This window comes from Roseicyclus salinarum (assembly GCF_029624655.1).
GTDB lineage: Bacteria > Pseudomonadota > Alphaproteobacteria > Rhodobacterales > Rhodobacteraceae > Roseibacterium > Roseibacterium salinarum.
Genome location: NZ_JARRSA010000026.1, coordinates 1 through 50,468, shown reverse-complemented (window position 1 = coordinate 50,468; position 50,468 = coordinate 1). Strand labels below are relative to the sequence as shown.

56 protein-coding genes and 1 tRNA gene are annotated in these 50,468 nt (G+C 69.5%); 12 read left to right on the top strand and 45 right to left on the bottom strand.

The window, feature by feature from the left end:
* Positions 1–20: 20 nt before the first annotated feature.
* The 4 genes from P6F26_RS15360 to P6F26_RS15345 all read right to left on the bottom strand — a co-directional run bounded on the left by P6F26_RS15360 (position 21) and on the right by P6F26_RS15345 (position 3,268).
* Positions 21–674 (bottom strand): dimethylsulfonioproprionate lyase family protein, encoded by a 654-nt coding sequence (locus P6F26_RS15360; RefSeq protein WP_278029576.1) that lies wholly within the window; start codon positions 672–674, stop codon positions 21–23.
* Positions 671–1,165 (bottom strand): GFA family protein, encoded by a 495-nt coding sequence (locus P6F26_RS15355; RefSeq protein ID WP_278029575.1) that lies wholly within the window; start codon positions 1,163–1,165, stop codon positions 671–673. The genes P6F26_RS15360 and P6F26_RS15355 overlap by 4 nt, the downstream gene beginning before the upstream one ends.
* Positions 1,166–1,242: 77 nt before the next feature.
* Complete coding sequence (locus P6F26_RS15350) at positions 1,243–2,031, bottom strand: enoyl-ACP reductase FabI (protein WP_278029574.1); 789 nt, start codon at positions 2,029–2,031, stop codon at positions 1,243–1,245.
* 7 nt (positions 2,032–2,038) lie between these two features.
* Entirely contained in the window at positions 2,039–3,268 is a 1,230-nt protein-coding gene (locus P6F26_RS15345; RefSeq protein WP_278029573.1) for a beta-ketoacyl synthase N-terminal-like domain-containing protein, read from the bottom strand.
* Between the two features lie 165 nt (positions 3,269–3,433).
* Between P6F26_RS15345 and P6F26_RS15340 the strand changes: the two genes are divergently transcribed.
* Positions 3,434–3,652 (top strand): YgaP family membrane protein, encoded by a 219-nt coding sequence (locus P6F26_RS15340; RefSeq protein ID WP_278029572.1) that lies wholly within the window; start codon positions 3,434–3,436, stop codon positions 3,650–3,652.
* A 26-nt stretch (positions 3,653–3,678) separates the two neighbouring features.
* Here P6F26_RS15340 and fabA read toward each other — a convergent pair whose 3' ends face one another.
* Positions 3,679–4,188, bottom strand: a complete 510-nt coding sequence (gene fabA / locus P6F26_RS15335; protein WP_278029571.1) for a bifunctional 3-hydroxydecanoyl-ACP dehydratase/trans-2-decenoyl-ACP isomerase — start codon at positions 4,186–4,188, stop codon at positions 3,679–3,681.
* Positions 4,189–4,453: 265 nt separating this feature from the next.
* Between fabA and irrA the strand changes: the two genes are divergently transcribed.
* The 3 genes from irrA to P6F26_RS15320 all read left to right on the top strand — a co-directional run bounded on the left by irrA (position 4,454) and on the right by P6F26_RS15320 (position 7,541).
* Entirely contained in the window at positions 4,454–4,873 is a 420-nt protein-coding gene (gene irrA / locus P6F26_RS15330) for an iron response transcriptional regulator IrrA (RefSeq protein WP_278029570.1), read from the top strand.
* A 123-nt stretch (positions 4,874–4,996) separates the two neighbouring features.
* A complete protein-coding gene (gene typA, locus P6F26_RS15325; protein WP_278029569.1) occupies positions 4,997–6,817 on the top strand; it encodes a translational GTPase TypA in 1,821 nt (606 codons plus the stop codon).
* A gap of 40 nt (positions 6,818–6,857) precedes the next feature.
* Positions 6,858–7,541, top strand: coding sequence for a DUF6639 family protein (locus P6F26_RS15320; RefSeq protein WP_278029568.1), 684 nt, complete (start codon positions 6,858–6,860; stop codon positions 7,539–7,541).
* Between the two features lie 67 nt (positions 7,542–7,608).
* On the opposite strand, the gene cysE is transcribed toward P6F26_RS15320, so the two are convergent.
* The 27 genes from cysE to P6F26_RS15185 all read right to left on the bottom strand — a co-directional run bounded on the left by cysE (position 7,609) and on the right by P6F26_RS15185 (position 30,297).
* Positions 7,609–8,436, bottom strand: a complete 828-nt coding sequence (gene cysE / locus P6F26_RS15315; RefSeq protein ID WP_278029567.1) for a serine O-acetyltransferase — start codon at positions 8,434–8,436, stop codon at positions 7,609–7,611.
* A 106-nt stretch (positions 8,437–8,542) separates the two neighbouring features.
* Complete coding sequence (locus P6F26_RS15310; protein WP_278029566.1) at positions 8,543–9,253, bottom strand: DUF2793 domain-containing protein; 711 nt, start codon at positions 9,251–9,253, stop codon at positions 8,543–8,545.
* Positions 9,246–13,631 (bottom strand): baseplate multidomain protein megatron, encoded by a 4,386-nt coding sequence (locus tag P6F26_RS15305; protein WP_278029565.1) that lies wholly within the window; start codon positions 13,629–13,631, stop codon positions 9,246–9,248. Before P6F26_RS15305 ends, P6F26_RS15310 begins: the two co-directional genes overlap by 8 nt.
* 3 nt (positions 13,632–13,634) lie before the next feature.
* On the bottom strand, positions 13,635–14,078 hold the full coding sequence (locus P6F26_RS15300) for an NlpC/P60 family protein (protein ID WP_278029564.1): 444 nt from the start codon (positions 14,076–14,078) through the stop codon (positions 13,635–13,637).
* Positions 14,075–14,959 (bottom strand): DUF2163 domain-containing protein, encoded by an 885-nt coding sequence (locus tag P6F26_RS15295; protein ID WP_278029563.1) that lies wholly within the window; start codon positions 14,957–14,959, stop codon positions 14,075–14,077. Before P6F26_RS15295 ends, P6F26_RS15300 begins: the two co-directional genes overlap by 4 nt.
* Complete coding sequence (locus P6F26_RS15290; RefSeq protein ID WP_278029562.1) at positions 14,956–15,588, bottom strand: DUF2460 domain-containing protein; 633 nt, start codon at positions 15,586–15,588, stop codon at positions 14,956–14,958. Before P6F26_RS15290 ends, P6F26_RS15295 begins: the two co-directional genes overlap by 4 nt.
* 10 nt (positions 15,589–15,598) lie before the next feature.
* Positions 15,599–16,264 carry a phage tail tape measure protein gene (locus P6F26_RS15285; protein ID WP_430736755.1) on the bottom strand — a complete coding sequence of 222 codons (666 nt, stop codon included), beginning with the start codon at positions 16,262–16,264 and terminating at the stop codon, positions 15,599–15,601.
* Positions 16,255–16,482 carry a rcc01693 family protein gene (locus P6F26_RS15280; protein WP_278029561.1) on the bottom strand — a complete coding sequence of 76 codons (228 nt, stop codon included), beginning with the start codon at positions 16,480–16,482 and terminating at the stop codon, positions 16,255–16,257. The genes P6F26_RS15285 and P6F26_RS15280 overlap by 10 nt, the downstream gene beginning before the upstream one ends.
* Entirely contained in the window at positions 16,479–16,793 is a 315-nt protein-coding gene (locus tag P6F26_RS15275; RefSeq protein ID WP_278029560.1) for a gene transfer agent family protein, read from the bottom strand. The genes P6F26_RS15280 and P6F26_RS15275 overlap by 4 nt, the downstream gene beginning before the upstream one ends.
* A gap of 3 nt (positions 16,794–16,796) precedes the next feature.
* Positions 16,797–17,210 carry a phage major tail protein, TP901-1 family gene (locus tag P6F26_RS15270; RefSeq protein ID WP_278029559.1) on the bottom strand — a complete coding sequence of 138 codons (414 nt, stop codon included), beginning with the start codon at positions 17,208–17,210 and terminating at the stop codon, positions 16,797–16,799.
* Positions 17,211–17,249: 39 nt separating this feature from the next.
* Positions 17,250–17,660: a DUF3168 domain-containing protein gene (locus P6F26_RS15265; RefSeq protein WP_278029558.1), complete on the bottom strand. Its 411-nt coding sequence runs from the start codon at positions 17,658–17,660 to the stop codon at positions 17,250–17,252.
* The gene (locus tag P6F26_RS15260) at positions 17,657–17,989 is read right to left on the bottom strand and encodes a phage head closure protein (protein WP_278029557.1); all 333 of its coding nucleotides are present in this window, start codon (positions 17,987–17,989) and stop codon (positions 17,657–17,659) included. Before P6F26_RS15260 ends, P6F26_RS15265 begins: the two co-directional genes overlap by 4 nt.
* A complete protein-coding gene (locus tag P6F26_RS15255; protein ID WP_278029556.1) occupies positions 17,986–18,570 on the bottom strand; it encodes a head-tail connector protein in 585 nt (194 codons plus the stop codon). Before P6F26_RS15255 ends, P6F26_RS15260 begins: the two co-directional genes overlap by 4 nt.
* A gap of 198 nt (positions 18,571–18,768) precedes the next feature.
* Positions 18,769–19,950 carry a phage major capsid protein gene (locus tag P6F26_RS15250; RefSeq protein ID WP_278029555.1) on the bottom strand — a complete coding sequence of 394 codons (1,182 nt, stop codon included), beginning with the start codon at positions 19,948–19,950 and terminating at the stop codon, positions 18,769–18,771.
* A gap of 25 nt (positions 19,951–19,975) precedes the next feature.
* A complete protein-coding gene (locus P6F26_RS15245) occupies positions 19,976–20,536 on the bottom strand; it encodes an HK97 family phage prohead protease (protein WP_278029554.1) in 561 nt (186 codons plus the stop codon).
* A 9-nt stretch (positions 20,537–20,545) separates the two neighbouring features.
* A complete protein-coding gene (locus tag P6F26_RS15240; RefSeq protein ID WP_278029553.1) occupies positions 20,546–20,794 on the bottom strand; it encodes a GTA head formation protein, RCAP_rcc01685 family in 249 nt (82 codons plus the stop codon).
* Positions 20,791–21,954 carry a phage portal protein gene (locus P6F26_RS15235; protein WP_278029552.1) on the bottom strand — a complete coding sequence of 388 codons (1,164 nt, stop codon included), beginning with the start codon at positions 21,952–21,954 and terminating at the stop codon, positions 20,791–20,793. The genes P6F26_RS15240 and P6F26_RS15235 overlap by 4 nt, the downstream gene beginning before the upstream one ends.
* An 83-nt stretch (positions 21,955–22,037) precedes the next feature.
* On the bottom strand, positions 22,038–23,393 hold the full coding sequence (locus P6F26_RS15230; RefSeq protein WP_430736756.1) for a DNA-packaging protein: 1,356 nt from the start codon (positions 23,391–23,393) through the stop codon (positions 22,038–22,040).
* Positions 23,320–23,697 (bottom strand): hypothetical protein, encoded by a 378-nt coding sequence (locus tag P6F26_RS15225; RefSeq protein WP_278029550.1) that lies wholly within the window; start codon positions 23,695–23,697, stop codon positions 23,320–23,322. The genes P6F26_RS15230 and P6F26_RS15225 overlap by 74 nt, the downstream gene beginning before the upstream one ends.
* A 271-nt stretch (positions 23,698–23,968) precedes the next feature.
* Positions 23,969–25,132 (bottom strand): endolytic transglycosylase MltG, encoded by a 1,164-nt coding sequence (mltG, locus tag P6F26_RS15220; protein ID WP_278029549.1) that lies wholly within the window; start codon positions 25,130–25,132, stop codon positions 23,969–23,971.
* Positions 25,133–25,136: 4 nt separating this feature from the next.
* Entirely contained in the window at positions 25,137–26,393 is a 1,257-nt protein-coding gene (fabF, locus tag P6F26_RS15215) for a beta-ketoacyl-ACP synthase II (RefSeq protein WP_278029548.1), read from the bottom strand.
* A gap of 179 nt (positions 26,394–26,572) precedes the next feature.
* Positions 26,573–26,806 carry an acyl carrier protein gene (locus tag P6F26_RS15210; protein WP_109664228.1) on the bottom strand — a complete coding sequence of 78 codons (234 nt, stop codon included), beginning with the start codon at positions 26,804–26,806 and terminating at the stop codon, positions 26,573–26,575.
* 184 nt (positions 26,807–26,990) lie between these two features.
* Positions 26,991–27,728 carry a 3-oxoacyl-ACP reductase FabG gene (fabG, locus tag P6F26_RS15205; protein WP_278029547.1) on the bottom strand — a complete coding sequence of 246 codons (738 nt, stop codon included), beginning with the start codon at positions 27,726–27,728 and terminating at the stop codon, positions 26,991–26,993.
* 77 nt (positions 27,729–27,805) lie between these two features.
* Positions 27,806–28,381, bottom strand: coding sequence for a hypothetical protein (locus tag P6F26_RS15200; protein ID WP_278029546.1), 576 nt, complete (start codon positions 28,379–28,381; stop codon positions 27,806–27,808).
* Between the two features lie 5 nt (positions 28,382–28,386).
* Positions 28,387–29,328, bottom strand: coding sequence for an ACP S-malonyltransferase (gene fabD / locus P6F26_RS15195; protein WP_278029545.1), 942 nt, complete (start codon positions 29,326–29,328; stop codon positions 28,387–28,389).
* Positions 29,329–29,512: 184 nt separating this feature from the next.
* A complete protein-coding gene (locus P6F26_RS15190) occupies positions 29,513–29,890 on the bottom strand; it encodes a hypothetical protein (protein ID WP_278029544.1) in 378 nt (125 codons plus the stop codon).
* Between the two features lie 191 nt (positions 29,891–30,081).
* Positions 30,082–30,297 (bottom strand): hypothetical protein, encoded by a 216-nt coding sequence (locus P6F26_RS15185; RefSeq protein WP_278029543.1) that lies wholly within the window; start codon positions 30,295–30,297, stop codon positions 30,082–30,084.
* Between the two features lie 286 nt (positions 30,298–30,583).
* Between P6F26_RS15185 and rpsF the strand changes: the two genes are divergently transcribed.
* From rpsF to P6F26_RS15165, 4 genes are all read left to right on the top strand, one after another.
* Positions 30,584–30,943, top strand: a complete 360-nt coding sequence (gene rpsF / locus P6F26_RS15180) for a 30S ribosomal protein S6 (RefSeq protein WP_278029542.1) — start codon at positions 30,584–30,586, stop codon at positions 30,941–30,943.
* Between the two features lie 16 nt (positions 30,944–30,959).
* The gene (rpsR, locus tag P6F26_RS15175) at positions 30,960–31,187 is read left to right on the top strand and encodes a 30S ribosomal protein S18 (protein ID WP_025312484.1); all 228 of its coding nucleotides are present in this window, start codon (positions 30,960–30,962) and stop codon (positions 31,185–31,187) included.
* Between the two features lie 13 nt (positions 31,188–31,200).
* Positions 31,201–31,848, top strand: a complete 648-nt coding sequence (gene rplI, locus P6F26_RS15170) for a 50S ribosomal protein L9 (RefSeq protein WP_278029541.1) — start codon at positions 31,201–31,203, stop codon at positions 31,846–31,848.
* A gap of 156 nt (positions 31,849–32,004) precedes the next feature.
* Positions 32,005–33,210: a PQQ-dependent sugar dehydrogenase gene (locus tag P6F26_RS15165; RefSeq protein ID WP_278029540.1), complete on the top strand. Its 1,206-nt coding sequence runs from the start codon at positions 32,005–32,007 to the stop codon at positions 33,208–33,210.
* 70 nt (positions 33,211–33,280) lie between these two features.
* On the opposite strand, the gene P6F26_RS15160 is transcribed toward P6F26_RS15165, so the two are convergent.
* From P6F26_RS15160 to P6F26_RS15140, 5 genes are all read right to left on the bottom strand, one after another.
* Entirely contained in the window at positions 33,281–34,735 is a 1,455-nt protein-coding gene (locus P6F26_RS15160; protein ID WP_278029539.1) for a hypothetical protein, read from the bottom strand.
* 239 nt (positions 34,736–34,974) lie between these two features.
* Positions 34,975–35,463: a hypothetical protein gene (locus P6F26_RS15155; protein ID WP_278029538.1), complete on the bottom strand. Its 489-nt coding sequence runs from the start codon at positions 35,461–35,463 to the stop codon at positions 34,975–34,977.
* A gap of 167 nt (positions 35,464–35,630) precedes the next feature.
* Positions 35,631–36,959, bottom strand: coding sequence for a trigger factor (gene tig, locus P6F26_RS15150; RefSeq protein WP_278029537.1), 1,329 nt, complete (start codon positions 36,957–36,959; stop codon positions 35,631–35,633).
* Between the two features lie 504 nt (positions 36,960–37,463).
* Positions 37,464–37,548: transfer RNA gene (locus tag P6F26_RS15145), tRNA-Leu, on the bottom strand.
* Between the two features lie 70 nt (positions 37,549–37,618).
* On the bottom strand, positions 37,619–39,340 hold the full coding sequence (locus tag P6F26_RS15140) for an NAD(P)H-hydrate dehydratase (RefSeq protein ID WP_278029536.1): 1,722 nt from the start codon (positions 39,338–39,340) through the stop codon (positions 37,619–37,621).
* Positions 39,341–39,488: 148 nt separating this feature from the next.
* Here P6F26_RS15140 and P6F26_RS15135 point away from each other — a divergent pair, with 148 nt between their 5' ends.
* Together P6F26_RS15135 and glnA are read left to right on the top strand one after the other, a co-directional pair.
* Complete coding sequence (locus tag P6F26_RS15135) at positions 39,489–39,827, top strand: P-II family nitrogen regulator (protein ID WP_278029535.1); 339 nt, start codon at positions 39,489–39,491, stop codon at positions 39,825–39,827.
* Between the two features lie 106 nt (positions 39,828–39,933).
* Positions 39,934–41,340, top strand: a complete 1,407-nt coding sequence (gene glnA, locus P6F26_RS15130) for a type I glutamate--ammonia ligase (protein WP_278029534.1) — start codon at positions 39,934–39,936, stop codon at positions 41,338–41,340.
* A gap of 89 nt (positions 41,341–41,429) precedes the next feature.
* Here glnA and P6F26_RS15125 read toward each other — a convergent pair whose 3' ends face one another.
* The 8 genes from P6F26_RS15125 to P6F26_RS15090 form a co-directional block, all read right to left on the bottom strand.
* Complete coding sequence (locus tag P6F26_RS15125) at positions 41,430–41,621, bottom strand: hypothetical protein (protein ID WP_278029533.1); 192 nt, start codon at positions 41,619–41,621, stop codon at positions 41,430–41,432.
* Between the two features lie 231 nt (positions 41,622–41,852).
* Positions 41,853–42,542, bottom strand: a complete 690-nt coding sequence (scpB, locus tag P6F26_RS15120) for an SMC-Scp complex subunit ScpB (protein WP_278029532.1) — start codon at positions 42,540–42,542, stop codon at positions 41,853–41,855.
* Position 42,543: 1 nt separating this feature from the next.
* The gene (locus tag P6F26_RS15115) at positions 42,544–43,362 is read right to left on the bottom strand and encodes a segregation and condensation protein A (RefSeq protein ID WP_278029531.1); all 819 of its coding nucleotides are present in this window, start codon (positions 43,360–43,362) and stop codon (positions 42,544–42,546) included.
* Positions 43,355–44,305 carry a glycoside hydrolase family 3 N-terminal domain-containing protein gene (locus tag P6F26_RS15110; protein WP_278029577.1) on the bottom strand — a complete coding sequence of 317 codons (951 nt, stop codon included), beginning with the start codon at positions 44,303–44,305 and terminating at the stop codon, positions 43,355–43,357. The genes P6F26_RS15115 and P6F26_RS15110 overlap by 8 nt, the downstream gene beginning before the upstream one ends.
* A 79-nt stretch (positions 44,306–44,384) precedes the next feature.
* The gene (locus P6F26_RS15105; RefSeq protein ID WP_278029530.1) at positions 44,385–45,434 is read right to left on the bottom strand and encodes an SPOR domain-containing protein; all 1,050 of its coding nucleotides are present in this window, start codon (positions 45,432–45,434) and stop codon (positions 44,385–44,387) included.
* A 100-nt stretch (positions 45,435–45,534) separates the two neighbouring features.
* Complete coding sequence (gene argS / locus P6F26_RS15100; protein WP_278029529.1) at positions 45,535–47,265, bottom strand: arginine--tRNA ligase; 1,731 nt, start codon at positions 47,263–47,265, stop codon at positions 45,535–45,537.
* Positions 47,266–47,352: 87 nt separating this feature from the next.
* A complete protein-coding gene (locus P6F26_RS15095; RefSeq protein WP_278029528.1) occupies positions 47,353–47,727 on the bottom strand; it encodes a hypothetical protein in 375 nt (124 codons plus the stop codon).
* 97 nt (positions 47,728–47,824) lie between these two features.
* Positions 47,825–49,015 carry a deoxyguanosinetriphosphate triphosphohydrolase gene (locus tag P6F26_RS15090; RefSeq protein WP_278029527.1) on the bottom strand — a complete coding sequence of 397 codons (1,191 nt, stop codon included), beginning with the start codon at positions 49,013–49,015 and terminating at the stop codon, positions 47,825–47,827.
* A 110-nt stretch (positions 49,016–49,125) separates the two neighbouring features.
* Between P6F26_RS15090 and P6F26_RS15085 the strand changes: the two genes are divergently transcribed.
* On the top strand, positions 49,126–49,464 hold the full coding sequence (locus P6F26_RS15085) for a HesB/IscA family protein (RefSeq protein ID WP_278029526.1): 339 nt from the start codon (positions 49,126–49,128) through the stop codon (positions 49,462–49,464).
* A 208-nt stretch (positions 49,465–49,672) separates the two neighbouring features.
* Positions 49,673–50,455, top strand: a complete 783-nt coding sequence (xth, locus tag P6F26_RS15080; protein WP_278029525.1) for an exodeoxyribonuclease III — start codon at positions 49,673–49,675, stop codon at positions 50,453–50,455.
* Positions 50,456–50,468: the final 13 nt, after the last annotated feature.

The following is a 50,468-nucleotide window of genomic DNA, read 5'->3' as shown; positions in this document are numbered from 1 at the left end:
CGCGACCCTCGGGCCGCGCGTCACTTGCGTGTCGCGCTGAACTTCATGCCCGGCGCGCCCAGTTGCTCGGCCGGCCCCGCCCAGGCATAGGCCAGAAGGCAGGGCTCGCGCTCGCCGGTGGTGATCCGGTGCTCGTCGCCCGCGCGGTTCAGGATCAGCGATCCCGGCGCATAGACGGCCGCGTTGTTCTCGGACCAGGCGCCCGCCACCGAGATGTAGCTTTCCTCGATCTGCGAATGGCTGTGCTGCGGGTAGGTCGTGCGCGGCGCGAACAGCACGAATCCGAGGATCAGGCCCGGCCACGACACCGGGCCGCGCGGGCCGAGGATTTCGCAATAGGCGTATTTCCGGGCCAGCGCCGGCGGCACCTTCTCGTAGCCGTATTCCCACGTCAGCGTGTCGCGCACCTCGCGCAGGGCGCGGGCCATGCCCTGCATGTAGCCCCGCTCCCCCAGATCGAGCGCGCGCGAGAAATGCGCGGTCACGGGCTTGATCGCGGGCGCGCGCATGTCGATCGGAGGGTTCGTGGCGAAGATCTTCGACAGCTCCTCGCGCACCCTCTTGCGATGGCTTCGGATCGACGTGCTGCCGCCGTCCGAGCCATGGCGGTAAAGCGCCTCGAATTCCCTGAGCAGGTAGATCCAGTCGGGCCGGTCGTTGAGCTGCAGGTTCACGGGATATCGCGCCCGACGACGTGGAAGCCTTCGTGGATCGAGGGGGTGACCGGCGTGCCGTCGGGCTCGGCGGCGTGTCGCTGGAACGCCGGCACGCCTGGCGGAACGATCGTGCCGGGCCGCGCCTCGGACAGGAAGATGTGCTTGGAGTTTTCCGGCGTGACCGCGATGGCGGCGGGATCGTCGAGCGTGCCGACATAGAGGCCGATCTTGTCCGGCCAGCGCTCGAAGGTCAGCGCGAGCTTGGTGCCACAGGTCGCGCAGAAATGCACGTGGACGCTCTTGCCGCTCCCCTCGGACGGCAGGGTGAACACCGATGGCGTCCCCTCGAACACGAAACCCGCGCGCTCGAAGATCGGCTCGATCATCTTGTCCGAGCCCGTGGCGCGCTGACAGAACGAGCAGTAGCAGACCGTCACCCAGAGCGGATCCGCCCCGGTCCGGTACCCGATGCCGCCGCACAGACAGCGGCCGTGATGCCCCTCGGCCATGAGGTGTCCCTCTTTGCTTGGTTCGCAAGACCGAAGCGGAAGCCGCGTCGGGGGTCAACCGGTTTGGTGCGCTGACGTCAGAGGTTCTCGGGCTGGAGCATTCCAAGGACGTGATAGCCGCCGTCCACGACGATGACCTCGCCCGTGGTGCAGGCCCCGTAGTCGGACGCAAGGTAGGCCGCCGTTCCCCCAATCGCCTCGAGCGTGGCGTTGGCGCGAAGGGGCGCGTTGGCCTCGGTGGTCTTGAAGGTCTTGCGCGCGCCGCCGATCGCCGCGCCCGCGAGCGTCTTCATCGGCCCCGGCGAGATCGCGTTGACGCGGATCTTCTGCGGCCCGAGATCGTTTGCAAGGTAGCGCACCGAGGATTCCAGCGCCGCCTTCGCCACGCCCATGACGTTGTAGTAGGGCGTCACCCGGTTCGAGCCCTGGTAGGTCATGGTCAGGAGCGTTCCGCCGTCGGGCATAAGCGCTGAGGCGCGCTTGGCCACGTCGATGAAGGAATAGCACGAGATCGTCAGCGAGTTGCGGAAGTTCTCGCGGCTGGTGTCAATGAACCGGCCGGTCAGCTCGTTCTTGTCGGAATACGCGATGGCGTGGACGACGAAATCGAGGCTGCCCCACGCCTCGCCGATCCGCGCGAAGGCCGCGTCCATCGAGGCATCGTCCATCACGTCGACGTCCACCAGAAGCGACGAACCCACCGAGGCCGCCAGCGGCTCCACCCGCTTGCCGAAGGCTTCGCCCTGGTAGGAGAACGCAAGCTCGGCGCCTTCCTCGCTCATCGTCCTCGCGATGCCCCATGCGATCGAACGTTCGTTGGCGACGCCCATGATCAGGCCCCGCTTGCCCTTCATCAGGTCGGTCATGTGCAGGTCATCCGTTGAAGCGGGACAGGAGCATCGATCCGTTCGTGCCCCCGAACCCGAAGGAGTTGGTCATCACCGTGTCGAGGCCCGCGTTCTCGACGGTCGCGGTCGCGATCTCCTCGGGCCTGAGGGCCGGGTCGAGCGTCTCGACGTTGATCGAAGGCGCGATGAAGTCGTCCTTCAGCATCAGGAGGCAGAAGATCGCCTCGAGCGCACCGGCCGCGCCCTGCGCGTGACCTGTCATCGACTTGGTGGAACTTATGGGCGGTGTCGTGCCCTCGCCGAAGACGCGGCGCACCGCCTCGACCTCGCCCACGTCGCCCACGGGCGTCGAGGTGCCGTGCGCGTTGATGTAACTGACGCGCCGCCCCTCGGGCAGCGTCCGCAGCGCGCCGCGCATGGCCCGCTCGCCGCCCTCGCCCGAGGGCGCGACCATGTCGGCGCCGTCGGAGGTCGCGGCGAAGCCCGTGACCTCGGCGTAGATCGTGGCGCCACGGGCCTGCGCGCGTTCAAGCGGCTCGAGCACGACCATCGCGCCGCCGCCCGAGATGACGAACCCGTCGCGGCCAGCGTCGAACGCGCGCGAGGCGCGGTCGGGCGTGTCGTTGTACTTGGAGGACATCGCGCCCATCGCGTCGAACAGGCACGAGAGCGTCCAGTCGAGCTCTTCCCCGCCGCCCGCGAACATCACGTCCTGCTGGCCGAGCGCGATCTGCTGCGCGGCCATGCCGATGCAGTGAAGCGACGTGGAGCAGGCCGAGGTGATGGAGAAGTTCATCCCCTTGATGCGGTAGGCCGTCGCGAGGTTCGCGCTGACGGTCGAGGACATGCACTTGGGCACGGCGAAGGGGCCGATCCGCTTGGTCGAGCCCGAGCTCAGCACCGTCTGGTGCGCCTGAAGCATCGCCGAGGTCGAAGGCCCGCCCGACCCCGCGATCAGGCCCGTCATCGGGTCCACGACATCGGCCTCGGACAGGCCCGCATCGGCGATCGCCTGTCCCATGGCGATGTAGGAATAGGCCGCCCCCGGCCCCATGAAGCGCAAGGTGCGCTTGTCGATGTGTTCGGCAGGATCGAGATCGACGGCGCCGGCGATCCGGCTGCGGAAGCCGTGTTCGGCCATCGCCTCGTTCGCGGTGATGCCCGAGCGCCCCGCCTTCAGCGATGCGGTGACTTCCTCGGCTGTGGTGCCGATCGAGGAGACGATCCCCAATCCGGTAACGACGACACGGCGCATAAGGCCTCCCTTCAAGCGATCAGTGGCCTGTGTAGGACAGGGCGGGGCACCGGCGCAAGTTCCGCCGGACCACACGCCCACGGCGCGCGCGGTCCGGCGCGGCGCGAACCGGAGCCCGCCCTTCCGCGTTGGCCCCGGAATCCGGAAGCGATGGGAGAGTGTCCGATGGATTTCTCGAAGGTGAACGTGGGCCGGGCCGATCAGGTCATCCGGGTCGTCCTTGGGCTGGTCCTGCTGGGGTTCGCCCTGTTCAGCCCATGGGCCGCGGGCTACGGCGCGTGGGTTCCGTGGCTCGCGGGCCTCGTGGGGGCGGTCCTTCTGATCACCGGGCTGACGCGGCGCTGCCCCGGCTACGCCGTTCTCGGAACGGGCACGAGCGACTAGCCGCCCGAAGTGGACGGACGGCGGTCTCAGCTTTCGCTGAGCGCCACCTTCATGTCCTTGACCTGGTAGATGGTCTCGCCGTCGGCCTCCACGCGGCCGTCGGCGACGCCCATGGTCAGGCGGCGGGTCTGCACGGCCTTGGTGAAGTCGACGTAGTAGGTGAGCATCTTGCGGTCGGGCCGCACCATTCCGGTCAGTTTCACCTCGCCCACGCCCAGCGCGTAGCCCCGCCCCTGCCAGCCGCGCCAGCCGAGGTTGAAGCCGGTCAGCTGCCAAAGCCCGTCAAGCCCGAGGCACCCCGGCATGATCGGGTTGCCCGGAAAATGGCACTCGAAGAACCAGAGGTCGGGGGTGATGTCGAACTCGGCCACGACATGGCCCTTGCCGTGCGCGCCGCCGTCGCCCGAGATGTCGGTGATGCGGTCCATCATCAGCATCGGCGGCATCGGAAGCTGTGCGTTGCCGGGGCCGAAAAGCTCGCCGCGCGCGCACTTCAGCAGGTCGTCCTTGTCGAACGTCGTCGGATAGGTCGTCATGGCCGCGCTGCCCTCGCTGTTGATCCCGGCCGCTTCCGGGCCGTGTGTGCGGTCCTTTCGCCGCCCCGCGGCCCAAGGGGGCCCGGCCCGAAAGGCCTCTGGCGGCGGCGAACCTGCGTTGCGCTCCGGTCTATCACCGCGTCCGAACGGCTGGCAAGCCTGCCGCGGCGGCTGCGGCCCGCTTGGCCAAGGGGCCGCTTTGCGATTGAAAAACGCGCCCCTCTCGCCATATACATGGCATGACACGCATCGAAAGACGGCTTCCATGACCCCGCAGGCGCTTGAACGCGGCAAGAACTGGCTGGCAAACGGCGCCCTCAGGCCCACGCGCCAGAGGCTGACGCTTGCCTCGCTTCTGGTCGGCGACGGTCAGGATCGCCACGTCACCGCCGAGGGCCTGCACGACGCGGTCCTGCGCAGCGGTGACCGCGTGTCCCTGGCGACGGTCTACAACACCCTGCGCGCCTTCTGCGACGCGGGCCTGATGCAGGAAGTGACCGTGGACGGCACGCGGTCCTACTTCGACACCCGCATCGACGATCACCCGCATTTCTACCACGAGGACGACGGAAGCCTCAGCGACGCGCCGTCCAGGGGCCTCGAGATCAGTTCGCTGCCCGAGGTGCCCGACGGCTACGAGATCGCCAAGGTCGACGTGGTCATCCGCCTTCGCAAGACCGGCTGAGGCGGGCCGCGGGCCGGCTGCCCTTCGCCGCTTGCAGGCCCGTCATGTCCGTTCCCCCCTAGCCAAGCTGCGCCGCTGCCTGTAACGGCTGCGCCAACCCTCCCTTTCCGGCTGAAAAACTCCATGGACCTGCGCAACATCGCGATCATCGCCCATGTCGACCACGGCAAGACCACGCTCGTCGACAACCTTCTGAAACAATCCGGCTCGTTCCGCGAGAACCAGGCCGTGGCCGAACGCGCCATGGACAGCAACGACCTCGAGCGCGAGCGCGGGATCACGATCCTGGCCAAGGCCACCTCGGTCGAATGGAAAGGCACGCGCGTCAACATCGTGGACACGCCCGGCCACGCCGACTTCGGCGGCGAGGTGGAGCGGATCCTGTCGATGGTGGACGGCGTGGTGCTGCTGGTCGATGCCGCCGAGGGGCCGATGCCGCAGACGAAGTTCGTGACGCAGAAGGCGCTCGCCCTCGGCCTGCGCCCGATCGTGGTGCTGAACAAGGTCGACAAGCCCGACGCCGAGCCCGACCGCGCCCTCGACGAGGTGTTCGACCTCTTCGCGGCGCTCGACGCCGACGAGGACCAGCTCGACTTTCCGCACCTCTACGCCTCGGGCCGCGCCGGCTGGGCCGATGCCGAACTCGACGGCCCGCGGCAGGACCTTCACGCGCTCTTCAACCTCATCGTGCGCCATGTGCCGCCGCCGCGGCAGCTGTCGCGCGTGGACGAGGATTTCCGGATGCTCGCCACCACGCTCGGCGCGGACCCCTTCATCGGCCGCATCCTGACCGGCCGGGTCGAGGCCGGCCGGGTCAAGGCAGGCGCGACCGTCAAGGCGCTGTCCCGCCACGGCGAGGTTGTCGAGCGGTTCCGCGTCTCCAAGATCCAGGCCTTCCGCGGCCTCGCCCTGCAGGAGATCGAAGAGGCGCAGGCCGGCGACATCGTCACCCTCGCCGGCATGGCCAAGGCAACCGTCGCCGACACGATCTGCGCGCTGGCGGTGGACGAGCCGCTGCCGGCACAGCCCATCGACCCGCCGACCATCACCGTCACCTTCGGCATCAACGACAGCCCGCTGGCGGGCCGCGACGGCAAGAAGGTGCAATCGCGCGTGATCCGCGAGCGGCTGATGAAGGAGGCGGAATCGAACGTCGCCATCCGCGTCGCCGACACTCCCGGCGGCGAGGCCTTCGAGGTCTCGGGACGCGGCGAACTGCAGATGGGCGTCCTGATCGAGAACATGCGCCGCGAGGGGTTCGAGCTGTCGATCTCGCGGCCGCAGGTCATCCTGCGCGAGGAGAACGGCGTGACCGTCGAGCCAATCGAAGAGGTCACGATCGACGTCGACGACGAGTATTCCGGCGCGGTGATCGAGAAGCTGACCGGCACGCGCAAGGGCGAGATGACGGACATGCGCCCCTCGGGCACCGGCAAGACGCGCATCATGGCGCTGGTGCCGTCGCGCGGGCTGATCGGCTACCACGGCGAGTTCCTGACCGACACGCGCGGCACGGGCGTGCTGAACCGCGTGTTCCATTCCTGGCAGCCGCACAAGGGCGCCATTCCCGGCCGTCGCGCGGGCGTCCTGATCTCGATGGAGAACGGCCAGTCGGTCGCCTATGCGCTCTTCAACCTCGAGGATCGCGGACGGATGTTCATCGGCGCGCAGGCCGACGTCTACGAGGGCATGATCATCGGCGAGCATTCGCGCGACAACGACCTCGAGGTGAATCCGCTGAAGGGCAAGAAGCTGACCAACATCCGCGCCTCGGGCACCGACGAGGCGGTGCGCCTGACCACGCCGATCACGATGTCGCTGGAAGAGGCCATCGCCTACATCGACGACGACGAACTGGTCGAGGTCACGCCGAACGCGATCCGCCTGCGCAAGCGTTTCCTTGACCCCCACGAACGCAAGCGGCAGTCTCGGGCCGCGGGCTGACACCACGCGACGGCCCGCATCGACTGGAGGCGGGCCGTTGTTGCTTGGGCTTTTTCGCAATCCGGCGATCGCGTGCGCAATCGCGCTGACGGGGGCGGGCGCGCTTGCGGCGCAGCCCCTCGCCTGCCCCGGCGGCCGTGTCTTCACCGAAAACGCGGGCGCCGAGGCCGGGCGGGTCTGCGAGGCCGCCGCGCGCGCGACCGAACAGCTCGAGACATGCAGCCTGACGGTTCCCGCACCGGTCACGATCGCGATGGTGGACGCTCTCGAGGACGACTGCCTCGGCGTCTATCACTGCGGCGAGAGGCGCATCGAGATCCTGTCGCAAGCCTCCTACACCGAGCTTCGCGCGATCGGCGCCGCCTCGGCCTTCGCCAGCATCTCGGACGACGCGTTCTTCGAGGGCGTGATCCGCCACGAGCTTGCCCACGCCGCGCTCGACGACCTGCCCTGCCCCTTCGGAAGCTGCCTCGCGGCGCAGGAATACGTCGCCTACACGATGCAGGTGTTCTTCCTCCCCGAGGCCGATCGCGCCGCGTTCGAGGCGACCTCGACCGTCGAGGGCCGCGTGCCGCGCGATGCCATCAGCCGGATGATCCTGCTGATGGCGCCGAACGTCTTCGCCCAGCGCGCATTTCAGCACCTGATGCAGCGGGAGGACCCCTGCGCCTTCATCGGACAGGTCGCGCGCGGGGAGGTCCTGCTGGACTACGAACACCCTTGAACGACGAAAAGCGGCGCCCCGGAGGACGCCGCTTTCGCATGATGGGGATCTGGATTGCGCCGGGCGCTCAGGCCTCGCCCGAGACCGTCCCAGCGCTCGGCAGCAGGTGGTCCATGCGCATGGAGGGCTGGTCGCACCCCGCCTCGCCGACGATGCGCGCCGGGACGCCCGCCACCGTCTTGCAGGGCGGCACCTCCTCCAGCACGACGGAGCCCGCGGCGATGCGGCTGCAATTGCCCACCCGGATGTTGCCCAGGACCTTCGCCCCGGCCCCGATCAGCACGCCGTCGCCGATCTTGGGGTGGCGATCCTCGGTCTCCTTGCCGGTGCCGCCCAGCGTCACCGAGTGAAGCATCGAGACGTTGTCGCCCACCACCGCCGTCTCGCCGATGACAATGGAATGGGCGTGGTCGATCATGATCCCCCGCCCGATCCGCGCGGCGGGATGGATGTCGATGCCGAAGACCTCCGACACGCGCATCTGGATGAAGTAGGCAAGGTCCTTGCGCCCCTGCAACCACAGCCAGTGGCCCACCCGGTAGGCCTGCACCGCCTGGAACCCCTTGAAATACATCAGGGGCTGAAGGAAGCGGTTGCAGGCGGGATCGCGGTCGAAGACGGCCACGACATCGGCGCGGGCCGCCGCGCCAAGCTCGGGCGCCGCGGCATAGGCCTCGTCGGCGATCTCTCGCAGGATCTGCTCGGACATCTCGCCCGAGGACAGCTTCTGCGCGAGGCGGTAGGCCAGCGCGCTTTCCAGCGTCTTGTGATGGAGGATGCAGTAATGGAGGACGCCGCCCAGAAGCGGCTCGTCCACGACCGCCGCCTCGGCCTCCTCGGTGATCCTGCGCCAGACCGGGTCGAGCTCGGAGATGCGGGATTGGGTCCTGGCCATGGGGCGGCCTCCTGTGCGACGCGATTGGCGTCAACATAGCGCAGCACGCCCCCTCGGTCCAATGCCCCGCGCATGGCCCGCACGCATCCGTGACAGCCGCCCCCGCTCAGACCGCGTCGGGCAGCGAAAGCTCGGCGAAATGCGCCACGAGGCGAAGCGTTCCGCCCGCGAATTCGCCCCCGATGGGCGTGACCAGAAGCGGGGTCGCCGCCCAGTAGACGATGGGCACGCCCGGCCCGTTGACCCATGCGTTCTGCGACAGGCCCAACCCCGTCCCGTAACGCGCCGCGTCGCCCTCGACGCCCAGCGCCCATGCCGTGGCGGTGCCCGATATCGCCGCCGTCACGCGGCCGGTCACGCCGAAGGCGATGGCGCGTTCCGGGAAGGCCACGGGCGTCGCGACGGACGCCCCCGCGCCCAGCGTCACGTCGATCTCGGCCGCCCGCATGGCAAGCGACGCGCCGCCCGGCGACAGCGTGACCGCACCCGCCCGCCAGAGCGTGCCGTCGAAGACCGCGACATGCCCGTCATCGAGCACCATCGCCCGCCACCCGCGCCGCGCGGCCACGAAGACCCAGCCGCCCGCGACGAAGACGGCGACGTTGCCGCCCTTCCCCGCCCATGCGTTCACCGCGCCTTGCGGCACCCCGTAGGCCGCGCCGTCGGCAGGGGAGACGGGGGGCGCCGCCTGCGAGACGGACTGAAGGCACAGCTGCGTCAGCCCGTCGAGACGCGCCAGCGCCTCGTTGACGGTGACGTGCTTCTGCGCCTGCGCGGGCTGCAGCAGCGGGAGCGAGAGGTTTGCGGTGTCACTCATCGATATCGATCCTCGCGAACGGGCCCGCTCCGAAACGCTCGGAGATCTGGGCGACTTCGATGCTGTAGGGGCCAGACGTGCCGTCCGCGGCCCGCATCGCGGCGGTGTAGGTGAAGGAAGGCGCGCCAAGCACCTCCTCGCGGCGCAGCGCGCCGGCATCGACCACCCTGAGGGCGTAGCTCTCGAAGGTCTCGCCCAGCGGCACCTCGGCGCCTTCCCAGCTGTCGGCATCGATCCGGCTCCGGCGGATCCATGTGACGACCCGGTCGCCGCCCTCGGCGCTGGCCCGCAGGTGCACCGGCGCGAGCGGCCTGAGGCCGATCCCCGCGAAGGCGAGGACCCTTTCGACGTAGCTGGGGTCGTCCAGCGAACGGCGTGCGGGTCCGACCCGCCAGTGCCGCGCAAGGCCTCTCGCCGAAGCCGGCAGGTCAAGCTGCCCGACCGCCCCGTCGAGGACCACGAACAGGCTTCCCTCGGGCCAGACGGCGGGCATGTCCGCGTCCGTCCCGGCCTGGCCGCGCAGGCGCAGCGAAACCTCCCACAGATCCTCGCCCACAAGCGTCGCCTCGCGGAACTGGATCACTTCCCAGCCCGCACCGTCTCCCGGCCCGATCGCCGCAACGTTGGCCCCGTTCAGCACCGCGCCCGCCTCGGCCGAGGAAAGCGCGCCCCCGGCGATGCGCACCCGCATCGGGGCGCCCCGGTCCCACAGGCCGGGAGGCGCGGCGGCAAGCGGCGTCTCCAGCCGCCCCGCCAGGGCGCCGCGCTCGACGATGCGGTTCAGCGTGAAGCCGTCGGGCCCCGGCGCCTTCCAGACCGCGACCGGCCCCGGCCACGGCGTCGCGGCCACGGCGAGGTGCGGCGCGTGCGCCACCTCGTCGCCAGTCAGAAGCGGCAGGTCCATGAAGATCGGCTCCACCGGCAGGGGCGGAAGGTATGCGGCGGACGGCGCGGGCTCGTAGACCGCGTCGGAGGGCTCGGACGCGGACGGCTCGACCCGCACCGCCTCGATGTCGCGCGTCCCGCGCTCCGTGACCCTGTCGATGCGCCACATGGTGCCGTCCCCAAGCGCGAAGACCTCGCCCGCCCCCAGCGCGCGGGTCGAGGGCGGCAGGCTCAGCTTGATGGAGTCCCGCGCCACCCGCGCCTCGGCGAGGCCGCGTTCTGCCAGCGCACGGGCCTCGGGCGGCGTCAGCGCCAGCGGCAGCCGCGTTTCGGTCATCGCGTCCGAGGGATCGCCCGGATGCACGGCCTCCGCGATGCGGTCGTCGTAACTCGCCTCGCCGTCGGTATAGCCGATGCGCAGCCGTCCCACCGTCTCCGCGCGCGGCGCGCGCACCGTCTCGAAACCGCCCCGCCCGTCTTCGGCGAGCGCCGTGGAGCCCTCGTCCAGAAGCGCACCGGGCGTCCGGGCCATGCTCCGAAACACCAGCCGGCCCTCACGTTCGACGGCCTGCGCGCCGTGGGCGAGCATAAGCGGCTGAAGCGCGGCGCGCGCAGTCCCGGTCTCCCCCGTGACATGGCCCCTCACAAGCCCGTGCACCCCCGAGACATCGTAATCCGAAAGGCCCGCGCGTTCGCAGATCTCGGCCACAACGAGGTCGAGCGGCGCCGCGTCGAGCCGCCCGGTCAGCCAGTGACCCCGGCCCCAGTTGTCCCCGTCCGACCACCGCGCGAGGTCGTGCGGGAAGGCGGGCCAGGGCCGCGCGTCCCACGCCCAGGCATGGGCGCGCGCCATGTCGATCATCGGCCCGCCATAGACCTCCGAGACGGGGTTCCTGCCGGGATCGGCCCAGTAGTCGAGGACGGCGCGCAGGTATTGCGCCTGAATGGCGTCGTCGCGATGCGCCGTGGAATGATGCGGCGCGGCGCTTTCGTCGCTCTTGGGATCGAGGAACTTGTTTGGCTGGTTCGTGCCCCTGTCGATGGCGGGGCATCCGAACTCGGTGAAGACGATGGGCTTCATCCGCGGCTGCCACGCGGTCGACGGATAGGGCCAGGGCGTCAGCGACGCGCCGAAAAGGACGACATCGCCGCCCGGCGCGCAGTCGCCAGGACCAAGATCGACCGTCACGCCGGCGGGGCCCGGCAGGTTGAACACGATGCGCACGACGTGAACGCCGCCGCCCTCGTCCAGCACCTCGAGGCCATAGGCGCCTGCACCCGCCGACGTCGCAACGGCCGGCGCGATCGTTCCGTCCGAGAGCAGCTCGACAAGGGGCGCACCCGCGGCCCTCAGGCTCGCGCGAAAGCCGCCCGCGCTGCCCGGCCCGCCGGTCAGGCGCAACTCGTAGTCCCGGCCGGCTTCGCAGGCGAAGGCGGGGCTTTCGATCCGCTGCCATGGATCGTCGCCGCCCGCCACGCGCACGGGCGCGGCGTAAGGGCCGTGCACGGCGGCGAGCGGCGTCACGACCGGCGACAGGCGCGGCAACCATCCCTGCGGCGCGTCGCCCCCCGCAAGACCCGAGCGCCGCGCGGGATGGATGCGATCGACGTGCGCGTTCTCCCACCAGCCGCGAAGCGCCTTGTAGCGGAAGATCCAGGGGCTGCCGCCCTCCCCGTCGGTGATCGGCGCGCGCCGCTGGGCCGCGCGCGCCTCGTCGGTGGGGTAGTGCCAGTCGAAGCCCTCACCGCCCTCGATGTTCGACTGCAGGTAACCGATATCGTGGACCGAAGGCCACGCGGCGTCGGCGTGATCCGTCCCGTCGCGCCAATCCGAAAGCGGCATGTAGTTGTCGATGCCGACGAAGTCGATCAGCGGGTCGGCCCAGAGCGGGTCGAGGTGGAAATGGACCTCGCCCGATCCGTCCTGTGGCTGATGGCCGAAATATTCCGACCAGTCGGCTGCGTAGCTCATGCGCGCGTCCGGCAGAAGCTGGCGCACCTGCGCGGCCAGGGCGCGCAGGCGGCCCACTGCGGGAAAGCCCGTATCGTCCCGCATCGCGGTGAGGCCGCGGAACTCCGAACCGATGCAGAACGCCTCGACCCCGCCCGCCGCCGCGCAAAGCGCCGCGGAGTGCAGGACGTAGCGCGAAAGGCTCCATTCGGCCGGCCCGGCATATGAGACATGGCCGGCCGAGACGGAAAAGTCGCTGGCCTTGACCGTTCCGAAGAAGGCGTCGACGGCGGCGCGGTTGGCGGCCGTTCCGTCGGGGCTTCCTGGCTGACCGGCGGCGATCTCGGACGTGATCCGCCCGCGCCACGGAAAGGCCGCCTGCTCCACGCCGCCCCAGGGATCCGGCAGGCCGTTGCCCTCGGGGATCTCCATGAGCATCAGGGGGTAGAACATGACCTCCTGCCCGCCCGAACGGATCGCCCTGATGGCTTCGATGACCCCGGCATCGGACGGGGTGCCGCCGTAGATGGGCCGGCCGTTCGCGTCGCGCGCGATCTCCTCGGCCGCGCCGCGCGACAGGCCGCCCGCCCGCCACGCCTGCCCCACGCCCTCGCGCGTCCGGTCCTCGACCTTGGGCCTGACCCGGCAATGCCCCGCGCGCAGGTCGTCGCCGAACCAGCAATAGATCAACGAGACCGACGCGAGGTTCGGCAACGTGTCGCGCAGCGCCTCGAGCGATTGCTCGAAGTCGGTCAGCCCGCCCCCCGCGCTGACATTGGCCGCGCCCGCCGCCCCGAGCGCACCGGCGAAATGCACGGGCGTCGTCGAAAGCGCGTATTCGCCCGTTCCCGGGATCAGCGCGACCGAGCGGAGCATGTCCGCGGGCGCGGGCACGAGGGCGCCCTGTCCGTCGGGGCGCGCGGGCCGCACCACCTCGAAGGAGAACTGTGGCACCCGGTTGCCGTAGGGCGACAGGTCGAGGTCCTCGAAAACCGCGTAGGCCACGCCGCGATAGGCCGGCACCGCGCCGATGCCCTCGACCGCCTCGATCAGCGGGTCGGGCATCTGGTCGACGCCGCCCTTGTGGATCCGCAGGTTGACCGTCCGGCGGTCGATCTCGACACCGTCCGCCCAGATCCGGCCGACGCGCGAGATCTCGCCCTCGCAGATCGCAAGGGCAAGGCTGACGCTGTAGGAGTAGGTCGTCGTCGTGGGCTGCCTCGGGGCGCCCTTGCCGCCGCCCCCGCCCGTCGTGCGCGACCGCTCGAGGAACTGCGTGGCCCAGATCACCTGTCCGCCAAGGCGCATCCGTCCGAAAAGCCGGGCCAGGGGCGCACCCTCGGATGCGTTGGTGAAGCGGAAGCGGTCCACCTGTCCGTGCTCGACCGGCTCCGAGCCCGAGCCCAGAAGCCTCTGGTCGATGGCCCTGCCGATCGTGGCGCCCACGGCCCGGCCGATAACCATGCCCGACAGCCCGAAGGCCGAGATACCGGACGCGCCGCCCACTGCCGCGCCGACCGCCGACAATACCAGTGTCGCCATGTCTCAGCTCCGATCCGGGAAGGAAAACCGCGCCACGATCCGGCGCGACCAGGCCGGCGTCAGGCCGTTCTCGACGACGCCGTGGCCCGAATATGCGTGAATGAAGCGGCCGCCCGCCCCGAGGCCGGTCTGCAGGCCGAGATGCTTGGCGACGCCGTGGGCGCGCATCCGGAACAGGATTACGTCGCCCTCCGCTTCGTCGCCTGGCGCGCGCGGTGTCAGGTGTCGCTCCGCCGCCGCCCACAGCCGTTCTTCGCCCGTCGCCTCGGACCAGTCGGCCGTGTAGGCGGGCGGCGTCTCGGGCAGCGCGCCCAGCACCTCGTTCCAGACGCCCAGAACCAGCCCCAGGCAGTCGCACCCCGCGCCGCGCCGCCGCGCCTGGTGGACGTAGGGCGTGCCGATCCAGCCCCGCGCCGCCGCGACGATGTCGGCGCGCGCCGCCCTCACCGCCGGCTCCCGCCGGTACGCACGGAAAGCCGCGTGGGGTGGGCAAGCATCCAGTCCTCGCCGGGTATGTCGGGAAAGCCCCGGAAATTGAGGATGTTGGAGAACTTGAGCCGGCAGGTCTCCATGCGCTTGTCGCAGCCCGCGACAAGCTTCAGCCTGTCGCCCGGCGCAACCTCGGCGCGCAGGCTGTCCCATAGCTCGACGCGCCGCGCGCCGCCGGTCTCGGGACGGTCGCGCTTGATCGCGCCCGAAAGTCCCGCCGCGGCGCCGTCGAGAACGCTCACGACGCCGCGCTCGAACCATCGCGCCTCGAAGCCGCCCGCTTGCGCGAACGTGAAGACCCGCGCGCCCTCCGCTGACGCCACGGGCAGTTCCACGCTGTATCCCGGCGTCGCGAGGTCGAAGCCGCAGTCCGCGTCGCCAAGGACCGCCGGACACGATTTCTGATGGACCCGGCCGCGCGCCACGTTCAACGCCTCGGCCAGCCCGCGCAACTCGACCGTGAAGGCGCCGTTCGCGCGGCTCACCTCGCCGAGCGTTCCGCGGAACTGGATCACCCGGTTCGCCGGGTCCGCCCACTGCACGGACCATGCCTCGATCGCCGCCCCGTCGAAACGGCCGGCGGCGATGTCGGCCTCGGTGACGGCGGCGTCGGACAGCGCGCCCACCGCCTCGGTGTTGTCGACCGCAAGCCCCGTCGACTGGCTGAGCGAAGCCGCGCTCAGGCCCGTGCCCGCGCGGAACGTGACCCCGTCGAAGACGAGGTCGCGGTCATGATCGGTGAAGCCGTAGGTCCGGCCGTCGCGCCGCGTCAGCTTCCAGCAGCGCGCGATGCCGGTGACGCCGGTGGCAAGGTGCGCGTCCAGCCCCTCGACGCTCATATCCGAATCTCCACCACTGGCACGTCCGGCACTTCGCCCGCCTGGAAACTGGCGACCGAGGCCCGCACCCCGTCGGTGTCAAAGCGCACCGGTACGTCGAATTCGAAGCCGGCCGTCACCTCCTCGCCCGGTGCCGGGGGATCGGCGAAGGTGATTTGCCCGGTCGTCGCGTCGAGCTCGAAATGGACGCCCGCCACGAGTTCGTCGGCGCCGACGCCCGCCAGCACGCTTCCCGCCACGGGTTTCGCGATGGGGCGCGCATAGGCGAAGGCGCCCGCCTCGTAGGTCTTGCACAACGCGAAGCTGCGCGTCTCGCCGTCGCCGGTGCCTATACGCTGGTCACGGAACGCCGGAAGCGCCGAGGGCGCGCAGCTCTTGTAGTCCGCCCAATCCTTCCAGCGGAACCCGTGCAGCATCCCGCGCCGCGCCTCGAAGAAGGCGACCAGCGTCGCGACATCGTCGAGCGAGCGCATCCCGGCGCCCGCATCGTAGCGGCGGCGGGAATGGGCCCAGGGAGTGTTGCGCTCCTCGAACCCGTTCGACAGCGTGACGACCTCGGTACGCCGCTCCGGCCCGCCCACCGAGCCGAGGCTCAGGTCGGCGGGGAAACGGATGTCGTGGAAGCTCATGGGCCTCTCCTCAACGGTTGCGCTGGCCGCACGCGAGGGCGCGACCCATCTCGGCCGCGATCTGGCCGTGGCTGCGGCGGAAGCCCTGCACGTCGGGCGTTGTGATGTTCATCGTGACGCTGACCGGCGCGGACCCGCCGCCGGCCTCGATGCCCAGCCGCCCGTCCGCGCCGCGGCGCAAGGGCAGGATCGCCTCAGGGCCCGCCTCGCCCATAAGGCCGGTGCCGCCCCGCATCGGAAAGGCCGTCGGACCACGAACGAGGCCGCCGCGCGCGAACGGGGTGACGCGCCCCTGCGAGATCGCACCCCCCTTCTGGAACGGCAGAAGCCCCGACATCAGGCTGCTCATATCCCCCGCAAGCGCGCCCCCGAGTGCTGTCTGCACGGGCTTCATGGCGGTGGTGTAGGCGGCATCGGCCATGCTCGCGGCGACACCGCGCAGCGCGTCCGACAGGCGCATTCCGTCGAATACCACCCCGTCGAAGGCCCGTCTGAGACCAGCGCCCACGGACCTGCCCATCGCGCCGGCCTCACGGTTGGTGTGAAGCATCGCACCCTGAAGCGACCGCAGCTCGGACTGGAAGGCCGACGTCATCGAGGCGGCCCCGGCAAGCGTCGTCTCCAACTCGCCCAGCCCGCCCTCGAGGCGGTCCAGTTCGTCATCCGTCATTGCCATTCGGTGTCTCCCTCGGAAGATGCGGCGGTCGTTTCGGGGAACCGCGCGGACAAGGCCTCGAAGGCGTCGCGCCGCATTGGCCCGCCCGCGCCCGCCTCGCCCAGCATGAGCAGAAACTCGGTCGGGCCGAGGCGCCAGAACTCCGCCGGCGAAAGCCCCAGGCCCTGAAGCCCCGCGCGCATCAGGGCCGCCCAGTCGAAGCCTCCGGGCCCGTTCATTGGGGCATCCTGAACGCCAGGGCGAGCAGCCGCGCCGCGATCCTTGCGGCCTCGATAACCCCGCCCTCGATCTCGGCCGTCAACAGCTCGCCGATATCGCCCTCCCAACCGCCGCCACGCAGCCCCGCGTGAACGAGCGCCAGCACGTCACCCGCCTTCGGCGCGCCGTCCTCGAACCGTGCGACCAGATCGGCGAGGCTTCCCGCCCCCAGCCGCGCCTCGAGTTCCGCGAGCGCACCCAGCGTCAGTTTCGCCACACGCCGCTCGCCGTTCACGCTCAAGGCGACCTCGCCCGCCCAGGGGTTGGCCATGGCTCAGATCGCCGTGAAGGTCAGCGCGCCCGCCGACGCCATCGACATCTCGTATGTCGCTTCGCCGTCATGCGTGCCTGCGTATTCTATCGCGGTGATCTGGAACGGCCCCTCCACGATGCCGAAATCCGGGATCACGACCTGGAAATCGGGCGTGTCGCCCCCCCAGAAGATCGCCCGCGCCCGTTCGTCCGTGGCCGCGTCGCGGAAGATGCCCGATCCCGAGATCGCAGCCGACTTCACGCCCGCGCCCTTCAGAAGCTCTCGCCATCCCCCCGCCGACGACAGGCTGGTGACGTCCACGGTCTCGGCATTGAACGAGATCCGCGTGGCGCGAAGCCCCGCTGCGGTCTCGAACAGGCCGGTTCCGTCCATGTCGACCTTGACCAACAGGTCCTTTCCGCTCTGAGCAGCCATATCATTCTCCCATCATCTCATGGTTTTGTGGGGTATAGTTCAAGCATTTCCGAGGTCGATCGCCGCACGGAACCACAGCTCGATCTGCCTCGTGTCGCCCTTGCGACGCGCCTGCGCCCGCCGGAAATCGAGGCGCACGATCCGACCCCGTGACAGCGGCGGCGCCGACCCGTCCAGCGCATCGGACACCGCCACGGCAAGCGCCTTGGCCGCACCGAAGCCCGCGCCGTCCGAGACGACGAGCACCGAGAAGTCGTGCACCGCGCCGTCGCCTGTCTTGTCCGCCCCGTGGCGCGCGCGTTCGGGCCCGAGGCTCAGGTAGAGGCTCGGCACGGCGCCGGGCGGGATGGCGTCGTAGATCGCGCCCCCCGAAAGCGCCGAGACCGACGCATCGGCCGCGAGCGCGGCAAAGATCGCCTCCTGCAAGGATGCCGAGGATCCGTAGCTCATGCGCCCGTCTCCTCGGTCGCGAAACACGCAAGCGTCCGCCCCGTCGCATCCGCCTCCGTCACGGCCTCGATCCGGTAAAGCCTTTGCCCATCGCGGAAACGCATCGCCGCCGTCGGGCGCGAGGGCGCGCCCTGCGGCGCTGAGCGCACGGTGATCTTGAGGTTCAGGCGCGACCGCGCCGCGTCGACCTCCCTACCCGCGCCGCGCGGCACGACCTCGGCCCAGACCGAACCGCGCACCGTCCAGGTCTCGGCATAGCCGCCCGCGCCATCGGGCACGCGCTCGGGCGCCTCGAGCACGAGACGCCGCGTCAGTCGCGGCGCGCTCATCGTCCCGCCCCGCGCAGCCTCAGCACCCGGAAGGGCTCCAGCAGAACCGAGACGGAGGCGGGCCAGCCCCTGTCCGCCTCGGCGTTCTGACCGAAGAACTCGGCTGCCAGAAGCACCACGGCCTGCCGCAGGTCCGGTGGCAGCCCCGCCCAATCCTCGGAAAATCCGGCATGAAACCGGATCTCTGCTGCACTCCCGGGCGGCAGGACCGGCAGGCGGCCGGAGCGCGCGACGAGTGCGGGCCGGTGCGCGTCCGCGTCCAGATCGTAGGCCTCCGGCGCCACCAAGGTCTCCTCGCCGGTGCGCGAAATGATCTTGAAGGTTTCGACCGAGACCACGGGCGCGACCGACAGCGGGTGGCTGTCCTGCGCGGCCCAATTGGCGGCCGAAAGCGAGAACTGCCGCCGGAAGAGCGCCTTGGCCAGGCGCGTCTCGATCGCCGCCAGCGCCGAGCGGAGGCAGCCCTCGAGATGCGTGTCCAGCGCGGCGTCATCGGCGAAGCCACGCGAGAGGCGAAGGTGGCCCGCCAGGTCCTCAACCGGCAAGGCCGCGCCCGGAACGGGCGCGATTTCTGTCAACATGGGAAAGATCATCTCCGCGGCTCACGCGCAAAAGATATCGGAATGCCAATGGCTTCCCGCGCGTCGTTCAGAAGGCTTGGAAAACGTCGGCGACGCCGCACCGCCTGCTCGTGCGGTGAAACGCGCAGCTGGATCGCGACCCGGCGCCGCCGCCCGCCCCGGCGAATGCACGCCGAGGCGGGGTCCGGATCGAGCCGCTTACGAAGCGGCGAACTTCATCAGCTTGACGGCCGCGAAATCCGTCACGTCGCCGCCGACACGCTTCGTCGCGTAGAACAGGACGTGCGGCTTGGCCGAGAACGGATCGCGCAGCACGCGAAGGTCGGGCCGCTCGGCGATCGTGTAGCCTGCGCCGAAGTCGCCGAAGGCGATCGCCATTGCGCCGGCCGCGATGTCCGGCATGTCCTCGGCCACCAGAACCGGGTAGCCCATCAGGCGCGCGGGCTCCCCCTGCGAGAGGCCGTCCGACCACAGGAACCGGCCATCGGCATCCTTCATCTTGCGCACCGCCCCGGCCGTCTTGGAATTCATCAGGAACGTCGCGTTCGCGCGATAGCGGGCGCCAAGCGCATAGACGAGGTCCACGATGCTGTCCGAGGGGTTTGTCGCGTCGAAATCGCCCGCCGTGCCGGTGGCGACGTAGCCCAGGCTGCCCCACGCCCAGCTTGCGTTCGCGACGGTCGGATGGGTCAGCAGCCCCTTGGGCTTGCCGGCGCCGTCGCCGTTGAGAAACGCATCGGCCTCGGCGCGGGCGAACTTGTCGGCGATGCGGCCCGCCAGCCAGCCCTCGATGTCGAAGGCCGCGTCGTCGAGAAGCCGCTGCGACGCCTTGGGAAGCGCCGAAAGCTCGTGAAGCGGGATCGAGATCCGCTCGAGCTGCGGGGTGTCGGTCTCCGAGGCGGGCGCGATCTCGTCCGCCCAGCCGGCGCCCGCCTCGGTGGAGTCGATGAGGACATCGAAGGACGTGGCCTCGACGGACACGATATTGGCCACCGACCGCAGGCTCGAGGCCGAGCGAAGGACGGACTGTATCGTTTCGGCCGTCTGCGGATCGACGAGATAGCCGCCCTCGGCGTTGACCGCGGAATTCATCGCCTTGCCCTCGACCTCGAGGCCGCGCAGCGCGTCGTCATCGCCGTAACGAAGATAGGCGGTCATCGCCTTCCTGTGCGGCGCGGTCCGTTCCGCCTCGGCGCTCAGCGCCGGACGGGCATGGGTCATGGTCCTCGTGGTCAGCATGGCAATCCGCTCTTCCTGTTTCTGGAGCTTCACATTCATGTCGTCTTGGAGCTTGTTGAACTCGTTGAGAAAACCGTCGATTGCGGCCTTCGTCTTAGAGATCAGGGGCGCCGAAGGGCCCGCCGGGTCGGTCTCGGTCATCGCAACACCTCTGCTTGCGGTTGGGTCAGCGGGCGGAACGCGCCGCCAGTCTGCGTCGGGCGTCGTGAAACGCCGCCGCCAGGTCCTGCAGGTCGTCCTGCTTGGCCGTCTCGGGCCGCGTCGGGGCGAGCCGCGCTTCGGGGAGCATCGGAAAGGTCACCAGCGACACTTCCCACAGGTCCACCTCCGTCAGGAGCCTTTGCCCCTTGTCGTTCCTGTGTGCCCGCACCGTGCGGTAGCCGATGCTGAGCCCATCGATCGCGCCCGCCTCGATCAGGGCCGCTGCCTCTCGGGCGCGGGCCACGCCGTCGAGAAGCCGCCCCTTCACGAACAGCCCGGCCGCGTCCTCGCGGACCTCGTCCCAGATGCCGATTGGCTCCCGCGGGTCGTGCTGCCACAGCATCTTCACGCCGCGTCCACCCCTTAGGCTGCTGGCGTATGCGCCGCGCTCCACGATGTCGCCGCCCTGGTCGACCGCCCCGAATAGCGAAGCGTAGCCCGTTATCTCGCGTCTCTCCGTCACGGTCAGCTTCGCCTCCGCGCGGCAGAACTTGGTTTCCAGCCCGCTGTCGAAAAATGTCTTCACGTCAGTCTCCTAAAGGCCTGCGTTGAGGTCGAGGATCTGGCCCACGGCTTCGGTTAGGATCACGGCGACGACGCCGAATACCGCCAGCCAAAGGCGGCGCTCCAACCTTTCGAGCGCCGCCTCCATCGCCCCGAGCCGGTAGCTGAGCGCCTGCCAGCGCTCCTCCAGGACGCGCTCGTTGGCGTCGATCCGGGCATTGGCCGCGTCGAACGGGGCATAGAGATAGCGGGAGCCGCCGATGTCGCGCCGGACCGTCATGCGCCTTCGGGCCGGTCCGGCAGGCCCAGAAGCCGTCGCTTCTCGCCCTCGGTCAGGAAATCGGCCTCCCCGATGCGTCGCCATTGCGCCTCGCGTTCCGCCGAAAGTGCGGGCACCTGATCGAGGTCGGGGCGCAGCTCCACCGGGTCGCCCCCAATCCCCGACAGCCAGTGCGACAGCGCGGCCAGCACCTTCTGTGCGAGCGGCAGGATTGTCAGACGGTAGAAGGCGCGATTGGCCTCGGCGTAGTTCGCGTAGGTCGCGTCGCCGGGAATGCCGAGCAGCATCGGCGGCACGCCGAAGGCGAGCGCGATGTCGCGCGCGGCGGCCTCCTTGGTCTTCTGGAACTCCATGTCGGACGGGCTGAACCCCATCGGCTTCCAGTCGAGCCCGCCCTCCAGCAGCATCGGCCGGCCGGCGTTGCGTGCGCCCTGATGATGGCTTTCCAGCTCCATCTGGAGGCGTTCGAACTGGTCCTGACCCATCGTCCCCGTGCCGTCCGCGCCGCGGTAGACGATAGCGCCAGAAGGCCGCGCCGCGTTGTCGAGGAGGGCCTTGGACCAGCGGGCGGCCGCGTTGTGCACGTCGATCGCGGTGGCGGCCGCCTGCAGCGGGGCGAGGCCGTAGTGGTCGTCGAGGGGGTGCACGGACCTCACATGACAGACATGCCCGGGCTCGAAGCGGTGCGTCTTCGCACCGACGGCGTAATCGTAGCCCAGCGGCCAGCCATCGGCGCCGGGCACGACGCTCATCCGGTCCGACCGCAGCACGTGAAGCTCCAATGGCCAGCCGTCCGCGCCCGGCACGGCCTCGACATAGGCGTTGCCCGACAGAAGCAGCTGCGCGAAGGCCGCCTCCATGAGGTCGGCCCGCCCCTGCGCCGCGTTCGGGCGCGAGATCAGGCTCAGCGCGGGATGGCTGTCGTAGCGCCTCGCGGCGTCCTGGCAGACGATGGGCAGGGCGGCGGCAGCCTCGGCGATCATCTTGACCGCGCGGTAGCCGACGGGATTGCCGATGAACCCGTTCCGCGTGAGCGAGACGGTGTCCCGCGGCGTCCACGCCACGCGGCCCGCGCTGCCCCAGACCGCCACGCGAGCGCCGGCCGAGGCCTTCGCCACGGGCGCCGCCAGTCTGGTTTTTCGCAAGAAAGCCATCACCATGCGCGCGTCTCCTCAAGCAGTGAAAAAGACCCGTCCCGACGGATCGGGAACGGGCCGGGCGCGCCTGCGCCACGTCGAATGTCCTAAAGTCCGCGGATGCCGGGCCTGAGGCGCCGGGCTGCCGGCGCGATCATCCCGTCCGTCAGCGCCCAGACCAGCGCATCGACCCGGTCGGGACTGCCCTGGCCGTCGTAGCCGCGGATCGTCATCTGGCACATCTCGTCCTCCAGATGCGCCAGCGTTCCGAGGTGCGCCACGCGCCCCTGTTCATAGAGCGCGGCCACGGGTTCGGCCCGCGCCGCCTTTCCGCGGCTGGCCCGCACCGCACGGTAGCTCACCATCGGGTCGACCTGCCGCATGATCGTCTCCACCAGGTCGCCACCCTGGTTGACCTCGGCCACCATGCGCTCCGCGCGATGGCGGTGGTAGGCCGCCGCCGCCGCCTCGGCCCAGCGCGTCGGGCTGGCGGCCTTCAGGCTGCAATCCTCGATGACGACGGCGCGCCAGTCTGCCACCGGGCCCTCCGTCACCACGCCCACGACGATGATCCCGCAGGCGTCCGAGCCCTCGTGACCCGTCACCGGCGGATCGACCGCGACGATGACCCGGACCCCGTGAGGCACCTCGCTCACGCGGGCCGCGTCGATCGCCGCGCGGGTCCACAGCGCGTCCTCGACATCGCCCAGCATCTCGCCGTCGATTTCCTGCCGCCCCAGCCGCGTGTTGCCGTAGCGCGCGCGGATCTCCTCGATGAAGCTCGCTGCGAGGAAGGCCCTGTTCGCCTCCGTGCAGGCATGGGTCTTCACCGTGCTGTCACGGCCCAGAAGATCGCGAAGCACGGCCGCATTGCGCGGCGTCGTGGTGACGACGGCCCGCGGACGGCGTCCCAGCCTCAATCCGAATTGCAGCATGTCCCACGCCGCCTGCCCCTTGGGCCACTTTGCAAGCTCGTCCGCCCATGCGAGGTCGAATTGCGGCCCCCGCAATGCCTCGGGGTCATGCGCCGAGAACACCCGCGCCTCGGCCCCGTTCGGCCATACCAGAAGCCGCTCGCCCGCGACCCAGCGCGGCCGCCGGTCGGGCGGCGAACAGGCCAGAAGACCGCTCTCGCCCTTGACCATCACCGCAAGCGCCTGGTCGTAGGTTTCCGCCACCAGCGCCACGCGCCGCGCCCGGCCGGGCGCCTCCGGGCCGGCACCCTCGACATGGGCGCGGACCCATTCCGCGCCGGCGCGCGTCTTGCCCGCGCCGCGCCCGCCCAGCACCACCCAAGTGTGCCAATCGCCCTCGGGCGGCCACTGGTGCGGCAAGGCCCAGAACTCGAACAGCCATGCCAGCGCCGCGGTCGCGTTGGCCGAGAGGCCGTCAAGGAACGCTCCCTCCTCCTCCGGCGTCGCGGAGGCAAGCCAGTCGCATGGCAATCTCGTCCCGCGCCGCATCGAGGTCGAGCTTGCCGCCGCCGTCTGTCCCGAAATGCCTGCTTCCTGCGACACGCGCCTTCTCCTGCAACTCAAGGGCGAGCATCAGCGCCCCGTTCATGGCCCTGACGTCCTTGACGACCTCGCGTTCGCCCGTCTCGGGCATCGACTTGAGCGTTCGGACCGCCGATTGCAGCGCCTCGACGGTGGTCTCGAAGACCTCCTGCGCCCGGGCGACCAGCATCTCCGCCCGCTCGAGGGTCAGCTCAAGGTCGTCCACGTCCCACGCAGCCTGCGGCGCGGGCGAATGGCGTTCATCGATCATCAGAAAATCCCCGTGTCCGAAAATCCGTTTCCCGGGCACGAGCAACGCAAGAAAAAACGGCCCTCGGGGGGTATCCCCGGGACCGTTCACCCACGTCATCCAGCTTGCACAAATAGGTGCCACGGACCGCGCGGAAGGTCAATAAGTTTTTTACTTTCAAATAGTTAACGCAAGAGTCACAGGTTCATCTTTCGTCAACCATCAGACGACGCCCTTCCGTCAGCCTTGAGCGTACGCGATCGACCCGCCGTGGGCGGCGAGCACATCCTGGTCAGTTGCCCGAGGCCGCGCGCTCGGCCTCGATCTCGCGCCAGCGAGCGACATTTCTGTTATGTTCCTCAAGCGTTTGCGCGAAGGCATGTCCACCCGTCCCGTCCGCGACGAAGAACACGTATTCGGTCTCGTCGGGGTTCAGCGCCGCCTCGATCGCGGCCCGACCGGGGTTCGCGATCGGCGTGGGCGGAAGCCCGTCGATGACGTAGGTGTTCCACGGATTCTCGTCGCGCAGCTCCGACTGGCGTATGCCGCGACCCAGTACGCCGCGCCCGTTCGTCACCCCGTAGATCACCGTTGGGTCCGTCTGAAGCCGCATTCCCCGGTTCAGGCGATTCACGAAGACGCTGGCGACCTGCTCCCGCTCGTCTGGCACGCTCGTCTCCTTCTCGATGATCGAGGCGAGGATCAGGGCCTCCTCGGGCGAGGCGAGGGGCAGGCCGTCCTCGCGGTCCTCCCAGGCCTCGGCGAGGATCGTCTCCTGCGCGAGCCGCATCCGCTCCAGCAGGTCGTTCCGGTCGTCACCGCGCCGCACCTCGTAGGTGTCGGGCGCCAGCATTCCCTCCGCCGGAATGTCGGCCACCTCTCCCTGGAGGAAATCCGCCTGGTTCAGGCCCTGCACGATCTGCCAGCTGGTCAGGCCTTCGGGAATCGACACGCGGTAGACGGTTATCTGGTCGCTTTCCACCAGCTCGCGGTAGACATCCGGCACCCCGTCCTCGTAGGCGAAGGTCTCAAGCTCGACGATCTCGCCGGTGCCCGGAATGCGTTCGCGCAAGCGCAACTCGCCCGTGCCCTCGATGCGCAGCACATAGGTTGCGGCATAGCGGAAGCTCGACGGGCCGCCCGCCGTCACGATCTCCAGTACGGTTTCCATCGAGGCGCGCGCCGGGATCTCGTAGGAGCCGAAGCGCAGGTCGCCCGAGCGATCGGCGTATTCCGTGCCAAGCCGGAACAGCATCGCCGACGAGACGGCGCCCGCCTCGGCGAGATCCTCGGACACGGCGCGCAACGATGCGCCGCGCGGAACTTCGAAGAAGATCGCTTCCTCCAGAGGCCCCTCCGAACTCCACTGCCGCTGGCCCCAGCCGATGGCGACGGCAAGGGCGATCGCGATGACGATCAGGAAGCTCAGGCCGTTGGCAGCGACGTGTTTCCACATGGGCCTAGACGCGCCCCATGATCAGGCAGGCATTGGTGCCCCCGAAGCCGAACGAATTCGACTGGACGATGTTGATCTCGCCCTTCTGCGCGGCGTTGGCGCAAAGGTTGATCGCCGTCTCGGCGGCCGGGTTGTCGAGGTTTATCGTCGGCGGCGCGATCTGGTCGCGGATCGCGAGGATCGAGAAGATCGCCTCGATCGCGCCCGCGGCGCCCAGAAGATGTCCCGTCATCGACTTGGTCGAGGACATCATCAGCTTGCCCGCATGATCGCCCATCAGCCGCTCCACCGCGCCCAGTTCGATCGTGTCGGCCATGGTCGAGGTGCCATGCGCGTTGACGTAGTCGATATCGGACGGCTGCAGGCCCGCGCGCTTGAGCGCGGCGCGCATCGCGCGTTCCGCGCCCTCGTGGTCGGGCGGCGGGGCGGTGATGTGGTAGGCGTCGCCCGACAGGCCGTAGCCGAGGATCTCGGCGTAGATCGTCGCGCCGCGCGCCTTGGCATGCTCGTATTCCTCGAGCACCACCATGCCCGCGCCCTCGCCCATGACGAAGCCGTCGCTGTCGCTGTCCCAAGGGCGCGACGCCTTCTCGGGCTCGCTTCCGCGCTTCGTGGACAGGGCCTTGCAGGCATTGAACCCGGCGATGCCGATCTCGCAGATCGGGCTTTCCGCGCCGCCCGCGACCATCACGTCGGCGTCGTCCAGCATGATCAGCCGCGCCGCGTCGCCAATGGCGTGCGCGCCGGTCGAACAGGCGGTGACGACCGCGTGGTTCGGCCCGCGAAACCCGTAGCGGATCGAGACCTGGCCCGATATCAGGTTGATCAGCGCGCCGGGCACGAAGAACGGGGACACGCGCCGCGGCCCCTTTTCCTTCAACGTGATCGAGGTCTCGGCGATTGACTGAAGCCCGCCGATGCCCGACCCGATCAGGCATCCGGTGCGCTCCTGGCCCTCGCTGTCGGTGGGCGCCCAGCCGGAATCCCGGATCGCCTGGTCGGCGGCCGCGACGCCGTAGAGGATGAACTCGTCGACCTTGCGCTGCTCCTTGGGCTCCATCCAGTCGTCGGGGTTGAAGGTCCCGTCGCTGCCGTCGCCCCGCTTCACCTCGCAGGCGTAGCTCGTCGCCAGGTGGCTCGCGTCGAAGCGCGTGATCGGCCCTGCGCCGGATTGCCCGGCCAGGAGACGCTTCCAAGTCTCTTCGACGCCCGTCGCCAGGGGCGTCACCAGCCCCAGACCCGTCACCACAACTCGACGCATTCCCGCTGCCCCTTCTTCCGGCCCCGTTTTGGTCGCGACGTGATACCTTGGGTCGCTGCCGGCGCGCAATCCCCGCTGGCCCCGTGGGGCTTTCCGGCCGCGAAATCGCCCATGGCCCGGGGCGGGAAACGAAAACGGCGCCCGATGGGGCGCCGTCTGACGATCGTGGTGGATGCCGCTTACTGGGCTTCCTTGATGAACTTGACCGCGTCGCCGAAGGTCTGGATGGTTTCGGCCGCGTCATCGGGGATTTCGATGCCGAACTCTTCCTCGAAGGCCATGACCAGTTCGACCGTGTCCAGCGAGTCGGCGCCGAGGTCGTCGATGAACGAAGCGTTCTCCGTCACCTTGTCCTCTTCCACGCTCAGGTGCTCGACCACGATCTTCTTCACGCGCTCTGCGATGTCGCTCATCTTGTTTCCTCGTCTCTTGATGCGCCGCCTGTAGCTGCCGCGCCGGTTTGATCTTTGCCTGTCCGGCCACTCACACGCGCCCAGATGGGCGACCCGGCAGGCGCAAGCCCCCCGGCAATCTGCGCCGCCTATAGCATAGCTGTTCGCGAAGGCAATGGCCGCGCGACGCCAAAGGCGGCAAGCATCACAGCATGGCCATACCGCCGTTCACATGAAGGGTGGCTCCCGTCATGTAGCCGGCCTCGGCGCTGGCGAGGAACACGACCGATGCCGCGATCTCCTCGGTGGCCCCCATCCGGCCGGCGGGAATCTGCGCCAGGATCCGGCCCTTCTGCTCGTCGTTGAGCTTGTCCGTCATCGCCGTCTCGATGAAACCGGGCGCGACGCAGTTCACCGTGATCCCTCGGCTCGCCACCTCGTAGGCCAGCGATTTGGACATGCCGACCATGCCTGCCTTGGACGCGGCGTAGTTGCCCTGCCCCGGATTGCCCGTCGCGCCGACGACCGAGGAGATGTTCACGATCCGGCCCCAGCGCGCCTTCATCATCGGCCTCAGGACGCCCCGGCAGAGCCGCATGGTGGAGGTCAGGTTCACCTCCAGCACCTGCGACCATTCCTCGTCGGACATGCGCATGAAAAGATTGTCGCGCGTGATCCCGGCGTTGTTCACCAGGATATCGACCGCACCCATCGCCTCGATGGCCCGTTTCGGCAGCGCCTCGACCGCCTCGGCATCCGACAGGTCGCACGGCAGCACATGCGCGCGCTCGCCAAGCTCCGCCGCCAGGGCCTCGAGCGGCGCCTCGCGCGTCCCCGACAGCCCGACCGCCGCGCCCGACGCATGAAGCGACCGGGCGATGGACGCCCCGATCCCGCCCGATGCGCCTGTCACCAGTGCCGATTTGCCTGTCAGGTCGAACATGTCCCGTCCCTCCGATCCCGTTGCGTTTCCGCGGTCCTAGCAGGACTGGCGCGACGGCACCATCCCGGCGGCGCCCCTCAGGGCATCGTCGCCACGTCGAGCGCGGCAAGATCCGCAGGCGTCATCACGTAGGGCATCTCGCCCGGCGCCTCGAGAGTGAACCAGTAGAAGTCGTCCGATCCCAGCATCCGCCCGACATAGTCGCGGCGTTCGGAATGGGCAGGATGATCGCGCGGCAGCCGCGCCGCCGGCCCCGCGGGGGTATCCCAGCCTGTCACCGCCACCCGCCCGCCGGGGCCGATGCCGCGCGTGATGCCTGCAAGAAACAGGTAGACCGCGTCGCCCGACAACGTGGCTCCGGGCGCGACCTCGGTGGACAGGCCCGCCTGCCGGACCAGCAGCCCCTTCTGCAAGAGCGCCGTCATGTCGCTGCCTTCCGCGATGTCGCCCAGCACGAGGGTCGAAAGATCGCCGTTCTCCTCGAGGATCACGTTCAGCCGCTCCGTCGAGGCCAGCGTCAGCTGTCCCGATACGTGCAGCATGTCGCCCTCGACCGAAAAGCGCGCGGCGCTGACCGTCGAGAACCACAGAAGGCCTCCCGTGGCCGCCAGCGCGACGACGATGGCGGCCAGCCAGACGAGGCTGCGCGCCATGCCGCTCAGCCCGCCAGCGCGGCCGCCGCCGCCCGGACCTCGTCGGCGGTGCCGACCGTGCGCGTCTCGACCGACCGGTCGATGCGCCGGACCATGCCCGACAGCGCCTTGCCCGCGCCGATCTCCCAGATTTCGGTCACGCCATGCGCGGCCATCCACGCAACGCTCTCGCGCCAGCGGACACGTCCCGTCACCTGCTCGATCAGCTGCGCGCGGATCTTGTCGGGCGAGCTTTCGGCCATGGCCGTCACGTTGCCGACGAGGGGCACGGCGGGCGCGCTCAGGTCGACCTCGCCCAGCGCCTTGGCCATCGCGTCGGCGGCCGGCTGCATCAGCGCGCAATGGAACGGCGCGGAGACGGGCAAGGGAACGGCCCGTTTCGCGCCCCTCTCCTTCGCGATGTCGATGGCGCGCATGACGGCCTCACGGTGCCCCGAGACGACGACCTGCGCCGGGTCGTTGTCATTGGCCGCGGCGCAGACCTCGTCGCCCGCGGCCGCCTTCACCACGCCGAGCACGGCGTCGAAATCGAGGCCGAGGATCGCGGCCATCGCCCCCTCGCCCTGCGGCACGGCCTTCTGCATCGCCTCGCCCCGCAGCCGCAAGAGCCGGGCCGTGTCGGCAAGGCCGAACGCGCCCGCCGCGCAGAGCGCCGAGTATTCGCCCAGCGAGTGCCCCGCGACGTAGTCGGCCGCCGTGACCTCGACACCCTCGGCCTTCAGCGCCGCCATGACCGCCATGGACGTCGCCATGAGCGCGGGCTGCGCGTTGCGCGTGAGGGTCAGCTCGTCGATGTCTCCCTCCCAGATCAGCGCCGAAAGCTTCTCGCTCAGCGCCTCGTCCACGGCGTCGAAGACCGCGCGCGCCTCGGGCCAGTCGGCCGCAAGGTCGCGGCCCATGCCGATGGTCTGGGCGCCTTGCCCCGGAAATACGAATGCGAGCGTCATGAGCGCCTCCCTCGACCGACGTGTTCACCGCTGGCGGGAGTAGACCAGCAGCAGCCCCCGCGCAATCGACAACACGGGTGGCAGGCGCGCCGGCCCGCGCGAAAGCGGGACGGCGAAAGGCTCAACCGGTAGGGGCCGGGATCACGCGGCGCACGGCCAGCCGGCGCCTCCGCCGGACCTGCCTTCAGTTGTTGCGGCCGCGGGGCATCTCGTCGTCGTAGTCGGGATCCTCCACGCAGTTCGGCGACCGGCCGGGGTTGGACGAGTCGCAGCTGTCGTAGTTGTTGCCGTGACCGTTGTTGCCCCTGGCGGGGCGGTTCGAGGTGTCCGACACGTCGGGCGGCGTCTGGCCGCTCGCCCCCACGGGGAGGTAGTCGATCCACGCGGTCTCGAAATGGTTGTCCTGAAGCTCGCCACGGATCGTCTGCGAATGGCCGCCCAGCGCGCCGGTGGACACTTCCACGACCATGAGGCCCGTCGCGGTAAGCCCTCCAAGCAGCACCAGCCAGTCTATGGTGACCGCCGCGCCGCTCTCGTCTTCGAAAAATTCCTTCAAAAACATTCTTTCGATCCGTGCTCTGACCCCCGCCGCGCTTCTTGCCCGAAATGAGGGCGGGCGCAACGTCCCTGATGCGCTTTGGTTACGCACGGTAGATGGTCGAATTTGGGCGGACCGGGGGAATGGTCATGACCCGCTCGGGACCGGGCCGAGGCAGCCCGTGTCCTTCAGGTGGCGGCGTCCCCCTCGATGGCCTACTGGGTCGCGGACGGGATCGTGACGTTGTCGAACCAGTCGGTCTCGAAGTGTGGGTCCTGCAGCTCGCCCCGCACGGCGCCGGTGTGCCAGGACAGCGAGTCGGTGAGGATGGCGGACAACGCGATGCCGGCGCCGGTGAGGGCGGCGAGCAGCACCGTCCAGTCCACCGTCGCCACGCCCGCCTCCGACCGAAGGAACGTGGAAAATGACATGACTTTTAATCCAATACTGGCAGCAACGCGGCATGATCGAAGCAGCCGACCACACCAAGGACATGGTTGCGCCGGATTGCGGCCATATATGGGTGAAAACGTGTCGAAACCGCGGCAAGCGGCGCAAGGACGACCGAAGCCGCGGCTATTGCCATGCGCGCTTCACTTGCGTATACGCCGCGGGTCTCCGCCGGATGATTTCGCACGGCGCCATCCCTCGTGGCCGGGTTGGCGGAGAACAGGACCCCGGCCTTTGAAATGCGCCCGCAACAGAACTGGAGATGACATGCCTCTCTACGAGCATGTGTTCATTGCGCGTCAGGACCTGTCCAACACGCAAGCCGAAGGCCTGATCGAGCACTTCGGAACGATCCTTAAGGACAATGGCGGCGACGTGGTCGGCTCTGAATACTGGGGCGTCAAGACCATGGCCTACAAGATCAACAAGAACCGCAAGGGTCACTACGCCTACATGCGCACCGACGCGCCGTCCGATGCGGTGCAGGAGATGGAGCGCCTGATGCGCCTCCACGACGACGTGATGCGCGTGCTGACCGTCAAGGTCGAGGGCCACGACGAAGGCCCGTCGATCCAGATGCAGAAGCGCGACGAGCGTGACCGCGGCGATCGCCGCGAGCGCCGCTGAGGAAAGGACCCAGATCATGGCAGCCAAACCGTTTTTCCGCCGCCGGAAGACCGATCCCTTCGAGGGCGAGAACGCCCCCAAGATCGACTACAAGGACACCCGGCTCCTGCAGCGCTACATTTCCGAGCGCGGCAAGATCGTTCCCTCGCGCATTACCGCGGTCGGCGCGAAGAACCAGCGCAAGCTCGCCCAGGCGATCAAGCGCGCGCGGTTCCTCGCCCTCCTGCCCTACAGCGTGAAGTAAGGAGACCCACACCATGGAAGTGATCCTTCTGGAACGCGTCGCCAAGCTGGGCCAGATGGGCGAGGTCGTCTCCGTCAAGGACGGCTACGCCCGCAACTACCTTCTGCCCCAGAAGAAGGCCCTGCGCGCCAACGACGTCAATCTCAAGGCTTTCGAGGCGCAGAAGGCGCAGCTCGAGGCCCAGAACCTCGAGACCAAGAAAGAGGCCGACGCCATGGCCTCGAAGCTCGAGGGCCAGCAGTTCGTCGTGATCCGCTCCGCATCTGACGCCGGAGCCCTCTACGGCTCGGTGACCACGCGCGACGTTGCGGATGCCGCGACCGAGGCGGGCTTCACCGTCGACCGCAGGCAGATCGCCCTGTCGCGTCCGATCAAGGAGCTGGGCCTGCACGACGTCCACGTGGTCCTCCACCCCGAGGTCGAGGTCGTGATCGTCCTGAACGTCGCCCGCTCGCCCGAAGAGGCCGAGCTTCAGGCGTCGGGCAAGTCGATCCAGGAGCTTGCGGCCGAGGAAGAGGCCGCGGCCGAGTTCGAGATCGCCGAACTGTTCGACGACATCGGCGCGGCGCAGCTCGACGATGACGAGGGCGATGCCGAGCAGCGCGGCGACGCGTCCGCGACGCAGGAAGACGCCGATCGCGACGAGGACGAGCGTTCCTGATCCGCGGCGCACCGCATCAAGATCGAAAGGCCGCATCCCCCGATGCGGCCTTTTTTTTCGATCCGCACCGTCCCGATTTCGTGAGCAAGGGCGATCTGGCGTCCCTCGCGCCCTAGGTATCGCCAACGGATACAATAGGCCCGACAGGAGGATGACATGACCATCACGACGCGGCTTTGGCTTTGCACCCTCGCCGTCGCGGCAGCGCCTTTCCTGGGCGCCGCCCAGCCGGTCGACGACGGCGCGGAGAACGTGCCGGGCAACACGCCCGCCTTCCCCGAACAGACCGAAGCCCCGGCCGAGGACAGTGCCATCGCACTTCAGGAGGTCGTGGTCGCGGGCGGCCTCGTCCACCCGTGGGCGGTGGCGGTGCTGCCGGGGGACGCGGGCTATCTCGTGACCGAGCGGCCCGGACGCCTGCGCCACGTTGCGCGCGACGGCACGGTCTCGCCGCCCATCACGGGCGTGCCCGAGGTCCTGAGCGAGAGGCAGGGCGGGCTTCTGGACGTGGCCCTCGCGCCCGATTTCGCAGCAAGCCGCGTGATCTACCTGACCTACGCCAAGCCCGTCGGAAACGGCCTGTCGGCCACCGCCGCCGCGCGGGCCGTCCTGTCGGCAGACCATTCCGCGCTGACCGGGCTTCGGGACATATTCGTGCAACGTCCAGCCTCGCCCACGCCCATGCACTACGGCAGCCGGGTCGTGCCCTCGGCCGACGCCGTCTTCGTCACCACGGGCGAGCACTTCACCCGCCGGGAGCGCGCCCTGGCGCAGGATCTCGGCGCGACCTACGGCAAGGTCGTGCGTGTCGCGCCCGACGGCTCGATCCCCGCCGACAATCCCTTCGCGGCGCGCGACGGCGTCCGGGCCGAGGTCTGGTCCTACGGGCACCGCAACATCCAGGGCGCGGCCCTTCACCCCGGCACGGGCGATCTCTGGACGATCGAACACGGGCCCGCGGGCGGGGACGAGCTGAACCGGATCGCCGCCGGCGAAAACTATGGCTGGCCGGTCGTCAGCTACGGCCGGAACTACAACGGCTCGGCGGTCGGCTCGGGCGCGGCCCGCCACGCGCCCGAATTCGCCGAACCCGTCTACTACTGGGACCCGGTGATCGCGCCGGGAGGCATGGTGTTCTACGATGGCGGAATGTTCACCGAATGGCAGGGCGACATCCTCGCCGCCGGTCTCGTCTCGGCCTCCGTCGTGCGGCTTGCGCTGCGGGACGGCCTCGTGACCGGCGAGGAACGGCTGGCCGAGGGCGTCGGGCGTGTGCGCGACGTCGCGGTGGACACCGACGGCGCCATCCTCTTCGTCACCGACTTCGAGGACGGTGCGCTCTATCGGCTCGTCCGGCAGTGACATGAAGAAACGGCCCGCCTCCGTGGGCGGGCCGTTCCACGTGATCTCGTGATGCGGCCGGAACGCGCTCCTACGGCGAATTCCAGGTCTCGAATTCGACGCTCGCCGGGCAGTTCTGGTTGCCATAGGTGCCGACCCAGACGTCTATGCGTCCGTTCAGCGCCGCCACGTTGGTGAGGTTCAGCGTGGGCATCAGGCCGCCCCCGCTGTCATCGTCGAAGTGCCACTGCCCGAAGGCGTCACGCACCAGGAGCGTGGTGTCGCAGTTGCCCGAACTCACCTCGATCTCGAGGCGGCCGTAGGACTCCATGCCGTTGAGGAACATGGTGAAGTTCGGCTGCGCGCCGACGTAGCCGCTTCCCGGAAGCCCGCACGAACTGATCGTCGCGCCACCGGTCGCGGTGGTCTGGTAGGTGTCGGGTCCATAGAGGTCGCTGCCGCTGGTATAGACCGTCATCCCCTGCATGTTGGGGTTCGGGCAGCCTCCAGCGGGTGCCGGCTGCGGCATGGGCTGGGGCATCGGCTGGGGAATGGGCTGGGCCATCGCCACGGCCTGCATGACCAGCGTCGCCTGGCAGCTTTGTCCGCCGAAGGTCCCGACCCACAGATCCAGCCGCCCGTTCATCGCCGCAGAAGGCACGGTGAGGCGCGGCTGAAGGCTGCCGGCGCTGTCGTCGTCGAAATACCAGCGCCCGTCCGAGCCATGCGCCAGAAGCGTCGTGTCGCACGAGGCCTGCACCTCCAGCGTCAGGTCGTAGCCCTGCATTCCGGTCAGGAACAGGCTGGTCTGCGGTGCCGCCGTGGCGGTGCCGCCACCCGACACGCCGGGGCAGGTATCGACCCGCGTGTCGCTCCCCATGGCGGTCAGCATGTAGGCCTGCTGCTGGAAAAGCTGCGACGAGGACAGCGAGATCGGCGGGCCGCCAACCATCGGGTTGGGACAATTGGCCGAGGCCTGCGGGACAGGCACGGGCACGGGGACCGGCTGCGGCGCGGGCGCGGGGGCCGGCACGGGAACGGGCGCCGGCACGGGCGCGGGCGCGGGGGCTTGCACGGGCGCCGGTGCGCCGATCGCCTGGTTGACGACGTTGAGAGTCGCCTGGCAGTCGCTCCCGAAGAAGGTGCCGACCCAGACGTCGATCCTGCCGTCGAGCGCCGCGGCCCCGCTCACCGTCAGCGCCGGGTCGAGCCCTTCGCTGTCGTCGTTGAAAAGCCACTGGCCGTCGGCGGTGTGAATCAGCATCGCAGGATCGCACGTGCTGTCCACGTCGAACCGGACCTCGCGCGCCGCCATGCCCGAAACTGCGAAGCTGAAATCGGGCGCGGAGCGGAACTGGCCGCTGCCGAGCCGGCCGAGGCCACAGGCGTCCAGCGTCTGCTCGCCACCGGCCATGACCGAAAGGGTCTGCATCGGATCGCCGGGGTTGAGGGGCATGCCGCCGCTTGCCATTGACGGATCGGGACAGGCCATCGCCGCCCCCCCGAGACAGGCAAATCCGACGGCCGAGACAACAAGGCTTCTCATGTTCGCGGGTCCTTTCCTTGATACTCAGCTTGGGTCACGGACAACGTAGCCACGCAGTATGACCCGGACTTGAAGGCGTATCTTCGGGGCCGCCATGGCAAAATTGAGGAACCGGGGGCGTCCGAAACTGCCTCGAGCCTAGCCGAGACGCGGGAATTTCCATAGCCAAAAGCTGCGGGTGCAATAGGAAAAGAGGGGCTTGCCCGCGCGTGGATCGGGACACCGCCGGCCGGGCCGCCTCAGCGCTGTGCCGAGCGCGCGGCCATCAGCGCCAGCGCCTGCCCAAGGGGAAGTTCCGCGACGACGTGGCCGCGCCGCGCGTCGCGCACGATCCACCGGTCGAGGCCCCCGTCGGCCACGACGACCGGCCCGGGATCGGGCGCGACGGAAATCGCGGACGATGCGACCGCCTCGGGCAGGAGCCCGCGGGGACGCGGCTCGGGGCGCGGCGAAACCGTCGCGGCCCTCCGCGTGCCCGTCTCCGGCGCGCGGTCTGCCTGGGGGGTCGCGGCGGGCGCCGCCCCGCCCGAAGGGAGGATCCACCCTGCCCCGTCGCCGGCCTCGGCCGGACGGCCCGCGCCGATCTCCCACGCCTCTCCCAGAAGCTCGATCGCGGTGCCCGGCACCGGCACCGGCCCCGTCACGGACCGCTCCCGTTCGCCCGAGGTCGTGACTGCGGCGAAGGCCGCCACCGCAGCGATCGCCGGAACGCCAAGTCTGAGCAGCATCGGATCGTCTCCCCTTGCCGCGACCCGCAGCGGGCCGCGTCCTGCATGGCGGAGTGATTGCCCGGATGTCTCCTGTTATCCAATATCAGGCGCCCGATGGCGGTCGGCGCAAAGAAAAACGGGCGGCCCCGAGGGACCGCCCGCCGTATCGCACGCCTGCGCGTGGCTTATTCTTCCTCGAGCGCGTCCACCGCAGCCTTCAGGTCGTCCTTGGAGACTTCCTTTTCCGAGACGTCGGCCATCTCGAAGACGAAATCGACGACCTTGTCCTCGAACAGCGGCGCGCGGATCTGCTGCTGCGCGGCCTGGTTCTTCTGGATGAACTCGAAGAACGCCCGCTCCTGCCCCGGATACTGGCGCGCCTGCGCCATGATCGCCTGGGACATCTCGGCGTCGGAAACCGTGATCTCGTTCTTCTGGCCGAGCTCGGCAAGCAGCAGGCCCAGCTTCACGCGGCGCCCGGCAAGTTTGCGGTGCTCGTCGGTGGGCTCGATCTGCGGGTGATCGTGGCCCTGCACGTCGGGGTTTTCCTCGTGCCAGAGCTGATGCGCGATCTGGCCCGCCTCGGCGTCCACCAGCGAGGGCGGCAGGTCGAAGTTCACCTTCTCGTCAAGCTGGTCGAGCAGCTTGCGCTTCATGACCGCGCGCGAGGCGTTGGCGTATTCCGCCTTCAGCCGCTCGCCGATCTGGCCCTTCAGAGCCTCGAGGTCCTCGGCGCCGTACTTCTTCGCCAGCTCGTCGTCGATCTCGGCCGGGACGGCCTTCTTGACGTCCTTGACGGTCACGTCGAACACCACGGCCTTTCCGGCGAGATGCTCGGCGCCGTATTCCTCGGGGAAGGTGACCTCGACCGCCTTTTCCTCGCCTTTCTTGACGCCCTTCAGCTGGTCCTCGAAGCCGGGGATGAAGCTGTTGGAGCCCAGTACGAGCGGATAGTCCTCGGCCGAGCCGCCGTCGAAGGGCTCGCCGTCGAGCTTGCCGACGAAGTCGATCACGACCTGGTCGCCATCAGCCGCCTTGCCGCCCTTCTTGGTCTCGAAGTTCTCGACGCTGCCGGCGAGGTTCTTCAGCGCCTCGTCCACATCGTCCTCGGCGGGCGTCACGGCCATGCGCTCCAGCGAAATCGACTTGTAGTCGATCTCGGGGATCTCGGGCAGCTTCTCGTAGGCCATCGCCACGACGACGTCGTCGCCTTCCTTCCAGTCCTCGTTGACCATCTTGATCTCGGGCTGCATCGCGGGGCGGTCGCCCGTCTCGTCGAGATGGCCCTGCATGGCGCCGTCGACGGCCTCCTGCATCGCCTCGCCCATCAGGCGGGGGCCGAACTGCTTCTTCAGAAGCGCCATCGGCACCTTGCCCTTGCGGAAGCCCTTCATCTCGATCTCGGGCTGGGCCTCTTCCAGCTTCCCCTTCACGCGCGCGTCGAGATCGGCGCCGGTGATGGTGATCTGGTATTCTCGCTTGAGGCCTTCGTTCAGGGTCTCGGTGATCTGCATGGGGCTCCTCACGGGCACTGTCGCCGCGGGTGTCGTTCTGCCCGCAGCGCGCTTGTCGGCTTGAAAATCAGGGGCCCTTCTAGGTGCGGCACGGCAGGCTTGCAAGCGCAAAGGGCAGTCTCCGGCAGGCGGTCCGGCGCCCCTGCCGCTTTGCGCCGGGGACGACGGGCATCGTGCCGCTAGGACGGCGCGGCCGGGATCGGGAGGCGTCGAGCCCCGGAAGCTCTGATGCGCCGCCCCGGAGCGCGGGGCACGCCAGCACTTCGGCGCTGGACAGATGGGGAGGCAGATCCCCGCAAATGGGTTGCCCTGCCCCGGCCTGTCCCGTCTTGGCCCATCACGCCCGACACGTCGCCTGCGAAGGCATGGATCGAGCGCGCCCCGCGCGCCTGACGCCGGCCCCGCTCCCGCGCGGTGCCGTTGACGATGCTGGGAATGGGATGGTCGGGTGCGCGGCGGCATGGGTTGCGCCGCATCGCATCCATGTCACCGGCCCTTCCGGGCTGGTGCGGGTGGAGGGACTTGAACCCCCACGCCTTGCGGCGCCAGAACCTAAATCTGGTGCGTCTACCGGTTCCGCCACACCCGCGAGCGCGTCGTCTCTAGCAGACGCCCCGGCACGTGGCGAGGGCCAATCGCAAGACGCTCACCGCCAGCGCTCAAGGGCGGGCGGATGCGGGCCACCGCTCCGCCTCGCCCGCGTCCCCGATGCGGCGGAGAACCTGCGGCATGGCATCGGGCAGGTCCTCGGCGATGAGGCCGGGGCCGACCTCCAGGGCCGCCTCGACATGCAGCCATGCGCCCGCCTCCGCGGCGCTGCGCGCGCCGAACCCTCGGGCGAGGAGGCCCGCGATCAGCCCCGACAGCACGTCCCCCGCCCCCGCCGTCGCAAGCCACGGCGCGGCGCGGTCGTAGACTGCGGCGTGGACACTCGCGCCGCCCCCCGGCGTCGCGATCACCGTGGCGGCCCCCTTCAGCAGCACCACAGCCGAGGCGCGGTCCGCCGCCGCGCGCACGGCATCGATGCGCGAGGCCAGCGGACCGCGCTCCGGCCGGTCGTCCAGCCGCGCGGCGATGTCGGGAAACAGGCGCGCGAACTCGCCCATGTGCGGGGTCAGGACGACGCGGTCCTCGCCGTTGACAGACCTTGCGAGCTTCTCGAACAGCGCGGCGGGATCGTCCTCGAAGGCCGTCAGCGCATCCGCGTCGAGGATGGCGGACCGGCTTGGAGCCGATGCGCCCCCCTCTGCCAGCGCATCCAGAACCGCCGCCACGACGTCGCGCGTTCCCTGCCCCGCTCCGAGGCCCGGCCCGAGCGCGACCGCGTTCAGCCGCCGGTCCCGCAGGAGGTCGGCCAGATCCTGCGCGCCGTCGCAACGCCGCAACATGATCGCGGTCAGCTGCGCCGCGCATTCCGCCATGGCCTCCGCCGGCGCGGCGACCGTCACCAGCCCCGCGCCCACCCTCAGCGCCCCGCGCGCCGCGAGCCGCGCCGCACCGGTGCGACCGAAGCCGCCCGCAAGGACGAGGGCGTGGCCGTGATCGTACTTGTGGCCCGACCGCTTGCCGATCCGGCCCGCCTCGGGCGCGCCGACTGGGAGAACGGGGCCCGGGCTCTCCCCCGTCCCGCGCCCGTCGCCGCCATCCCGCGGCAAGGCGGGCAGCCCGATGTCGCACAGGACCAGCCGCCCGCAGAGATCGGGCCCCCGCCCGAGGACATGACCGGGCTTGGCGTGGCCGAACGTCACCGTCAGCTCCGCCCCAAGACAGGCGCAGCCGCCCTCCGCGTCGCCATCGCCCCGGAAGACGCGCCCGCTGTCCGCGCACAGGCCGGTCGGGACGTCCACGGCCACGCGGCGCGGGCCTGCGCCGCCCCGCCTCAGCGCCTCGAACAGCGCGCCGAGGCCGTCGGGCGGTCGCACGAGGCCGGTTCCGAAGATCGCGTCCACCACCACGTCGGACGCCGCGACCGCGCCTTGCGCCACCTCGGACGCCTCCTGCGGCGTCACGGTCGGAAACCCGAGCCGCCGCACCTCGCCCATCGACGCCCAGCGATCGTGGTTCCCGCGCGCATCGCCCGCAAGCCTGTCGGGATCGCCGTAGAGAATGACCTCCACCGCCCAGCCCCGGTTGCGCAGGAGACGCGCCAGCACGAAGCCGTCGCCGCCGTTGTTTCCCGGACCGCAGAGCACGACGGCCCGGCGCGGCGCCTGCGCAAGCTCGGGCCAGTGCGCGAGAAGCGCATCGACCACGCCACGCCCCGCGCGTTCCATGAGTGTCAGGCCAGTCACGCCGGCATGATCCATCGCGTGCCGCTCCAGCGCGCGCATCTGCGCCGCGGTGAGCAGCTCCCGGTCCCGCCATGTTTTCAAATTGCTCATTTCGTGTGCGCCCTGCCCGTTTTCTGATCGCACCCCGCGGAATCCCGCGGGACCCAAGGCCTTCCCGACGCTAGCCGATGGACGCCCCGGTCTCAAAGTGGTGTCACGGCTCCGCAATACTGCCAGACGGCGAGGAGGAAGCGGGCCCATGAAGAAGATCGAGGCGATCATAAAGCCCTTCAAGCTCGACGAGGTGAAGGAAGCGCTCCAGGAGATCGGCATCCAGGGGCTCAGCGTCACCGAGGTCAAGGGGTTCGGGCGCCAGAAGGGCCACACGGAACTCTACCGAGGTGCGGAATACGTCGTCGATTTCCTGCCGAAGGTGAAGATCGAGGTCGTCCTTGCCGACGACATGGCGGACGCCGCGATCGAGGCCATCATCGCCGCGGCCAAGACCGACAAGATCGGTGACGGCAAGATCTTCGTCTCCGACATCGCGCAGGCGATCCGCATCCGGACGGGCGAGTCGGGCGAAGAGGCGCTCTGACGCAGCCGCACGCGCCGGCCGCACCGCGCGCCGGGACGGCAGAACCACATCAACCCATGCGGGCCAAGGCCCGTGGATCAGACCAAATCGTCAAGGGAAGGTCACGATGAGCAAAGACAGTGTGTTGAAGATGATCAAGGACGAGGATGCGGCCTATGTCGACATCCGATTCACCGACCCGCGCGGCAAGCTGCAGCACGTCACGGTGGTCGCGGATCTCGTCGACGAGGACTTCCTTGACGAGGGCTTCATGTTCGACGGCTCCTCGATCGCCGGCTGGAAGGGCATCGAGGCATCCGACATGAAACTCATGCCCGATACCGAAAGCGCCTACGTCGATCCGTTCTACGCGGAAAAGACCATCTGCATCCACTGCACCGTCGTCGAGCCCGACACCGGCGAGGCCTACAACCGCGACCCGCGCGGCACCGCGCAGCTGGCCGAGGCCTACCTGAAGTCCTCCGGCATCGGCGACGCCGCCTATTTCGGCCCCGAAGCCGAATTCTTCCTGTTCGACGACGTCCGCTACTCGGTCACGATGAACAAGGTCTCCTTCGAGGTCGACGCCCAGGACGCAGCCTGGAACTCGGACACCGAGTACGAGATGGGCAACATGGGCCACCGTCCCGGCATCAAGGGCGGCTACTTCCCCGTGAACCCCACCGACGCGGCGATGGACCTGCGTTCCGAGATGCTGTCGACGATGAAGCGCATCGGCATGAAGGTCGACAAGCACCACCACGAGGTCGCCTCGTGCCAGCACGAACTCGGTCTGATCTTCGACAGCCTCACCAAACAGGCCGACGAGATCCAGAAGTACAAGTACGTCATCCACAACGTGGCGCACGCCTACGGCAAGTCGGCCACCTTCATGCCCAAGCCCATCTCGGGCGACAACGGCACGGGGATGCACGTCAACATGTCGATCTGGAAGGACGGCAAGCCGCTGTTCGCGGGCGACAAGTATGCCGACCTCTCGGACGAAGCGCTCTACTTCATCGGCGGCATCCTCAAGCACGCCAAGACGCTGAACGCCTTCACCAACCCGTCGACCAACTCCTACAAGCGCCTGATCCCCGGCTTCGAAGCCCCGGTCCTGCGCGCCTACTCGGCCCGCAACCGCTCGGGCTGCGTGCGGATCCCGTGGACGGAAAGCCCCAAGGCCAAGCGCGTCGAGGCACGTTTCCCCGACCCGTCGGCGAACCCCTACCTCGCCTTCGCGGCGCTCCTGATGGCGGGCATCGACGGCATCCAGAACAAGATCCACCCCGGCGATCCGTCGGACAAAGACCTCTACGACCTGCCGCCCGAGGAACTGGCCGGCATCCCGACCGTCTGCGCCAGCCTGCGCGAAGCCCTGGAAAGCCTCGAGGCGGACCACGACTTCCTGCTCAAGGGCGACGTCTTCTCGAAGGACCAGATCGAGGGCTACCTCGCGCTCAAGTGGGAGGAGGTCTACGCCTTCGAACACATGCCGCACCCGATCGAGTACAAGATGTACTACAGCTGCTGAGCGGCACCTTGCGGATCAAAGCAATAGGGGCGCCTTCGGGCGCCCCTTCTTCTTTCGTCCCGCCGCCTGTCAGGCGCATCGGGCGCCGGTCAGCTGCGCGAGGACTTCCACTCGCCCGGCACCGTGCGCACGTTGCGCTCGGCACGCTTCGCCTGCTCGGCCTTGAAGGCCTGAAGCGCGCGGTCGTAGCTGCTTCCCCTGGCGAAACGGTTGAGGTGGAGCGAGCCGTCCACGTCGCGCTGCGGGACGAGACGCTTCAGGGTCTGAACGATCCGATGCATGTTCTGCCTCACTTTTCTTCTTTTAATTAAGCGGGTTTGCCCGGCGTTCAGGAATTGGGGCGAATTGTGGCGGAAAAGAGGCGCGGTGCGTCCGTACCGATTCGTTCGCCACCGATTGTGGCGCGGGGGACACCCCGCGGACCTGGCCGGACGCCACGAGCGACCAGGCGCGCACCTGACGGACGCGCAGGATGCATCGCCGCCATGCCCGGCCGCCCCCGAGCGCGCGGTTCAGATCTCGCCGTCCTCGTCCTCGTCCGGCTCATCGTCGTCGAAGAGCTGCCCGGTCTCGTCCTCCGGCAGGTCGGGCGCATCCCCATCCTGCGGCCGGCTTTCCAGAAGGCCCGCCTCGCGAAGTTCCTTCAGCCCCGGAAGGTCGCGCGCGTTCTCCAGACCGAAATGATCGAGGAAGCCCTGCGTGACGACGTAGGTCACGGGCCGGCCCACCGTCATCCGGCGGCGTCCGAACCGGATCCAGCCAAGCTCGATCAGCTGGTCGACCGTGCCCCTGCTGACCGAGACGCCGCGGATCTCCTCGATCTCGGCCCGCGTCACCGGCTGGTGATAGGCGACGATGGCGAGGGTCTCGATCGCGGCGCGCGAAAGCTTGCGGGTCTCGACCGTCTCGCGCGCCATCAGGTAGCCGAGGTCGGCCGCCGTCCGGACCGCCCAGGCGTCGCCCACGCGCACGACCTGCACGCCGCGCCCCTCGTAGCGCCGCCGCAGGTGCTGCACAGCCTCGGCCGGATCGCAGCCATGCGGCATCCGCGCCTCCATCTCGGCCACGCTCATCGGCTCGGCGGCGGCGAAGAGCATGGCCTCGACCATGCGCTCCTGCTCGGCGATGGGGGGCGCGCGGAACAGGCTGTCGCGCGGCGCGTCGGGCGCGTGGCCCTCCGCGTCTTCCGGACGCTCGTCCATGTCAGTCCCTCCGTCTCAGCTGGATCGGCGCGAAGGTCTCGGACTGCCGCACCTGCGCGCGTCCCGCCTTCACCAGTTCAAGCGTCGCAGCGAAATGCGCCGCCGTCGCCGAACGCCGCCGCTTGGGGTCGGTCTCCCACCCCTCGGGCAGGAAACTCGCGAGGTCCGTCCATTCGGCGGCATGGCCGATCAGCGGCCGCAGGCGGTCCAGTGCCTGCTCCATGGTGAACACGCTCTCGCGGTCCATCGCGTAGGGGCGGAAATCGTCACGGGTGCGCACGCGCGCATAGGCCTGCAGCAGGTCGATCAGCCCCGCGGTGTAGACGACCTTGCGCGTCGCGCTGACGCTTTCGGGCATCCCGCGCGCGAAGCGGTCGCGGCCCAGCCGGTCCCGTGCCATCAGCCGCGCCGCGCAGTCGCGCATCGCCGCCAGCCGTTCGAGCTGGAAGGCGAGGTGCGCCGCCATGTCCTCGGCGCTCGGGCCATCCTCGCCAGGTTCGGGCGGCAGCAGGAGGCGCGACTTGAGATAGGCGAGCCAGGCCGCCATCACGAGGTAATCCGCCGCCAGCTCCAGCCGCATGGCCCGCGCCTTTTCGATGAAGGCGAGGTATTGCTCCGTCAGGGCGAGAATCGAGATCGCGCGAAGATCCACCTTCTGCGTCCGCGCGAGGTTCAGCAGCAGATCGAGCGGCCCCTCGAAGCCGTCCACGTCCACGACCAGCGCCTCGTCCTCGCGCCGCGCGGCGACCGTGCGTTCGTCCGAGCCCCAGTCGGCCGCCGAACCGGACGCGTCATTGGCGGGGATGGGCGTGTCAGCCATCGACGTCTCCGTTGCGAAGGCGGTCAAGCTCCGCCTCCATCTCGTCCATGTCAAGCGGCAGCGCCCCGCTCCGCAGCGCCAGAGCCGCCGCCCCACGCGCCAGCGCGCCCTCGTCCATCGTGCCCGCCTCGGCCAGCACGTCCTCCATCTCGGCGCGACGGCCGTTGCAATGCAGGATCAGGTCGCATCCCGCCGCCCGCGCCCGCGCCGCGCGCTCCCCGATCGGCCCCGGCAGGGCCCCCATCGAAAGATCGTCGGTCATCAGAAGCCCGCCAAAGCCGATGTCGTCACGGATCAGGCGGATCATTTCGGCCGAAAGCGTCGCGGGCGTCTCCGGGTCGAAGGCCTCGTAGACGATATGCGCCGTCATCCCCAAGGGCAGGTCGGCAAGCGGGCGGAAGGCCGCGAAATCGGTCCGCCGCAGCTCGTCCGCCCCCGCATCGACGCGCGGAAGGCTCTCGTGGCTGTCCACCTCGCCAAGCCCGTACCCCGGAAGGTGCTTCACGACGGGCACGACGCCGCCGTCGATCAGCCCCAGCGCGACCGCCAGCGCGATCTCGGCCACGGCCTCGGGATCGTCGCCGTAAAGACGGTTGCGCAGGATCGGATGGGTCGTCGTGCGCGCCACGTCGGCCAGCGGCGCGCAGTTCACGTCGATGCCCACCGCACGCAGTTCGGCCGCGATCAGGCGCGAGCGCAGGTACATCGCGCGCGCGGCTGCGCCGGGCCCCGCCGCCGCCACCTCGTCGAGCGCCGGGGGCCATTCGCGCCAGTGCGGCGGGCGAAGGCGCTGCACCCGCCCCCCCTCCTGGTCGATCAGGACGGGCGCGTCGCGGCCCACGGCATCGCGCAGGTCGCGCGTCAGGCGGCCAAGCTGCTCGGGGCTCTCGACATTGCGCGCGAACAGGATGAACCCCCAGGGCTGGGCGGCGGCGAAGAACATCGCCTCGTCCGCCTCAAGGATCGGCCCCTCGAGCCCCAGGATCGTCGCGGAGACAGGCGTGCTCACCCCTTCCCGCCCTTCAGCGCACGGTCACGGGGATGCAGGCCGTCCCCTGCGCGACCAGCACGGCGCAGAAACGGCGCGAGCCTGCAAGGTCGTCGAAGCCCCCCGCCCTCAGCCGGAAGAAGCTCTGCCCGCCCGATGACGCCTCCTCGACCACGCGGGGGCGGCCCTCGAAGTAGTCGGGATAACGCTGCGCAAGCCGGTCCCATTCGCTCCGCGCGATGGCGGGCGTGTCGAAGGCGCCAAGCTGCACCAGTCTCGTGCCGTCGGGAAGCTCGTCCGCCACGAGGTCGACGGGACCCGCCGGCGCCGCCGGGGCGCGCGCCGCACCCTGCCCGGCAACCAGGCTGACCGGCCGGAAGGACGGCCTCGGCGAGGCGGCGACACCCGGCACCGAGGCGGGGATGATCCGCGCCTGCGCGGATTGGGACTGGGATTGGGACACGGCGGCTCGCGTGGCGATCTCTGCCGGGGCGGCGGCCGCGCGCGGCGCGTCGGCGGGGTCGAGGCCCTGCGCCTCGGCCAGCAGCCGGTCGATCAGCGCCATCGTGTCCGCGCCCGCATCCCCGGAGGGCAGCGTCGCGGCCCCGGTGGTCTCGATGGCCTCGGCAGCCGCCGTGGCCTCGGCCCCCTCCTCCGCCGGCCGCGCGCGGGGCGCTTCGGCCTCGGAGGCGCTCGCCATGTCGAAACGGACGTCCTGCAACTCCAGCGGCGGCGGCGCGAGCACAAGGCGGTCGGGCACCGGCGGCGCCTCCTCGCCCTCGGCGATGCGGTTCACCGCGAGGCCCTGGTGCGGCGCCTGCGTCCCGCCGGGATCGTCCGGCTGCACGCGCATCGGCCCTTCCAGCGCCTGGATCACGGGCACGCCCGACACGTCGCGCATCATCAGCTGCACGGCCCAGACGGCCATCCCCAGGACAAGCCCCAGCGAGATCAGCGCGCCGGCCCAATTGACCAGAACCCCAAGCATCGGCCTCGCGGCCGCGGCGGCCGCCTCGCGCGGGGCGCCCTCGCTCCCGTCGAAGTCGCGGTCGAAATCCCCGTCGAAGTAATCGATATCTGCCATGCCTGACCTCGTGCAGTCCGATGCCCGGGCACGCGAAAGGCAGCGCCCGGCCGGATCTGATCATGTCTGCCCGATCCGGCCGCCAGCGGGGTTGATCCCCTTACATCTTCTCGGCCGGTTTGACGCCCAAGATACCAAGACCGTTCGAAATGACAATCGCGACGGCCTGGATCAGCGCAAGTTTGGCGCGCGTCGTGGCAACATCGTCCTCCTGGATGAAACGCAGCTCGGGCTGGGCGTTGCCGCGGTTCCACAGGCCGTGGAACTCCGAAGCGAGATCGTAGAGGTAAAAGGCGACGCGATGCGGCTCGTGGGCCTGCGCCGCGACCTCAACGAGGCGCGGCCATTCGGCGATCTTGGCGACCAGCGCCAGCTCGGCGGGATCGGCGATCGAGGACAGATCGTCAGGCATCTCCGCGTCCATGCCGGCCTCCGCCGCCTTGCGCAACACCGACGAGATGCGGGCATGAGCGTATTGCACGTAGAAGACGGGATTGTCCTTCGACTGCTCGAGCACCCGGTCGACGTCGAAATCGAGCGGCGCGTCGTTCTTGCGCGTCAGCATCACGAAGCGCGTCACGTCCGGGCCCACCATCTCGACCACGTCGCGAAGCGTCACGAAGGTGCCCGCCCGCTTGGACATCTTCAGCTCCTGGTCGCCCCGCTTGAGCTTCACGAGCTGCATCAGCTTGATGTCGAGCGGAACGCGGTTGTCCGACAGCGCCGCGACGGCCGCCTTCATCCTCTTGACGTAGCCCCCGTGATCGGCGCCGAAGATGTCGATCAGCTCGTCGAAACCGCGGCTCACCTTGTCGTAGTGATAGGCGATGTCGGGCGCGAAATAGGTCCAGGACCCGTCCGACTTCATCACCGGGCGGTCCACATCGTCCCCGTACTCGGTCGAGCGGAACAGCGTCTGGATGCGCGGCTCCCAATCCTCGGGCGCCTTGCCCTTCGGCGGCTCCAGCGTGCCCGAGTAGATCAGGCCCTTGGCCCTGAGATCCTCGATCGCGGCCTCGATCCGGCCGGTGCCATACAGCGACTTCTCCGAATAGAACACGTCCATCCGGACGCCGAGCGCCGCAAGATCCTCGCGGATCAGCACCATCATCGCATCGGTCGCGAACTCCCGCACGGGCGCGAGCCATACCCCTTCATCTTTCCCCAAATACGCATCGCCGACCTTCGCCTTCAGCGCCTCGCCCACCGGAACGAGGTAGTCGCCGGGATAGGTCCCGTCCTCGAAGGCGACGGAACGGCCATGCGCCTCGAGGTAGCGCAGGTAGACGGACCGCGCGAGCACGTCGACCTGGCTGCCGCCGTCGTTGATGTAGTATTCCCGCGTCACCTCGTGCCCGGAATAGTCGAGAAGCCGCGCGAGGGCGTCGCCGAAGACCGCGCCCCGCGTGTGGCCGACATGCATCGGGCCCGTCGGGTTGGCCGAGACGAACTCGACATTGACTCGCCGCCCTTGCCCGAGGTCCGAACGGCCGAAGGCCGCCCCCTCGGCAAGCGTGCTGCGCACCACCTCGCGCCAGGTCTCCGCCGAAAGCCTCAGGTTCAGGAAGCCCGGGCCCGCGACCTCGGCGCGCGCGATGCGGGCGTCCTCGCCCAGTCTTGTGGCCAGCGCCTCGGCGATGTCGCGCGGCTTCAGGCCCGCTGGCTTGGCCAGCACCATCGCGGCATTGGTCGCCATGTCGCCATGCGCCGGGTCGCGCGGCGGCTCCACCGCGACGTTGCCGAAGTCGAGCCCGCCCGGCAGCGCGCCATCCCGCGTCAGCGCGTCGAGCCCTTCGATCACGGCCCTGCGTATGTCTGAGAAGATGTTCATGTCGGACGCCCCTGAAGTACCGCCCGCCCGTCTACCACGGGCGTGGCCGAGGTCAATGTCGCGCGCCCGTCACGCCGGGCGGGCCGCTCACCTGTCCTCGGGAAGGCAGCTCTGCAGGGTCATGCCGACGCCGCGCAGCACGATGACGACCGACGTGGGCTGCGGGCCCTCGCCGAAGAACACGCGCGCCTCGAACGCGGCGCCCTCGGCGTCCGTGCAGGCCCCGTCGTAGAGGAACTGGTCGGGCAGCCCCCGCAGCCGGGTGGGGTTGGACAGGATGCAGCAGGCTCCGTCGAAACAGATTTCGGGAAAGGCGAGCCGCGCCTCCGCCGCGCCGGGTGCGCCCTGGCCTCCGCCGGCGCACCCGGCGTGATACGTGCCGTCGGGCGGGATCGCATGAGCCGCCGCGGCCGCGACCAGCGCAAGCATTCCAGCCGCAAGCGGCGCGAGGGCGTTTCGCATGGCATCCTCCATCGGTCGGGCGCCCGGGCTCCCGCGACAGCCTGCCGAAGGACGGCCCCGCGATCAAGCGCGCGGGCCTCGGGCGATGTTCGGACCCTCAGGCGATGCGCGCGACCTCGACGCCCCCGATCAGCTCGGCGTGGCGTTGCAGCGCGAAGCGGTCGGTCATGCCCGAGATGTAGTCCGACACGATCCGCGCAAGCGCCGTCTCGTCGCCCGCGACGTCCTGCACGTCCTTGCGCCACTGCTTGGGCAGCTCCTCGGGGTGAGCCATGAAGAAGGGGAACAGCTCGGCCACAACACGCGTCACCTGCGCCCGCATCTCGACCACGGCAGGGGCGCGGTACATCCTGCGGAATAGGAATCCGCGGATCACCTTGAGATCGGCGAAAAGGGCGTCCGAGAACCGCACCATCGGACGGCCCGCGCCGCGGATGTCCGCGACCCCGCCCGGATCGAGCTCCCTCAGGCGCGCGGAGGACTGCGCGAGGACGTCCTCGACGAGGACCCCGAAGAAGCGGCGCAGCGCCTCGTGGCGGCGGCGGTAGTAGTTGAGGCCCGGATAGCGGGCGTCGACCTCGGCGAAACAGGCGTCGAGAATGGGAAGCTCGGCCAGTTCGTCGGTCGAGAACAGCTCGGCCCGGAGCCCGTCGTGAAGATCGTGGTGGTTGTAGGCCACGTCGTCGGCCAGCGCCGCGACCTGCGCCTCGGCGCTGGCATGGGTGTGAAGTTCCAGGTCGTGGCCCGTGCAGTAGCTTGCCAGCGCCCACGGGACCTGCGACCCCTCAGCCCCCTCGCCCGGCAGGGGTGCGACAGGCCCGTTGTGCTTGGCGATCCCCTCGAGGGCCTCCCACGTGAGGTTGAGGCCGTCGAAATCGGCATAGTGCCGCTCGAGGCTCGTGACGATGCGGATCGCCTGGGCGTTGTGATCGAACCCGCCGTGTGGCGCCATCGCGGCCGACAGCGCGTCCTCGCCGGTATGGCCGAAGGGCGGATGGCCCAGATCGTGGGCGAGCGCCACGGCCTCGGTCAGGTCCTCGTCCAGCCCCAGCGCGCGGGCCATGGTGCGGGCGACCTGCGCGACCTCGAGCGAGTGTGTCAGCCGGGTGCGGAAATAGTCGCCCTCGTGCTCCACGAAGACCTGCGTCTTGTGCTTGAGCCGCCGGAAGGCGGAGGAATGGATGATCCGGTCGCGGTCGCGCTGGAACGGCGAGCGGAACGTGCTGAGATCCTCGGCCACGCGGCGTCCCCGGCTCACGGCCGGATCGCAGGCATAGATGGCGCGCATGGGACACTCCTCGGGACGGCATCTCCGCGGGCGCTCCTTGCTCGGCCCGCGGGCCATCCATATATTGGGCCGGAGAAGAAATCGACCTCGTCCGCAAGGAGCCTCCGGCCATGAGCCTGACGCTGACCGTCCCGCCGAAAGTCACCGACCGCGCCTTCGCCCGCCTCGCGGAGATCAACGGCGGCAGCGCCGAGGCCAAGGCGCTTCGCGTGGCCGTGGAGGGCGGCGGCTGCTCGGGCTTCCAGTACGACATCCGCCTCGACGATCCCACCGAGGACGACATCGTGCTGGAGGGTCAGGGCCAGAAGGTCGTGGTGGACAGCGTCTCCCTTCCCTTCCTTGCAGACGCCGTGATCGACTTCACCGAAGAACTCATCGGCGCGCGCTTCGTGATCGAGAACCCCAACGCCACCTCCTCCTGCGGCTGCGGCACGTCGTTTTCGATGTGACCTGACGCGGGCGGACAGGCGACACGCCGGGCGCGGGGTATTCAGCTGCCCGTGACCCCGGCTCCACGATGCTCCTCTCTCTTTGCGGCACGAACCTGACCGCGCGCGACGCCCACAACCTGCCACAGCGCCGCTCGCGGCCGTGGATCGCCGCCGCCGCGAGCATTTGACCTTGCTCCGGAGGCCCGCGCGCGCCAGAACCGCACCCATGAGGATCGCGACATTCAACATCAACGGCGTGAAGGCCCGGATCGGCGCGCTTTGCGACTGGCTGGCCGAGGCGAAACCCGATGTCGTTCTCCTGCAGGAGATCAAGTCGATCGACGAGGCCTTCCCGCGCGAGCCGATCGAGGACCTCGGCTACAACGTCGAGACGCATGGCCAGAAGGGCTTCAACGGGGTGGCGATCCTGTCGCGGTTCCCGCTCGAGGACGTGACGCGCGGCCTGCCGGGCGACGAGAGCGACGAGCAAGCGCGCTGGATCGAGGCCACCGTGACGGGCGAGACCGCCGCCGTGCGGGTCTGCGGGCTCTACCTGCCGAACGGAAACCCCGCGCCGGGTCCGAAATACGACTACAAGCTCGGCTGGATGGCCCGGATGCGGACCCATGCGGCAGGGCTTCTGGCCAGCGAGATGCCGGTGGTGCTGGCGGGAGACTACAACGTGATCCCGCAGGACGAGGACGCCGAGCGGCCCGAGGCGTGGCGGACGGACGCGCTTGCCCTGCCCGACAGCCGCGCGGCCTTCAGGCGGATCCTGAACCTGGGCTTCACGGAGGCGATCCGCGCCCGGAGCGCCGCGCCCGGCCTCTATACCTTCTGGGACTACCAGGCGGGCGCGTGGGAGCGGAACAACGGCATCCGCATCGACCATCTTCTTCTGAGCCCGCAGGCCGCCGACCTGATGACGGACGCCGGCATTGACCGCCATGTGCGCGGCCGCGAGAAGCCGTCCGACCACGTGCCGGTCTGGATCGACCTCGCCGCCTGACGGCGGCGACCGG

Bases quoted from the DNA above. Each gene is read 5' to 3' on its own strand.
- P6F26_RS15200 (WP_278029546.1), bottom strand. From the start codon at position 28,381: ATGGCGCGCAGCCTCGTCTGGCTGGCCGCCATCGTCGTCGCGCTGGCG.
- P6F26_RS15185 (WP_278029543.1), bottom strand. From the start codon at position 30,297: ATGTCATTTTCCACGTTCCTTCGGTCGGAGGCGGGCGTGGCGACGGTG.
- rplI (WP_278029541.1), top strand. From the start codon at position 31,201: ATGGAAGTGATCCTTCTGGAACGCGTCGCCAAGCTGGGCCAGATGGGC.
- xth (WP_278029525.1), top strand. From the start codon at position 49,673: ATGAGGATCGCGACATTCAACATCAACGGCGTGAAGGCCCGGATCGGC.
- P6F26_RS15265 (WP_278029558.1), bottom strand. From the start codon at position 17,660: ATGAGCTACGGATCCTCGGCATCCTTGCAGGAGGCGATCTTTGCCGCG.
- fabA (WP_278029571.1), bottom strand. From the start codon at position 4,188: ATGACGACCTATCCGACGACGTTCGACAAGGACGACCTGCTGAAGTGC.
- P6F26_RS15255 (WP_278029556.1), bottom strand. From the start codon at position 18,570: ATGTTGACAGAAATCGCGCCCGTTCCGGGCGCGGCCTTGCCGGTTGAG.
- P6F26_RS15240 (WP_278029553.1), bottom strand. From the start codon at position 20,794: ATGACGGTCCGGCGCGACATCGGCGGCTCCCGCTATCTCTATGCCCCG.
- P6F26_RS15235 (WP_278029552.1), bottom strand. From the start codon at position 21,954: ATGGTGATGGCTTTCTTGCGAAAAACCAGACTGGCGGCGCCCGTGGCG.
- P6F26_RS15190 (WP_278029544.1), bottom strand. From the start codon at position 29,890: ATGTTTTTGAAGGAATTTTTCGAAGACGAGAGCGGCGCGGCGGTCACC.
- P6F26_RS15230 (WP_430736756.1), bottom strand. From the start codon at position 23,393: ATGCGGCGCGGGACGAGATTGCCATGCGACTGGCTTGCCTCCGCGACG.
- P6F26_RS15115 (WP_278029531.1), bottom strand. From the start codon at position 43,362: ATGGCTGACACGCCCATCCCCGCCAATGACGCGTCCGGTTCGGCGGCC.
- fabD (WP_278029545.1), bottom strand. From the start codon at position 29,328: ATGACGCTCGCATTCGTATTTCCGGGGCAAGGCGCCCAGACCATCGGC.
- cysE (WP_278029567.1), bottom strand. From the start codon at position 8,436: ATGGCCAGGACCCAATCCCGCATCTCCGAGCTCGACCCGGTCTGGCGC.
- scpB (WP_278029532.1), bottom strand. From the start codon at position 42,542: ATGGACGAGCGTCCGGAAGACGCGGAGGGCCACGCGCCCGACGCGCCG.
- rpsR (WP_025312484.1), top strand. From the start codon at position 30,960: ATGGCAGCCAAACCGTTTTTCCGCCGCCGGAAGACCGATCCCTTCGAG.
- P6F26_RS15125 (WP_278029533.1), bottom strand. From the start codon at position 41,621: ATGCATCGGATCGTTCAGACCCTGAAGCGTCTCGTCCCGCAGCGCGAC.
- P6F26_RS15110 (WP_278029577.1), bottom strand. From the start codon at position 44,305: ATGTTCTTCGCCGCCGCCCAGCCCTGGGGGTTCATCCTGTTCGCGCGC.
- P6F26_RS15160 (WP_278029539.1), bottom strand. From the start codon at position 34,735: ATGAGAAGCCTTGTTGTCTCGGCCGTCGGATTTGCCTGTCTCGGGGGG.
- P6F26_RS15250 (WP_278029555.1), bottom strand. From the start codon at position 19,950: ATGACCGAGACCGACCCGGCGGGCCCTTCGGCGCCCCTGATCTCTAAG.
- P6F26_RS15350 (WP_278029574.1), bottom strand. From the start codon at position 2,031: ATGACCGACCTGATGAAGGGCAAGCGGGGCCTGATCATGGGCGTCGCC.
- P6F26_RS15095 (WP_278029528.1), bottom strand. From the start codon at position 47,727: ATGCGAAACGCCCTCGCGCCGCTTGCGGCTGGAATGCTTGCGCTGGTC.
- P6F26_RS15345 (WP_278029573.1), bottom strand. From the start codon at position 3,268: ATGCGCCGTGTCGTCGTTACCGGATTGGGGATCGTCTCCTCGATCGGC.
- typA (WP_278029569.1), top strand. From the start codon at position 4,997: ATGGACCTGCGCAACATCGCGATCATCGCCCATGTCGACCACGGCAAG.
- P6F26_RS15105 (WP_278029530.1), bottom strand. From the start codon at position 45,434: ATGGCAGATATCGATTACTTCGACGGGGATTTCGACCGCGACTTCGAC.
- rpsF (WP_278029542.1), top strand. From the start codon at position 30,584: ATGCCTCTCTACGAGCATGTGTTCATTGCGCGTCAGGACCTGTCCAAC.
- P6F26_RS15165 (WP_278029540.1), top strand. From the start codon at position 32,005: ATGACCATCACGACGCGGCTTTGGCTTTGCACCCTCGCCGTCGCGGCA.
- P6F26_RS15275 (WP_278029560.1), bottom strand. From the start codon at position 16,793: ATGGCCAACCCCTGGGCGGGCGAGGTCGCCTTGAGCGTGAACGGCGAG.
- P6F26_RS15225 (WP_278029550.1), bottom strand. From the start codon at position 23,697: ATGATCGATGAACGCCATTCGCCCGCGCCGCAGGCTGCGTGGGACGTG.
- P6F26_RS15305 (WP_278029565.1), bottom strand. From the start codon at position 13,631: ATGGCGACACTGGTATTGTCGGCGGTCGGCGCGGCAGTGGGCGGCGCG.
- P6F26_RS15340 (WP_278029572.1), top strand. From the start codon at position 3,434: ATGGATTTCTCGAAGGTGAACGTGGGCCGGGCCGATCAGGTCATCCGG.
- P6F26_RS15355 (WP_278029575.1), bottom strand. From the start codon at position 1,165: ATGGCCGAGGGGCATCACGGCCGCTGTCTGTGCGGCGGCATCGGGTAC.
- P6F26_RS15210 (WP_109664228.1), bottom strand. From the start codon at position 26,806: ATGAGCGACATCGCAGAGCGCGTGAAGAAGATCGTGGTCGAGCACCTG.
- P6F26_RS15140 (WP_278029536.1), bottom strand. From the start codon at position 39,340: ATGAGCAATTTGAAAACATGGCGGGACCGGGAGCTGCTCACCGCGGCG.
- glnA (WP_278029534.1), top strand. From the start codon at position 39,934: ATGAGCAAAGACAGTGTGTTGAAGATGATCAAGGACGAGGATGCGGCC.
- P6F26_RS15280 (WP_278029561.1), bottom strand. From the start codon at position 16,482: ATGAACGGGCCCGGAGGCTTCGACTGGGCGGCCCTGATGCGCGCGGGG.
- P6F26_RS15135 (WP_278029535.1), top strand. From the start codon at position 39,489: ATGAAGAAGATCGAGGCGATCATAAAGCCCTTCAAGCTCGACGAGGTG.
- P6F26_RS15290 (WP_278029562.1), bottom strand. From the start codon at position 15,588: ATGAGCTTCCACGACATCCGTTTCCCCGCCGACCTGAGCCTCGGCTCG.
- tig (WP_278029537.1), bottom strand. From the start codon at position 36,959: ATGCAGATCACCGAGACCCTGAACGAAGGCCTCAAGCGAGAATACCAG.
- P6F26_RS15295 (WP_278029563.1), bottom strand. From the start codon at position 14,959: ATGAGCGTCGAGGGGCTGGACGCGCACCTTGCCACCGGCGTCACCGGC.
- P6F26_RS15155 (WP_278029538.1), bottom strand. From the start codon at position 35,463: ATGCTGCTCAGACTTGGCGTTCCGGCGATCGCTGCGGTGGCGGCCTTC.
- irrA (WP_278029570.1), top strand. From the start codon at position 4,454: ATGACCCCGCAGGCGCTTGAACGCGGCAAGAACTGGCTGGCAAACGGC.
- fabF (WP_278029548.1), bottom strand. From the start codon at position 26,393: ATGCGTCGAGTTGTGGTGACGGGTCTGGGGCTGGTGACGCCCCTGGCG.
- P6F26_RS15090 (WP_278029527.1), bottom strand. From the start codon at position 49,015: ATGCGCGCCATCTATGCCTGCGATCCGGCCGTGAGCCGGGGACGCCGC.
- argS (WP_278029529.1), bottom strand. From the start codon at position 47,265: ATGAACATCTTCTCAGACATACGCAGGGCCGTGATCGAAGGGCTCGAC.
- P6F26_RS15270 (WP_278029559.1), bottom strand. From the start codon at position 17,210: ATGGCTGCTCAGAGCGGAAAGGACCTGTTGGTCAAGGTCGACATGGAC.
- P6F26_RS15260 (WP_278029557.1), bottom strand. From the start codon at position 17,989: ATGAGCGCGCCGCGACTGACGCGGCGTCTCGTGCTCGAGGCGCCCGAG.
- P6F26_RS15310 (WP_278029566.1), bottom strand. From the start codon at position 9,253: ATGAGTGACACCGCAAACCTCTCGCTCCCGCTGCTGCAGCCCGCGCAG.
- P6F26_RS15285 (WP_430736755.1), bottom strand. From the start codon at position 16,264: ATGGCAATGACGGATGACGAACTGGACCGCCTCGAGGGCGGGCTGGGC.
- P6F26_RS15085 (WP_278029526.1), top strand. From the start codon at position 49,126: ATGAGCCTGACGCTGACCGTCCCGCCGAAAGTCACCGACCGCGCCTTC.
- fabG (WP_278029547.1), bottom strand. From the start codon at position 27,728: ATGTTCGACCTGACAGGCAAATCGGCACTGGTGACAGGCGCATCGGGC.
- mltG (WP_278029549.1), bottom strand. From the start codon at position 25,132: ATGTGGAAACACGTCGCTGCCAACGGCCTGAGCTTCCTGATCGTCATC.